56 protein-coding genes and 2 tRNA genes (2 of these 58 running past the window's edge) are annotated in these 54,715 nt (G+C 64.6%); 26 read left to right on the top strand and 32 right to left on the bottom strand.

Going from position 1 to position 54,715, the window contains the following annotated elements:
- The 4 genes from sdhA to ASD45_RS18500 form a co-directional block, all read left to right on the top strand.
- Positions 1-1,327, top strand: the 3' portion of a protein-coding gene (gene sdhA / locus ASD45_RS18515) for a succinate dehydrogenase flavoprotein subunit (protein ID WP_056913151.1). The gene continues 515 nt to the left of window position 1, outside the view; the window shows 1,327 of its 1,842 coding nt (coding positions 516-1,842); its start codon lies beyond the left edge, outside the window; the stop codon is at positions 1,325-1,327.
- 1 nt (position 1,328) lies between these two features.
- The gene (locus ASD45_RS18510) at positions 1,329-2,108 is read left to right on the top strand and encodes a succinate dehydrogenase iron-sulfur subunit (RefSeq protein ID WP_056913150.1); all 780 of its coding nucleotides are present in this window, start codon (positions 1,329-1,331) and stop codon (positions 2,106-2,108) included.
- Between the two features lie 109 nt (positions 2,109-2,217).
- Positions 2,218-2,697, top strand: a complete 480-nt coding sequence (locus ASD45_RS18505) for a pyridoxamine 5'-phosphate oxidase family protein (RefSeq protein WP_056913149.1) — start codon at positions 2,218-2,220, stop codon at positions 2,695-2,697.
- Positions 2,698-2,849: 152 nt separating this feature from the next.
- A complete protein-coding gene (locus tag ASD45_RS18500) occupies positions 2,850-3,947 on the top strand; it encodes a M48 family metallopeptidase (protein ID WP_156380974.1) in 1,098 nt (365 codons plus the stop codon).
- Between the two features lie 21 nt (positions 3,948-3,968).
- Here ASD45_RS18500 and ASD45_RS18495 read toward each other — a convergent pair whose 3' ends face one another.
- The 4 genes from ASD45_RS18495 to ASD45_RS18480 all read right to left on the bottom strand — a co-directional run bounded on the left by ASD45_RS18495 (position 3,969) and on the right by ASD45_RS18480 (position 7,080).
- Positions 3,969-4,394, bottom strand: a complete 426-nt coding sequence (locus ASD45_RS18495; RefSeq protein ID WP_056913147.1) for a hypothetical protein — start codon at positions 4,392-4,394, stop codon at positions 3,969-3,971.
- Positions 4,395-4,463: 69 nt separating this feature from the next.
- Positions 4,464-5,705: an argininosuccinate synthase gene (locus ASD45_RS18490; protein WP_056913146.1), complete on the bottom strand. Its 1,242-nt coding sequence runs from the start codon at positions 5,703-5,705 to the stop codon at positions 4,464-4,466.
- Positions 5,706-5,839: 134 nt separating this feature from the next.
- The gene (locus ASD45_RS18485) at positions 5,840-6,160 is read right to left on the bottom strand and encodes a hypothetical protein (RefSeq protein ID WP_056913145.1); all 321 of its coding nucleotides are present in this window, start codon (positions 6,158-6,160) and stop codon (positions 5,840-5,842) included.
- 86 nt (positions 6,161-6,246) lie between these two features.
- Positions 6,247-7,080 (bottom strand): phosphatase PAP2 family protein, encoded by an 834-nt coding sequence (locus ASD45_RS18480; RefSeq protein ID WP_056913144.1) that lies wholly within the window; start codon positions 7,078-7,080, stop codon positions 6,247-6,249.
- 82 nt (positions 7,081-7,162) lie between these two features.
- Here ASD45_RS18480 and ASD45_RS18475 point away from each other — a divergent pair, with 82 nt between their 5' ends.
- A complete protein-coding gene (locus ASD45_RS18475; protein WP_056913143.1) occupies positions 7,163-7,774 on the top strand; it encodes a 2-hydroxychromene-2-carboxylate isomerase in 612 nt (203 codons plus the stop codon).
- Positions 7,775-7,852: 78 nt separating this feature from the next.
- Here ASD45_RS18475 and ASD45_RS18470 read toward each other — a convergent pair whose 3' ends face one another.
- From ASD45_RS18470 to ASD45_RS18460, 3 genes are all read right to left on the bottom strand, one after another.
- Positions 7,853-8,311 carry a hypothetical protein gene (locus tag ASD45_RS18470; protein ID WP_056913142.1) on the bottom strand — a complete coding sequence of 153 codons (459 nt, stop codon included), beginning with the start codon at positions 8,309-8,311 and terminating at the stop codon, positions 7,853-7,855.
- Positions 8,312-8,413: 102 nt separating this feature from the next.
- On the bottom strand, positions 8,414-9,649 hold the full coding sequence (gene rlmN / locus ASD45_RS18465; RefSeq protein WP_056913141.1) for a 23S rRNA (adenine(2503)-C(2))-methyltransferase RlmN: 1,236 nt from the start codon (positions 9,647-9,649) through the stop codon (positions 8,414-8,416).
- Between the two features lie 130 nt (positions 9,650-9,779).
- A complete protein-coding gene (locus tag ASD45_RS18460; protein WP_056913140.1) occupies positions 9,780-10,337 on the bottom strand; it encodes an invasion associated locus B family protein in 558 nt (185 codons plus the stop codon).
- Between the two features lie 216 nt (positions 10,338-10,553).
- Here ASD45_RS18460 and ASD45_RS18455 point away from each other — a divergent pair, with 216 nt between their 5' ends.
- Positions 10,554-11,528: an NADPH:quinone oxidoreductase family protein gene (locus ASD45_RS18455; RefSeq protein WP_056913139.1), complete on the top strand. Its 975-nt coding sequence runs from the start codon at positions 10,554-10,556 to the stop codon at positions 11,526-11,528.
- Here ASD45_RS18455 and ASD45_RS18450 read toward each other — a convergent pair.
- Together ASD45_RS18450 and ASD45_RS18445 are read right to left on the bottom strand one after the other, a co-directional pair.
- Complete coding sequence (locus tag ASD45_RS18450) at positions 11,525-11,887, bottom strand: YkvA family protein (RefSeq protein ID WP_056913138.1); 363 nt, start codon at positions 11,885-11,887, stop codon at positions 11,525-11,527. The two genes, ASD45_RS18455 and ASD45_RS18450, sit on opposite strands and share 4 nt — an antisense overlap.
- A gap of 49 nt (positions 11,888-11,936) precedes the next feature.
- The gene (locus ASD45_RS18445; RefSeq protein ID WP_056913137.1) at positions 11,937-12,260 is read right to left on the bottom strand and encodes a 4a-hydroxytetrahydrobiopterin dehydratase; all 324 of its coding nucleotides are present in this window, start codon (positions 12,258-12,260) and stop codon (positions 11,937-11,939) included.
- Between the two features lie 113 nt (positions 12,261-12,373).
- On the opposite strand from ASD45_RS18445, the gene ASD45_RS18440 reads away from it, so the two are divergent.
- From ASD45_RS18440 to ASD45_RS18415, 6 genes are all read left to right on the top strand, one after another.
- Positions 12,374-13,486 (top strand): site-2 protease family protein, encoded by a 1,113-nt coding sequence (locus ASD45_RS18440; RefSeq protein ID WP_056913136.1) that lies wholly within the window; start codon positions 12,374-12,376, stop codon positions 13,484-13,486.
- A 93-nt stretch (positions 13,487-13,579) separates the two neighbouring features.
- Positions 13,580-15,172 (top strand): alkaline phosphatase D family protein, encoded by a 1,593-nt coding sequence (locus ASD45_RS18435; protein WP_056913135.1) that lies wholly within the window; start codon positions 13,580-13,582, stop codon positions 15,170-15,172.
- 190 nt (positions 15,173-15,362) lie between these two features.
- Positions 15,363-17,336 carry a hypothetical protein gene (locus tag ASD45_RS18430; protein ID WP_056913134.1) on the top strand — a complete coding sequence of 658 codons (1,974 nt, stop codon included), beginning with the start codon at positions 15,363-15,365 and terminating at the stop codon, positions 17,334-17,336.
- Positions 17,333-17,668, top strand: coding sequence for a hypothetical protein (locus ASD45_RS18425; RefSeq protein WP_156380973.1), 336 nt, complete (start codon positions 17,333-17,335; stop codon positions 17,666-17,668). The genes ASD45_RS18430 and ASD45_RS18425 overlap by 4 nt, the downstream gene beginning before the upstream one ends.
- A gap of 233 nt (positions 17,669-17,901) precedes the next feature.
- Positions 17,902-19,728: a translational GTPase TypA gene (gene typA / locus ASD45_RS18420; RefSeq protein ID WP_056913132.1), complete on the top strand. Its 1,827-nt coding sequence runs from the start codon at positions 17,902-17,904 to the stop codon at positions 19,726-19,728.
- Between the two features lie 176 nt (positions 19,729-19,904).
- Entirely contained in the window at positions 19,905-20,417 is a 513-nt protein-coding gene (locus tag ASD45_RS18415; RefSeq protein WP_056913131.1) for a GNAT family N-acetyltransferase, read from the top strand.
- A 124-nt stretch (positions 20,418-20,541) separates the two neighbouring features.
- Here ASD45_RS18415 and folD read toward each other — a convergent pair whose 3' ends face one another.
- Genes folD through ASD45_RS18400 form a run of 3 tightly spaced genes read right to left on the bottom strand, consistent with a single transcriptional unit; the run spans position 20,542 to position 22,063 of the window.
- The gene (gene folD, locus ASD45_RS18410) at positions 20,542-21,426 is read right to left on the bottom strand and encodes a bifunctional methylenetetrahydrofolate dehydrogenase/methenyltetrahydrofolate cyclohydrolase FolD (RefSeq protein ID WP_056913130.1); all 885 of its coding nucleotides are present in this window, start codon (positions 21,424-21,426) and stop codon (positions 20,542-20,544) included.
- Positions 21,427-21,448: 22 nt separating this feature from the next.
- Positions 21,449-21,769 carry a DUF167 family protein gene (locus ASD45_RS18405; RefSeq protein WP_056913129.1) on the bottom strand — a complete coding sequence of 107 codons (321 nt, stop codon included), beginning with the start codon at positions 21,767-21,769 and terminating at the stop codon, positions 21,449-21,451.
- A gap of 3 nt (positions 21,770-21,772) precedes the next feature.
- On the bottom strand, positions 21,773-22,063 hold the full coding sequence (locus tag ASD45_RS18400) for a YggT family protein (RefSeq protein WP_056913600.1): 291 nt from the start codon (positions 22,061-22,063) through the stop codon (positions 21,773-21,775).
- Positions 22,064-22,294: 231 nt separating this feature from the next.
- Between ASD45_RS18400 and ASD45_RS18395 the strand changes: the two genes are divergently transcribed.
- Positions 22,295-22,370: transfer RNA gene (locus tag ASD45_RS18395), tRNA-Ala, on the top strand.
- A 49-nt stretch (positions 22,371-22,419) separates the two neighbouring features.
- On the opposite strand, the gene ASD45_RS18390 is transcribed toward ASD45_RS18395, so the two are convergent.
- The 3 genes from ASD45_RS18390 to ASD45_RS23160 all read right to left on the bottom strand — a co-directional run bounded on the left by ASD45_RS18390 (position 22,420) and on the right by ASD45_RS23160 (position 24,561).
- Positions 22,420-23,220, bottom strand: a complete 801-nt coding sequence (locus ASD45_RS18390; RefSeq protein WP_056913128.1) for an SDR family oxidoreductase — start codon at positions 23,218-23,220, stop codon at positions 22,420-22,422.
- 55 nt (positions 23,221-23,275) lie between these two features.
- Positions 23,276-23,743 carry a TerB family tellurite resistance protein gene (locus ASD45_RS18385; protein WP_056913127.1) on the bottom strand — a complete coding sequence of 156 codons (468 nt, stop codon included), beginning with the start codon at positions 23,741-23,743 and terminating at the stop codon, positions 23,276-23,278.
- Positions 23,744-23,931: 188 nt separating this feature from the next.
- On the bottom strand, positions 23,932-24,561 hold the full coding sequence (locus tag ASD45_RS23160) for a tetratricopeptide repeat protein (protein ID WP_162249462.1): 630 nt from the start codon (positions 24,559-24,561) through the stop codon (positions 23,932-23,934).
- Positions 24,562-24,713: 152 nt separating this feature from the next.
- On the opposite strand from ASD45_RS23160, the gene pcaB reads away from it, so the two are divergent.
- Positions 24,714-26,063, top strand: coding sequence for a 3-carboxy-cis,cis-muconate cycloisomerase (gene pcaB, locus ASD45_RS18375; RefSeq protein WP_056913126.1), 1,350 nt, complete (start codon positions 24,714-24,716; stop codon positions 26,061-26,063).
- A 14-nt stretch (positions 26,064-26,077) separates the two neighbouring features.
- Here the strand turns inward: pcaB and ASD45_RS18370 are convergent, their stop codons facing one another.
- The 10 genes from ASD45_RS18370 to ASD45_RS18330 all read right to left on the bottom strand — a co-directional run bounded on the left by ASD45_RS18370 (position 26,078) and on the right by ASD45_RS18330 (position 35,881).
- Complete coding sequence (locus ASD45_RS18370; RefSeq protein WP_056913125.1) at positions 26,078-27,343, bottom strand: MFS transporter; 1,266 nt, start codon at positions 27,341-27,343, stop codon at positions 26,078-26,080.
- 33 nt (positions 27,344-27,376) lie between these two features.
- Positions 27,377-27,514, bottom strand: coding sequence for a hypothetical protein (locus tag ASD45_RS23610; RefSeq protein ID WP_156380972.1), 138 nt, complete (start codon positions 27,512-27,514; stop codon positions 27,377-27,379).
- Between the two features lie 111 nt (positions 27,515-27,625).
- Positions 27,626-28,342, bottom strand: a complete 717-nt coding sequence (locus ASD45_RS18365) for a hypothetical protein (RefSeq protein ID WP_056913124.1) — start codon at positions 28,340-28,342, stop codon at positions 27,626-27,628.
- Positions 28,343-28,506: 164 nt separating this feature from the next.
- On the bottom strand, positions 28,507-29,265 hold the full coding sequence (locus ASD45_RS18360; protein WP_056913123.1) for a hypothetical protein: 759 nt from the start codon (positions 29,263-29,265) through the stop codon (positions 28,507-28,509).
- Positions 29,266-29,477: 212 nt separating this feature from the next.
- Positions 29,478-29,552 (bottom strand) — tRNA-Thr (locus ASD45_RS18355).
- Positions 29,553-29,669: 117 nt separating this feature from the next.
- Positions 29,670-31,295 (bottom strand): heme biosynthesis HemY N-terminal domain-containing protein, encoded by a 1,626-nt coding sequence (locus tag ASD45_RS18350; protein ID WP_056913122.1) that lies wholly within the window; start codon positions 31,293-31,295, stop codon positions 29,670-29,672.
- A 7-nt stretch (positions 31,296-31,302) separates the two neighbouring features.
- Positions 31,303-32,619 carry a hypothetical protein gene (locus ASD45_RS18345; protein WP_056913121.1) on the bottom strand — a complete coding sequence of 439 codons (1,317 nt, stop codon included), beginning with the start codon at positions 32,617-32,619 and terminating at the stop codon, positions 31,303-31,305.
- Positions 32,620-32,694: 75 nt separating this feature from the next.
- Positions 32,695-33,408 (bottom strand): uroporphyrinogen-III synthase, encoded by a 714-nt coding sequence (locus tag ASD45_RS18340; RefSeq protein ID WP_056913120.1) that lies wholly within the window; start codon positions 33,406-33,408, stop codon positions 32,695-32,697.
- A gap of 17 nt (positions 33,409-33,425) precedes the next feature.
- Positions 33,426-34,352, bottom strand: coding sequence for a hydroxymethylbilane synthase (gene hemC / locus ASD45_RS18335; RefSeq protein ID WP_056913119.1), 927 nt, complete (start codon positions 34,350-34,352; stop codon positions 33,426-33,428).
- A 74-nt stretch (positions 34,353-34,426) separates the two neighbouring features.
- Entirely contained in the window at positions 34,427-35,881 is a 1,455-nt protein-coding gene (locus ASD45_RS18330; RefSeq protein ID WP_156380971.1) for an SGNH/GDSL hydrolase family protein, read from the bottom strand.
- Between the two features lie 10 nt (positions 35,882-35,891).
- Here ASD45_RS18330 and tsaD point away from each other — a divergent pair, with 10 nt between their 5' ends.
- From tsaD to purH, 9 genes are all read left to right on the top strand, one after another.
- Positions 35,892-36,965 (top strand): tRNA (adenosine(37)-N6)-threonylcarbamoyltransferase complex transferase subunit TsaD, encoded by a 1,074-nt coding sequence (gene tsaD / locus ASD45_RS18325; RefSeq protein WP_056913117.1) that lies wholly within the window; start codon positions 35,892-35,894, stop codon positions 36,963-36,965.
- Positions 36,966-36,990: 25 nt separating this feature from the next.
- Positions 36,991-37,965, top strand: coding sequence for an NAD(P)H-dependent glycerol-3-phosphate dehydrogenase (locus tag ASD45_RS18320; protein WP_056913116.1), 975 nt, complete (start codon positions 36,991-36,993; stop codon positions 37,963-37,965).
- Positions 37,966-37,971: 6 nt separating this feature from the next.
- Entirely contained in the window at positions 37,972-38,388 is a 417-nt protein-coding gene (locus tag ASD45_RS18315; protein WP_056913115.1) for an EVE domain-containing protein, read from the top strand.
- Positions 38,389-38,574: 186 nt separating this feature from the next.
- A complete protein-coding gene (gene acs, locus ASD45_RS18310; RefSeq protein ID WP_056913114.1) occupies positions 38,575-40,533 on the top strand; it encodes an acetate--CoA ligase in 1,959 nt (652 codons plus the stop codon).
- Between the two features lie 186 nt (positions 40,534-40,719).
- A complete protein-coding gene (locus tag ASD45_RS18305; RefSeq protein WP_056913113.1) occupies positions 40,720-41,259 on the top strand; it encodes a L,D-transpeptidase in 540 nt (179 codons plus the stop codon).
- Complete coding sequence (locus ASD45_RS18300; RefSeq protein ID WP_056913112.1) at positions 41,256-41,747, top strand: L,D-transpeptidase; 492 nt, start codon at positions 41,256-41,258, stop codon at positions 41,745-41,747. Before ASD45_RS18305 ends, ASD45_RS18300 begins: the two co-directional genes overlap by 4 nt.
- Before the next feature lie 96 nt (positions 41,748-41,843).
- Positions 41,844-43,187 carry a transcription antitermination factor NusB gene (locus ASD45_RS18295; RefSeq protein WP_056913111.1) on the top strand — a complete coding sequence of 448 codons (1,344 nt, stop codon included), beginning with the start codon at positions 41,844-41,846 and terminating at the stop codon, positions 43,185-43,187.
- 127 nt (positions 43,188-43,314) lie between these two features.
- On the top strand, positions 43,315-45,066 hold the full coding sequence (locus ASD45_RS18290) for a heparinase II/III family protein (RefSeq protein WP_056913598.1): 1,752 nt from the start codon (positions 43,315-43,317) through the stop codon (positions 45,064-45,066).
- Positions 45,067-45,186: 120 nt separating this feature from the next.
- Positions 45,187-46,779 carry a bifunctional phosphoribosylaminoimidazolecarboxamide formyltransferase/IMP cyclohydrolase gene (gene purH, locus ASD45_RS18285; protein ID WP_056913110.1) on the top strand — a complete coding sequence of 531 codons (1,593 nt, stop codon included), beginning with the start codon at positions 45,187-45,189 and terminating at the stop codon, positions 46,777-46,779.
- 12 nt (positions 46,780-46,791) lie between these two features.
- Here purH and ASD45_RS18280 read toward each other — a convergent pair whose 3' ends face one another.
- From ASD45_RS18280 to fabA, 4 genes are all read right to left on the bottom strand, one after another.
- Positions 46,792-47,898 carry a mandelate racemase/muconate lactonizing enzyme family protein gene (locus ASD45_RS18280; RefSeq protein WP_056913109.1) on the bottom strand — a complete coding sequence of 369 codons (1,107 nt, stop codon included), beginning with the start codon at positions 47,896-47,898 and terminating at the stop codon, positions 46,792-46,794.
- A gap of 46 nt (positions 47,899-47,944) precedes the next feature.
- Positions 47,945-48,769 carry an enoyl-ACP reductase FabI gene (gene fabI, locus ASD45_RS18275; RefSeq protein WP_056913108.1) on the bottom strand — a complete coding sequence of 275 codons (825 nt, stop codon included), beginning with the start codon at positions 48,767-48,769 and terminating at the stop codon, positions 47,945-47,947.
- Between the two features lie 158 nt (positions 48,770-48,927).
- Entirely contained in the window at positions 48,928-50,148 is a 1,221-nt protein-coding gene (gene fabB, locus ASD45_RS18270; RefSeq protein ID WP_056913107.1) for a beta-ketoacyl-ACP synthase I, read from the bottom strand.
- A 119-nt stretch (positions 50,149-50,267) separates the two neighbouring features.
- Positions 50,268-50,801 carry a 3-hydroxyacyl-[acyl-carrier-protein] dehydratase FabA gene (gene fabA, locus ASD45_RS18265; RefSeq protein WP_056913106.1) on the bottom strand — a complete coding sequence of 178 codons (534 nt, stop codon included), beginning with the start codon at positions 50,799-50,801 and terminating at the stop codon, positions 50,268-50,270.
- A 416-nt stretch (positions 50,802-51,217) separates the two neighbouring features.
- Here fabA and irrA point away from each other — a divergent pair, with 416 nt between their 5' ends.
- On the top strand, positions 51,218-51,688 hold the full coding sequence (gene irrA / locus ASD45_RS18260) for an iron response transcriptional regulator IrrA (protein ID WP_056913597.1): 471 nt from the start codon (positions 51,218-51,220) through the stop codon (positions 51,686-51,688).
- Positions 51,689-51,691: 3 nt separating this feature from the next.
- Here the strand turns inward: irrA and ASD45_RS24095 are convergent, their stop codons facing one another.
- On the bottom strand, positions 51,692-52,102 hold the full coding sequence (locus ASD45_RS24095) for a DUF1127 domain-containing protein (RefSeq protein ID WP_082541020.1): 411 nt from the start codon (positions 52,100-52,102) through the stop codon (positions 51,692-51,694).
- Between ASD45_RS24095 and ASD45_RS18250 the strand changes: the two genes are divergently transcribed.
- On the top strand, positions 52,101-52,739 hold the full coding sequence (locus tag ASD45_RS18250) for a helix-turn-helix domain-containing protein (RefSeq protein WP_348271241.1): 639 nt from the start codon (positions 52,101-52,103) through the stop codon (positions 52,737-52,739). The two genes, ASD45_RS24095 and ASD45_RS18250, sit on opposite strands and share 2 nt — an antisense overlap.
- Here the strand turns inward: ASD45_RS18250 and ASD45_RS18245 are convergent.
- Entirely contained in the window at positions 52,736-53,293 is a 558-nt protein-coding gene (locus ASD45_RS18245; RefSeq protein ID WP_056913104.1) for an SH3 domain-containing protein, read from the bottom strand. The two genes, ASD45_RS18250 and ASD45_RS18245, sit on opposite strands and share 4 nt — an antisense overlap.
- A gap of 136 nt (positions 53,294-53,429) precedes the next feature.
- On the opposite strand from ASD45_RS18245, the gene ASD45_RS18240 reads away from it, so the two are divergent.
- A complete protein-coding gene (locus tag ASD45_RS18240) occupies positions 53,430-54,431 on the top strand; it encodes a D-glycerate dehydrogenase (protein ID WP_056913103.1) in 1,002 nt (333 codons plus the stop codon).
- Positions 54,432-54,524: 93 nt separating this feature from the next.
- On the opposite strand, the gene ASD45_RS23915 is transcribed toward ASD45_RS18240, so the two are convergent.
- Positions 54,525-54,715, bottom strand: partial view of a hypothetical protein gene (locus ASD45_RS23915; protein ID WP_056913102.1) — the 3' portion only. The gene runs 28 nt beyond the window's last position; 191 of the gene's 219 nt are visible here — the last part of the coding sequence; the start codon falls outside the window, past its right edge — the gene reads right to left on this strand; its stop codon occupies positions 54,525-54,527.

The raw sequence follows: 54,715 nt of genomic DNA, 5'->3' as shown, positions 1-54,715 counted from the left end.
CCAGTCGCTCAAGCACGCGGCCGAATTCTACATCGAATATTTCGCCCTCGACCTGATCATGGACGACGAGGGCCGCTGCCGCGGCGTTATCGCGCTGAACATGGACGACGGCACGCTGCACCGCTTCACCGCCAACCAGACCATTCTGGCGACAGGCGGTTATGGACGCGCCTACTTCTCCTGCACCTCGGCGCATATTTGCACCGGCGATGGCAATGCGATGGTTTTGCGCGCTGGCCTGCCGCTGCAGGACATGGAATTCGTGCAATTCCATCCGACCGGCATCTATCCGGCCGGCTGCCTGATCACCGAGGGTTCGCGCGGCGAAGGCGGTTACCTCGTCAATTCCGAAGGCGAGCGCTTCATGGAGCGCTACGCGCCGTCGGCCAAGGATCTGGCCTCGCGTGACGTCGTCTCGCGCGCCATGACCATCGAAATCCGCGAAGGCCGCGGCGTCGGCAAGGAGAAGGACCACATCTTCCTTCACCTCGATCATCTCGACCCGGCGGTTCTCGCCGAGCGCCTGCCCGGCATTTCCGAGACCGCGCGCATCTTTGCCGGCGTCGATGTGACCCGCGAGCCGATCCCGGTGCTGCCGACCGTGCACTACAACATGGGCGGCATCCCGACGAACTATCACGGCGAAGCGCTGACCAAGAAGGACGGCAACGACGACTTCGTCATCCCGGGCCTCATGGCGATCGGCGAAGCGGCCTGCGTGTCGGTGCACGGCGCCAACCGTCTCGGTTCGAACTCGTTGATCGATCTCGTCGTGTTCGGCCGCGCCGCGGCGCAGCGCTGCGCCGATACGCTGAAGCCCGGCGAGAAGCAGCCCGAACTGCCGAAGGATTCGGCCGAGAAGGCGCTCGCCCGCCTCGATCACTTCCGTTACGCCTCGGGCGGCACGCCAACCGCACAGCTTCGCCTGAAGATGCAGCGGGTGATGCAGAACAACTGCGCGGTGTTCCGCACCGGTGAGGTTCTCGAAGAGGGCCACAACCTGATCCATCAGGTTTACGGCGCCATGAGCGACGTCAGCGTCGCCGACCGCTCGCTGATCTGGAACTCGGACCTGATCGAGACGCTTGAGCTCGACAACCTGATCTCACAGGCTTGCGTCACCATGGACTCGGCGAAAAACCGCACCGAAAGCCGCGGCGCTCACGCCCGCGAGGACTTCCCGGATCGCGACGACCAGAACTGGATGAAGCACACGCTGGCCTGGATCGATGCCAAGGGCAGCGTCTCGATCGATTACCGCCCGGTGCACACCTACACGCTGACGAACGAGATCGCGTACGTCGAACCCAAAGCGCGAGTTTACTGAGATGGTCGAAATCACGCTGCCGAAGAACTCGAAGGTCGAAGAAGGCAAGACCTGGCCGCGCACGTCGCACGCCACGCACCTCACCGAGTTCAAGATCTACCGCTGGAACCCGGATGACGGCGAGAACCCGCACGTCGACACCTATTATGTCGATCGCGACAATTGCGGGCCGATGGTTCTCGACGCGCTCATCTGGATCAAGAATAATATCGATCCGACGCTGACCTTCCGCCGCTCCTGCCGCGAAGGCGTCTGCGGCTCCTGCGCCATGAACATCGACGGCACCAATACGCTGGCCTGCACCAAGGCGATGGACGACGCCAAGGCGCCGATCAAGATCTACCCGCTGCCGCATCAGCCGGTGGTGAAGGACCTGGTGCCGGACCTGAAGAACTTCTACGCGCAATACGCCTCGATCGAGCCGTGGCTGCACACCGTGACGCCGGCGCCGGAGAAGGAATGGCGGCAGAGCCACGAGGAACGCGCCAAGCTCGATGGCATGTACGAGTGCATCTTGTGCGCCTGCTGTTCGACCTCGTGCCCGAGCTACTGGTGGAATTCGGATCGCTATCTCGGGCCCGCGGCGCTGCTGCAGGCCAACCGCTGGGTACAGGACTCACGCGACGAAGCGACCGGCGACCGCCTCGACAATCTCGAGGATCCGTTCCGCATCTATCGCTGCCACACCATTCTGAACTGCTCGAAGGCCTGTCCGAAGGGCCTCAACCCGGCGAAGGAAATCGCCACGCTGAAGAAGGCGCTGGTCGATCGTCAGGTGTGACGGCTTTCGACCCATCCGATTTGCGAAAAAGGCGCCGGAAACGGCGCCTTTTTTGTTCCCCCGGAACGCTGTCGTTGCTGCGCCGTTGACGCTGCAAAGGAGAATTATGATGGCACGTAATGACGACGTCGAGCGGGTCTGGGACCTGATGGAAAAGATCTCGATCTGCATGATGGCGACCTGGGACGGCAGCGAACTGCATTCGCGGCCGATGGGCGCCTATTCGCACCGCAATGAGCGGATGATCTACTTCCTCACCGATGTGCGCCGGCAGAAGGACGATGAGATCGCCAAATATCCAAAGCTGGCGCTGTCCTTCGCTGACACCGGCGGCCAGAAATATGTCTCGATCAGCGGGCACGCCGAGGTCAGCAACGACCGCGCCAAGATCAAGGAATTGTGGTCGACGCCGGCAAAGGCCTGGTGGGATTCGCCCGATGACCCGAACATCCGCGTGCTCAAGGTGACGCCGATCGAAGCCGAATACTGGGACAGCCCCGGCACCATCGTCAGCAACATCAAGATGGCCGTCGCCGCGGCGACCGGCAGCAAGCCGGACCTCGGCACCAACCGCAAGGTCGCGGTCTAGCCCTCCTCTCGCGTCGCCGGCCCCCCATGATTGGGGCGGCCGGCATCGCGATACGCCGCCTACAACTTTTGCTTGCGTCGGTTGTAATTTCGCTCCACCCTGCGCCTTAGCGGGTGGGGGTTGCGTTGCGTGAGAGTACCCGACAATTCGCAGTGAGCTTGGCGCTGCTGCTCGCCGGCTGCGCCATGCCGGTCAGCAAGCTGCCGGACCTGCCAGCGGACGTCGTCGCCGCCGAGCAGCGCCGCGAACAGATCGCGCAGCTCCGCAAGTATTACAGCGAACTGCACCGGGTCGATACGATCGCCTTCCGGCTGCGCACCGCAAATGTCACCTTCTGCGACGAGCGCGTGTCGCCGCAGATCGGCTTGTACGCCGTCACGCCGCGCAGCCTGCCGCGGCGCTACCAGTCCTATATCAGCGAAGCGCTCAACATCGGCTGGATGCGACCAACCGCGATTTCCGTGGTCGAGGATTCGCCAGCCGCCAAGGCCGGCATTGTCGCCGGCGATGAAATCATCACGCTCAACGGCGAGCTCATTCCGCTTTGGGGCACCGCAGGCTGGATCAACCGCCGGCTCAAGGCGAACGGCACCAAACCGGTCGAATTGAATGTCCGCCACGACGGCGAGGGCCGCATCGTTACGGTGACGCCGGTGATGGCCTGCGCCATCCCCATCGCCTACACCGTCGACGGAGCCGCCAGTGCCTCGACCGGCGACACCAGGATCGTGATCAACACGGGCATGATCACGCTGGCCGACACTGACGCGCAGCTGGCCCTGATCATCGGCCACGAGATGGCCCATTCCAATCTCGGCCATCTCGACAAACAGCGCTGGAATCAAGTTCTCGGCATGGCAAGCGGGGCCGCAATCGATCTCGGCATTCTCGCCGGCGGCGTCTCGACGGGCGGCGCCTTCGCCCGGCAATTCAAAATTTTCGGCGCGCGTGCCTTCAGCGTCAGCTTCGAACGCGAAGCCGACTATGTCGGAAGCTACTATGCGGCTCGTGCCGGCTACGATCTCAAAGGCGCGGAAGAGGTCTGGCGGAAGATCGGGCTTGACGCGCCCGGCAACATCCTGCCGAACAACAGCCATCCGGTGACCGCGGCGCGTTTCGTCCAGTTACAGAAGGTGACCGCGGAAATCGAGGAGAAGAAGCGGCGTCAGGAGCCTCTGGTCCCGGACCTGAAATACGTCACGGTGGAGCACGATCCCGCAACCGGCGAGACCACGGCGGCAAAATTCTGAGACCGTGCCGGCGTGCCGCCGCTACTTGCAGCCCTTCTCGCTGAAACAAATATTTTGTAGTTCGGGCCAAGGCTTATACGCCACCTTGGCGCACTGGTCGGCCGTCGCTTCAATCAGCTGATTGAGATGCCCGGCATAGAAATAGCCGATGCGATCCTTGGCGCCCGTATAGGTGCGGTTGATGTTGCGCGAGTTGCTGCGCACGCATACGGCGTAGCGCTGCTCGCGGCTCGCCGTGGTCAGGAACGGTTCGCTGATGAACCCGTCGCGAATATTGGTCGGATCTTCGAGCTCACGCTGCAGCGTGTTCATCAGCTCGAGCTTGTAGTCCTTCGGAAAAATATTGGCGTCCGGCTCGGCGTCTTTGCTGGACGAGCAGGCCGCCATCGCCAAAGCCATCATGCCGGCCGCGACGACGGCAACAAGACGCACTATTTCCGAAGCCATCCTGATCTCCCATTTCTGCACCGGCCGGCTTGCCGAGATCCCGCGAGCAGCCGGCGCTACACTATCGACTTACTTGAGCGTGCGCTTGCGCTGGCCGAGCGTGCGCAGCCGCAGCGCGTTGAGGCGGATGAAGCCCGCCGCATCCTTCTGATCGTAGGCACCCTTGTCGTCTTCGAACGTGACGAGCGTCGAGGAATAGAGCGAGGCCGGGCTCTCGCGACCGGTGACGATGACGTTGCCCTTATAGAGCTTGAGCCGCACGGTGCCTTCGACCATCTCCTGCGACTTGTCGATCAGCGCCTGCAGCATCTCGCGTTCCGGCGCGAACCAGAAGCCGTTGTAGATCAGCTCCGCGTAGCGCGGCATCAGTTCGTCCTTGAGATGTCCCGCGCCGCGGTCGAGGGTGATCGACTCGATGGCGCGGTGCGCCTGCAGCAGGATGGTGCCGCCGGGCGTCTCGTAAACACCGCGCGACTTCATGCCGACGAAACGGTTCTCGACCAGATCGAGCCGGCCGATGCCGTTGTCGTGGCCGTATTTATTGAGCTCGGCGAGCAACGTCGCCGGCGACATCGCCTTGCCGTTGAGGCTGACAGCGTCGCCACGCTTGAAGCCGATCGAGATCTCGGTCGGTTTGTCGGGCGCTTCCATCGGCGAGATGGTGCGCTGATAGACGATCGGCGGCGCTTCCTTGGCCGGGTCTTCCAGCACCTTGCCCTCGGACGACGAGTGCAGAAGATTGGCATCGACCGAGAACGGCGCCTCGCCTTCCTTGTCCTTGGTGATGGTGATCTGGTGATCGCGCGCGAACTTCAACAGGTCGTCGCGGCCCTTGAAAGTCCATTCCCGCCAGGGCGCGATGATCTTGATCGACGGATCGAGCGCGTAATAGCCGAGTTCGAAACGAACCTGATCGTTGCCCTTGCCGGTCGCGCCATGGCAGACGGCGTCGGCGCCGACCTGATGCGCGATTTCGATCTGGCGCTTCGCGATCAGCGGTCGCGCGATCGAGGTGCCGAGCAGGTACTGCCCTTCATAGACCGTATTGGCGCGGAACATCGGATAGACGAAGTCGCGGACGAATTCCTCGCGCAAGTCGTCGATGAAAATGTTCTCCGGCTTGATGCCGGCGCGCAGCGCCTTCTCGCGCGCGGGCCCCAACTCCTCGCCCTGGCCGAGATCGGCCGTAAACGTCACCACCTCCGCGCCGTAGGTGGTCTGCAGCCACTTCAGGATGATCGAGGTATCGAGACCGCCGGAATAGGCCAGAACGACCTTCTTGATGGTCTTTTTCGCGTCGCCGTCGGACATTGTTGCTCTTTCGTTCGAAGCCGGTGGGGCCGGCCGCATCGCCCGTGTTGAACCCAAGCTGACGGCCTGGGTCAAGAGGCAGGCCGCCCGCCCGTACGCCCCCCTTCCCGGGAGGCTGGAGCGCACCGATGAGCCTACTTGCTGACGTCCTGATAGACGTCCATCTCGGCGGCGCCGGCCAGCAGCGTCTTCCAGCCCTGCAGGAAGGTGCGCACCATCGGATCGCTGGAGATCTTCTGGCGATTGACCTCGAGCGCCGCATTGGCCTCGTACTCGACCTCGATCACGAACTGCGCCGGATCGTCGACGTTCTGCAGGAAGCGGACCTGAGTGCCGCCCAGCGCGCGATAGAATGGCGCGGTGCTTTGCACCAACGCCAGCACTTGAGCCGGCTCGCCGAGCGCGCGGATTTTCATTTGCAGCACGCGGTGCATAGTCTCCTGATTGTCCGCCATCACTTGTCTCCTGCAACGCGAGCGCCAATTGTCGCAGATGACACCTTAATGCAACCGGGCTGCAACGCCAGAGCGGGACGCATAGCTTACCACCAGCCGGATCGGCGCTTGACCTTGGGGTCGCTGCCGCCATCGCTGTCGGGGCCGGCGATCTCGGTGGCGACACGCCAACCGAGCCAATGGGCGATGCGCCGCCCGCGCGCGGAGAAGCGCTCGAGCCGTCGCTCGGAGGCTTCCTCGCTCAACCGTGTCGCCGGCCAGCGGTAGATGAGGGCATAGACCAGCCAGATGACCAGGAAGGTGAAGACGCCGGCAAAGATCACGTCGCTGGCGGCATGGCCACCGGCCATGACGCGGACCACCGCCATGCCGGTGCCCAGCGTCAACGCTGCGCCGACGGCGACGGCACGCCATGGCGCCGGCACCAGCACCGCCGGCGCAATCGTCCAGAACGCGCCCGACACGTCGCCTGAGACGAAGGCGCAATTGTTCGGGCAATCGCCGCGCGGATCCCACCACGGCCGGAAGTGTTCATTGCCGCCGAATTGAACCACGTCGATTGGCCGCGGACGGTGCCAGTGATCCTTGAGCAGCACGTTGACCAGAAGGCCGGGCCCGAGTGCCATCGTCGCGGCCAGGAACAGAACCGCACGGCCCGATAGCAACGAGCGCCGCCGCGGGAAGACGATCTTGAACAGCAGGGCGAGCAGCGCCGGAATGATGATCAACGTGCCGACCCAGAGCCCGGCGTCGCGCGCCGTCATCAAGGGCGGATAGATGCGCCAGCCGAAATGATTGCCGCCGATCGTGTACTCGTAGAACGGACGCGAGATGATCAGATCGAGCTCGGGAAATAAGCCGAACACCAGACCGGCGACGATGCCGATGGCGAGCGCTATATAAAGTCCAGTGCGACCCATGAAATGACCAAGCTCCGGGGCTCGTCTAGCCGAGGGCATCAAAAATGGAAAGCCGCCCCCGGTGGTCCTATAATGGGCCATCATGACGCAGCAGCCCTCACTCGATTTCTGGTTCGAATTCGCCTCGACCTATTCCTATCCCGCCGCCGCGCGGATTGGCGCGCTGGCCACGCAGCGCGGCGTGGCGGTGCGCTGGCGGCCGTTCCTGCTGGGACCCGTGTTCAAGCAGAACGGCTGGACCACCTCGCCGTTCAACCTCTATCCTGCCAGAGGCCGCTATATGTGGCGCGACCTCGCCCGCATCTGCGGCGCGATGGGCCTGCCCTTCGCCGAACCGCCGCAGTTTCCGCAGAACAGCATTCTGGCGGCACGGGTCGCGCTGATCGCGTTCGACAATGGCTGGGGCGAGACTTTCACTCACGCCGTTTATCGCGCGCAATTCGGTGAGCGGAAGAATATTGGCGAGCCCGAGGTGATGGCAGCGATCATCGGCGCCATGGGCAAGGACGCCACCGACGTCACGGCGGGAGCGCAGTCCGACGCCAACAAGCTCCGGCTGCGCGACCAGACCGACGAAGCGATCAGGCTCGGCATATTCGGCGCACCGAGTTTCGTCACCGGCGACGGCGAATTGTTCTGGGGCAATGACCGGCTGGAAGACGCTCTGGACTGGGCTGCCGGAAAGAAAAAGTAGGCGTTGCCACAACCTCCGTTCGTTCCCGCGAAAGCGGGAATCCAGCTATTACTAAGGCTTGAGACTGAAATTCTGGTGTTACTGCGGCGACCGTTCGCGCCAGCGTCCCGCATTGCGCCCGGCGATCAGCCAATACATCAGGCCGAATACCGCACCCGCAGCCGCGGCAATTTGGAGATCGTGCGACACGATCGGCGGCGAGCGGTCGATCGATTCCTCATAGGACGGCGGCGCAAAGCCGGCGCCATAATAGCTGAGCAACAACATCGCCACGCCGCCGAGCATGTTGAGCGCCAGCGAGCGGATATTGAAGGCTTCGGCGAGAGCAATCAGGATGATCATCGGAAGAATGCCGAGCGCGCCGGTGCCGGTCGCCCCGACGAAAGCCGTACCCCAGAAGAACACGCGCTCGACCGGATCGCCGGACATGCTGTGCCACTGTGGTCCGAGAATGCCGACGGCGATGGCAACACCCGCAGCCATGCTGGCGAGGATCACGGCAAAGATGATGACGAAGATGCGGCCGACGAGGGACATGATGTTCTTACTTGTCCCTGACGCGGCGCAGAGCGAAGCACTGAGCCGGAGAACCGGGACCTTCAAGCAGCGTAGAGATTGGGCAGGCCTCGAAAATAAGGATCACTCATCCACCATTGCCATGGCACGTAGCGCCATGCGCTCGCGGGCGGACAGTTTCTCGGTCGCGCTCTTGAGCTGGCCGCAGGCTGCGAGAATATCGCGGCCGCGCGGCGTGCGCACCGGCGACGCATAGCCGGCATCGAAGACCACCTGCGAGAACTTCTCGATCTGTTCCCAGTCCGAGCATTCGTACTTCGTACCCGGCCACGGATTGAACGGAATGAGATTGATCTTGGCCGGGATGCCCTTGAGCAGCTTGATCAGCGCCTTGGCGTCCTCGATGGAATCGTTGACACCCTTGAGCATCACATATTCGAAGGTGATGCGCTTGGCGTTCGACGCCCCGGGATAGTTGCGGCACGCCTCCATCAATTCGGCGATCTTGTATTTGCGATTGAGCGGCACCAACACGTCACGCAGATCGTCGCGCACCGCATGCAGCGAGATCGCCAGCATGCAGCCGATCTCGGCGCCGGCGCGAACGATGTATGGCACTACGCCGGAGGTGGACAGTGTGATGCGGCGCTTGGAAATGCCGATACCATCGCCATCCGACATGATGAGCAGCGCGTCGCGCACCGCTTCGAAATTGTAGAGCGGCTCGCCCATGCCCATCATGACGATGTTGGTGATGCAACGGTCACCAGACGGGATGACGCCGTCTGTCGGGCGCGTGCCGCCCGGCCAGTCGCCAAGCCGGTCGCGCGCCACAAGCACCTGACCGACAATTTCGCCGGCGGTGAGATTGCGTACCAGACGCTGCGTGCCGGTGTGGCAGAACGCGCAAGTGAGGGTGCAGCCGACCTGGCTGGAGACGCACAACGTGCCGCGTTCGGTGTCGGGAATGTAAACGCACTCGACGTCGTGTGGCAGCTTGGAGTCCTTGTCGCCCGGCAGCCGCAGCAGCCATTTGCGCGTGCCATCGACCGAGACCTGCTCAGCGATGACTTCGGGACGATCGACTGTGTAGCGGGTGGCGAGCAGCGCGCGTAGCTCCTTCGAGATCGTCGTCATCGTCTCGAACGAGGTGGCGCCGCGGAAGTAGATCCAGTGCCAGAGTTGCTGCACCCGCATCTTGCGCTGGGCGGGGGCGATGCCGAGTTCGCCGAGCACGTCCGACAGCTCCGGCCGCGACAAACCGACGAGCGAAGGCTTGTCCGGCGCGACATAGACCTCGAGCGCCGTCTTTTCGACGAAGCCCGGGGTGGCGCTGTGCTGATCGGCGGCGAGGGTCATCGGGTTGAAACTATCACAAATGGCTCGGCAAAAGCTCAACCCTCCCCCGTTCCGGGAGAGGGTCGTGTCATAGGCGTTCTATAAGAGCGCCGTTCTCCGGCTATGCCCGTTTATGTAGGCAGTCGCGGGCCTATTTACACTCCGCGGCGACCTTGTCGAGCGCGTCGGCAATGCCCTTGAGCGAGTAGGTGTCGGTGGTCTTGGTGCCCCGGGCGGACTCGCTCTTGACCACCAGATCGGAACCCTTGCGCATGGCCTCGACCATCTGCGCTTCCTCGCCCGCGTTCTTCACCCAGGCGCCGTCGTTCTGGGTGTACAGGACATATGTCTTGCCATTGACGGCGGCGCTGGCGTCGAAATTCGGCTTCTGCGGATAGCCGACGATCACCGAGACCTCGTTTTTCACCTTTTCCGAGGGGCGGGTGGAGACGAATGCATAGGACTGGTCGCGGTTGCGGCCGGCCGGTTCGGTCGTCGCCTGCGTCGGCTTCGACAGCGCGAAGCAGACCTTCTTGCCGCCAGGGGTCGCGGTATAGGCGCCCCAGTCGCCGAATTGGCCGAGCAGCACGGCCTGGTCGGCAGGATTCTTGGACTGCGCCTCAGCCGGTTGGAGGGGAAATGCGATCAGCACCGCCGCACCGGCGGTGAGCAAGGCAATCGCGGGGCTTAGGCAATGTTTCATTCTCATCGGGACCTACCGGTTGAATGGAACGACGCGTGGCACGCCGCCTGTGTTTCAGGAAGACACCAGCCCACTAACGGACCAATATCGGCATAGTGAAGGCACAATTGGCCTTTCCCCGCCACCTTAGCGGCGAAAAGTTAATGGCACCATGCCGCCGCTCCTGGCTGCGGGGCCGCCCCATGTTAGAACGGCCGAAATCCACGCCCCGTCAGGACGTCCATGAAAGCCCTGCTCTGCACACATTACGGCCCGCCTGAAGATCTCGAAGTGGTCGAGATCGTCGATCCGGTTCCCGGGCCCGGCGAAGTCCTCGTCCGAATCAAGGCAGCGGCGCTGAATTTTTTCGACACGCTGATCATTCAGGGCAAGTACCAGACCAAACCGACCTTCCCGTTCTCACCCTCGGCGGAATTCGCCGGCGTGGTCGAATCGGTCGGAGCCAACGTCACCGACTTCAAAGCGGGCGACCGGGTGCTCGGCTTCACCGGCTACGGCGCGGCGCGCGAGAAGATCGCCGTGCCGACGAAGGCACTGACGCCGATCCCGGACGATCTCGACTTCGATCGCGCCGCCGGCCTCTGCGTCACCTACGGCACGACGCTCTACGCTTTGAAAGATCGCGCGCATCTCAAACCGGGCGAGATGCTTGCGGTCCTGGGGGCGTCTGGCGGCACCGGACTTGCAGCAATCGAGATCGGCAAGATCATGGGCGCGCGCGTCATCGCCTGCGCCTCGTCGCCGGAGAAGGTCGCGTTCTGCAAGGAGCGCGGCGCCGACGACGGTATCGACTACGCCGCGGAGGACCTGAAGGAGGCGCTGCGCAAGGTCACCGGCGGCAAGGGCGCGGACGTCATCTACGATCCGGTCGGCGGCGCCTATGCCGAAGCCGCGTTACGCGCGATCGCCTGGGAAGGCCGTTTTCTCGTGGTCGGCTTCGCCGCCGGCGAAATCCCCAAGGTGCCGTTCAATCTCTTTCTCCTGAAGAGCGCCAATGTGCTCGGCGTGTTCTGGGGCGCGTGGACCGAGCGCGATCCGGCCGGTCATCGCGACAACGTCGCCCAGCTTCTCCGCTGGGCGGCAGACGGCAAGTTGTCGTCGCATGTGCACGCCGTCTATCTGCTGGACGAAGCGGCGCAGGCGCTCAAGGCCATCGCCGAGCGCAAAGTGATGGGGAAGGTGATCCTGCGGCCTTAGGCGCGAGCCCGCAACTCATCCAGCTTCCCGCGCGCCGCTTCGCGGTGCTCGGGGCGCAGGTGGCTCGACACCAGCTTGAGCGCGGTGATCAGCACCGCGGCATCGTCGGTGAAACCGAACACGGGCAGAAAGTCCGGCACGGCATCGAACGGCAGCACGAAATAGGCGATGGCCGCAAGCAGCGTGCCTTTCACCTGCATCGGCGTGGCGCGGTCGAAGGCGCAGTAATAGGCCGCCAGCAGATCCTCGGCGAACGGGATCTGCGCGGCAGCCGCGCCGAGCTTGCGCCAGAATTGCCGGCGCAACGACGGATCGTCGTCCGAAGGTGAAGTTCCAATGGTGCTATCGGCGGAGCGCATATCAAATATTTGGTAAGGCGGCAGCGGAGTTCAAGACGCTGATACGTCTTTACAAACCCGCGATCCGCTCCATCGCTTCCGCCAGCTTGATGTCGAGCGCGGTGACGCCGCCGGCGTCGTGGGTCGAGAGAGTCACCTCGACCGTCTTGTAGACGTTGGACCACTCGGGATGGTGGTCCATCTTTTCCGCCACCAGCGCCACCCGCGTCATGAAGCCAAACGCCTGGTTGAAATCCTTGAACGCGAATGTCTTGGCGATGGCGTCGCGGCCCGGCGCATCGGCCCAGCCTTTGAGCCTGTCGAGCGCTGCCTTGCGCGCCTCGGTGGTCAGTTTTTGCGAGGAGCCTGCTTGAGCCAAATCTGTTTGAGCCATGTCACATCCCTCGGTTCCGCTCGTGGCAAGATGCCACAGCAACGTCCCGGCCTCGCAATAGGTTCGGAATAGGCCTATTTTCCATCCGTTGGGCCGGATTAAACGAGGTCTTCATGTCCTGGTCACTGAGCATCGGCAAGGTCGCCGGCACCGTCGTCCGCATCCACCTCACCTTCCTGCTGTTCCTGGCCTGGATCTTCGCCGCCAGCTACGCCAAGGGCGGCAACACGGAGGCCTGGAGCAGCCTGATCTTCATGGTTCTGCTGTTTGCCTGCGTGCTGCTGCACGAGTTCGGTCACATCTTCACGGCACGTTATTTCGGCGTCGCCACGCCCTACGTCACGCTGCTGCCGATCGGCGGCGTCGCCCAGCTCGAACGCATCCCGGAGCAGCCCGGCCAGGAATTCCTCATCGCCATTGCCGGCCCGCTGGTGAACGTCGTCATCGCGTTGCTGCTGATTACGATCGGCGGCGCGCAGATCACGCAGAGCGCCGCCGCATCGATCGACAACGGCCAGATCTCGATGATCGACCGGCTCGCCGCCGTGAACCTGTTCCTGGCATTGTTCAATCTCATTCCCGCCTTTCCGATGGATGGCGGCCGCGTGCTGCGCGCCGCGCTGGCGACAAGGCTCGGCTATGTCCGCGCCACCGAAGTGGCGGCGACAATCGGCCAGTTCGTTGCTTTCGCGCTCGGCTTCATCGGGCTGATGTACAACCCGATCCTGATCTTCATCGCCATCTTCGTTTATCTCGCCGCATCGTCGGAAGCGCACATGGTTTCGCTGCGCGCCGTCTCGCGCGGCGTGCCGGTGAGCCACGCGATGATGACGCAGTTCGCCACGCTCGCACCCGAAGCCCATGTCGATGAAGCGGTGCAGACCTTGCTCGCCACCAGCCAGGGCGAATTCCCGGTGGTCGATGCCGCCGGCAAACCGATCGGTCTGCTGGCGCGCGTCGACATCATCAAAGCGATCAAGACGCTCGGTCCCGACGCACGCGTCGCCGACGCCATGACCCCCGGCATCGCGACCATCAGCCACCGCAGTTCGCTCGACGATGCCTTCAAGCTGCTTCAGGAGAAGGAAGCCGTCGCGGTCGGCGTCACCGACGCGGCCGGGCGCCTTACCGGCCTGATCACCTCGGAAACCATCGCCGAGATGATGATGCTCGGCGACTCCATGCCGAAGGCGACGCCCGAGCCGTGGGGCCGGACGGTCCCGTAATTCACAGGCGTCACGCGGCCGTCATCGCGCCGTCGGCAGGGCGTCAGCGGAACTGCTCATTGTCCCGCCTCCAATTCGAAACTGGAGGCGGACATGAGCAACAGTATCATCACGACGCGCCGGCGTTTTCTCACCACCACCGCCGCGGCTGCGGCGTTCACCGGTCTCGGCGGCGTCGCGGCGCCCTTCGTCAGCCGCGCCAACGATCGCCCGCTCGTCAGTCACGGCGTGCAATCCGGCGACGTGACGACCGATAGCGGCATGGTCTGGGCGCGCGCCGACCGGCCGTCGCGCATGCTGGTCGAATGGTCGACCACCGACAGCTTCAAGAATGGACGGCAGGTCGCCTATGTCGACGCGCTGCCGGAGAGCGACTTCACGGCCAAGCTGCTGCTGGAAGACCTACCGGCGGCGCAGGACATCTTCTACCGCGTACGTTTCCAGGACCTTTCGTCGCCGGCCATCGTCGGCGAGCCAGTGACCGGCCGCTTCCGCACCGCCCCGTCGGATCGGCGCTCGATCAGCTTCGTGTGGTCGGGCGACACCGCCGGCCAGGGCTGGGGCATCGACGAGGCCCGCGGCGGCATGCGCACCTACGAAACCATGCGCAAGAACCGCCCCGACTTCTTCATCCACAACGGCGACAACATCTACGCCGACGGCCCGATCCCGTCGGAAGTGAAGCTCAAGGACGGCACGACGTGGAAGAACATCGTCACCGAGGACAAGTCGAAGCCGGCGGAGACGCTCGCCGAATTCCGCGGCGCCTACAAATACAATCTGCTCGACAAGAATTTCCGCGCGCTCTACGCCGAAGTGCCGGTGTTCACGCAGTGGGACGACCACGAAGTGTTCAACAACTGGTGGCCGGGTGAGCCGATGACGCGCGCCGAGCTGGTCGCCAAGAAATACGTCGAGAAGAACGACCTCATCATCGCCGCGCGCGCGGCCCGCGCCTTCCACGAATACATGCCCATGCGCGAGACGATCGCCGAGGCCGGGCGGGTCTACCGCAAGATCGCCTACGGGCCGATGCTCGACGTGTTCATGCTCGACATGCGCAGCTATCGCGGGCCGAACGCCGAAAGCATGGAGGACAAATATGGTCCCGCCGCCTACTTCCTCGGACCAACCCAGATGGCCTGGCTCAAGCGCGAACTGCTGAACTCCAAGGCGACGTGGAAAGTGATCGCCGCCGACATGCCGATCAGCCTCAAGGTTGTCTATGACGGCGTGAAGAACTGGGGCGTCGAGGCGGCAGCGCAGGGCGACAATGGCGCGCCGAAGGGCCGCGAGCTCGAGGTCGCGGACCTCCTCTCGTTCATCAAACATGCCGGCGTGAAGAACACGGTCTGGCTGACCGCCGACGTGCACTACACCGCCGCCCACTACTACGACCCGAACAAGGCGGCGTTCCAGGACTTCGAACCGTTCTGGGAGTTCGTCTCCGGCCCGCTGCACGCCGGCACCTTCGGCCCCAACGACCTCGACAAGACCTTCGGTCCCGAGCTCGTCTACATCAAGGCGCCGAGCAAGGAGCAGGGACAGAACCTGCCGCCCAGCGATGGCTACCAGTTCTTCGGTCATGTCGGCATCGATGGGGCGACCCAGCAGATGACCGTTACGCTGAAGGATCTCGACGACAAGGCGCTGTGGACGAAAACGCTGGACCCGGCGTTCGGCTAACCGCACTCACTCCAGCCCGCTTTCCGTCGACACGTCTGCGCGACGGCGGGCGGGCCCTGTAAGGCTGATCCGGTATCGATTGCACCGCTCCGGGCGGTCGAACCGAGACGCCGATACCGGCGGTTGATCTGTCTCAACACGCGGATTTCGACGCAAAACTAGCGTCGCACCAACCATCAGGGGTGCGACCATGATCAACACGCAGTCCAGACAGTTTTCGCCAAACCGCAACATGTTCACCGTCAAGGCCGCGATCGCCGCCATGACGATGCTCGCGATGCCGGCTGCGCAAGCCGGCGACGTTCGCTTGTATGTGCTGGCGCCGCAGCCGCCAGCGTCACTGCAAACGGTCGAAACGCAAGGTTCGGACAAGCCGGCCTATGCGCACTCCTACGACATTTCCTACAACACGGTCGAACAGCAGATCCGCAACGAGATCAAGAAAGCCAATATCGATCTCGGCGGCGCGGTCGTCTGCGAAGGCGCCTGCCCCGACGTGCACTGGCACGTCAACGTCAGCAACGATCTCTCCTTCACGCTGAAGAACCAGCCGGTGGTGACCTCGTTCGGCAACGCGCAGGACAACGGCGTCGATGTTTATCTGAAGACGCAGTTCAAGCTGCACACCGTCGTCAGCGCGCGGCTGTGGGCCGACCCGGCCACCGGACACGTCGAAGGCACGGCCAATGTTCCGATCGACCTCGTCATCGGCATGGAGGCGACCTCCAAGCTCGCGCTCTGGCCGGAGGTCAAGTCGATCAGCAGCTATTGCGAATCGACCAAGCTGCAGGAGACGGCTTGCGTGAAGCTGACGCTTGACGACAAAAACATCGACCTCTCCGATCCCAAGGGCATCGCCGTCGGCGTCGGCACCGCGCTCGGCGGCCTGATCGGCGCATCGCCGCTCGCCGCCGGCATCGGCGACCCGCTGAGCGGCCTCATCGTCGGCAAACTCATCTCCGAAGAGGCCGTCAAGATCGCCGAGCGCAAGGTGCAGGACGAAGCCAACAAAGTGCTGAACAATGTCCTGCAGGTCGCCAACATCCGCGCCACCTGGCTCGCGAGCAATTATGTCGACGCCAAAGTGACGCAAGCCAACGCGGTGAAGAGCAAGCTGCTCGACACGAAACTGCCGGGTGTCAACAAGTCGCTGCAGGAGCTGTCGACCGCGTTCGGCCTGACGCTCGACGTCCAGACCCGAACCTCGAGCGGCGACGTCCATGTGATCGTCACGCCGCGCTTTGCCGCCAATCCCGCGGGCGGCACGCTGGCCGGCAAGCTGCGCATGCCGAAGGAAGCCTGCGTCTATGGCGAGTGGACCATGGGCACCATTCCGTTGGGCCTGCAAACGGTCCCGGGCAATGTGGACCTGCCCGGCAAGGTCGGCAAACCGTGCAGCGACATCATGTCGGCATCCGACATCAAACTCGCCGGCTATCTCGGCGCCGATCCGAAGATCCTCAAGGTCGGCGCCAATCCGCTGCCGAACTGGAAGCCAACCGGAAGCTTCAAGCTCATCGGCAACATGACCGAGGTGAAGCACGGCAACGTATTGCAGTCGCAGTTGCGGCAGCGCGGCTCAACGCGACGCACCGCGACCGGCTACTACGAGTGCAGCTTTGAAATCTCCGGACTGCCGGGTGCCGACATCATCGAACTCACCTTCAAGGGCAAGGCGGCGGAGCGGATGGCCGGTTTCCAGAAGGACCCGCATCGCTATGTCGAGGTCGCGGCCGCCGGCCTTTCCGCTGCGCTCGACGACGCCTGGAGCAAGGCCGGCCCGCCGGTCGTCATCGGCGGCGACGGTAAATGCGGGCCCGGCACCGTGAAGGCGCCACATTACGAGCCCGAGGGCTGGCTCGATCGCATCGGCGATCTGCTGGACATGGACAAATGCGCCGTCTGCGGCGTCAAACTCGACGAGGGCATGCTCAAGGCCGCGAATATGAACCCCGTGCTGGAAAATCCGGCGTTGAAGCCGCTGTTCGACGCGCTGGCTGCCGGACGGGCACTGCCGGCGGCAACGCGGACTCCGGCCACTCAGGCACCGGCGACGCAGACGCCGGGCGCGCAACAGGCCCCGGGCGGCGTGCAACACGCGCCGGCGCTGCGGCCGCAGTTGCAGCGGCCGGGTCTGCAGAAGGGAGTCGAGACGCCGAAGTGAAACAACGTTCGGGCGAGCGCAGCGTGGCAGCTTGCCACTTGCAGCACAGCGCGGCGGCCTTGCTGGCCGTCGCCTTGCTGCTGGCTGCGCCGTATGCAGAGCGGGCAATTCCCAGCCATATCACCCGGGTCGAAGACCCCGAGCCGCTGCCCGACGCGCCTCGCGGCCTTGTCACCCCGGTGACGCCGGGCACGCTGCAGGCCCCTGCGCTCCCGAGCGCGCAAAAGCCCTCCGTCGCTCCCGACGGGCGTCTGGTCCAGCCGGCGGCCCCCGCCAGCCAGCCTGAACACGGCACGCCGCCGAATAAAGAGCCTGGCGATGCCCTGAAATGACGGCGGTGGGCATCTGCGAGCGGCCCTTTACCTTTAAGGTTGTGCGTCGAAAGGCCCGCGAATAGGCGTCGGAGCGGTTGCTTCCGGCCATTTCCTCACTATATTGCGCCGCAATAGTGATGCGTCGCGGGCCCCCGAGAATAGCGGCCCGCGCTTTGGTTTTTGGAACAGCGCGCCCGCCCCCGAGACAGGAACCGGCTCCGGCTCTAGGCCCCGCGCAAAAGGCAAATCTTATGGATCTCCGGAATATCGCGATCATCGCGCACGTCGACCATGGCAAAACGACCCTGGTGGACAAGCTCCTGCAGCAGTCGGGCGTGTACCGGGCCAATGAGCGCCAGGTCGAGCGCGCCATGGACAGCAACGATCTCGAGCGCGAGCGCGGCATCACCATTCTGGCCAAGGCCGCTTCGGTCGAATGGAAAGGCACCCGCGTCAATATCGTCGACACGCCGGGCCACGCCGACTTCGGCGGCGAAGTCGAACGCATCCTCAACATGGTCGATGGCGCGCTGGTTCTCGTCGATGCCGCCGAAGGCCCGCTGCCGCAGACCAAGTTCGTCGTCTCCAAGGCGCTCAAGATGGGCCTCAAGCCCATCGTCGTCATCAACAAGGTGGACCGCCCCGACGCGCGCGCCAACGAAGTGCTCAACGAAGTGTTCGATCTGTTCGCCGCGCTCGATGCGACCGATGAGCAGCTCGACTTCCCGATCCTGTTCGGCTCCGCCAAGCAGGGCTGGATGGCGACCTCGCTCGACGGCTCGCATGACGACGGCATGACGCCGCTGTTCGATCTCGTGCTCAAGCACGTCAAGGCGCCGGCCGTCGATACCGGACCGTTCCGGATGCTCGGCACCATCATCGAAGCCAACCCCTATCTCGGCCGCATCATCACCGGCCGCATCACCTCAGGCAGCGTCAAGCCGAACCAGATGGTGAAGGTGCTCGATCGCGAAGGCAAATTGGTCGAGAGCGGCCGCATCACCAAGGTGCTGGCCTTCCGCGGTCTCGAGCGCGTGCCGATCGACGAAGCCGAGGCCGGCGACATCGTCGCGCTGGCCGGTCTCCCGAACGCCACCGTCGCGCACACAATCTGCGACCCTTCGGTTGAACAGGCGATCCCGGCGCAGCCGATCGACCCGCCGACCCTGTCGATGACGTTCCGCGTCAACGACAGTCCGCTCGCCGGCACCGAAGGCTCCAAGGTCACCGGCCGCATGATCCGCGACCGCCTGCTGCGCGAAGCCGAAGGCAACGTGGCATTGCGCGTGCGTGAATCGGACGACAAGGACGCCATGGAAGTGTCCGGCCGCGGCGAATTGCAGCTCGGCATTCTGATCGAAACGATGCGCCGCGAAGGCTTCGAATTGTCGGTGTCGCGCCCGAAGGTGCTGCTGCGCAAAAACGACGCCGGCGACATCGAAGAGCCGATCGAGGAAGTCGTCATCGACGTCGATGAAGAGCACTCCGGCGTCGTCGTTCAGAAGATGTCCGAGCGCAAGGCCGACCTCATCGAGATGCGCCCGTCGGGCGGCGGCCGCACCCGCATCGTGTTCTACGCGCCGACCCGCGGCCTGATCGGCTATCAGGGCGAACTGCTAACCGATACGCGCGGCACCGCGATCATGAACCGCCTGTTCCACGGCTATGCCGCGTACAAGGGCGCGATCCAGGGCCGCCGCAACGGCGTGCTGATCTCGAACGAAAAGGGCGAAGCCGTCGCCTACGCGCTGTGGAACCTCGAAGACCGCGGCCCGATGATGATCGAGCCGGGCTGGAAGGTTTACACCGGCATGATCGTCGGCGAGCACACGCGCGAGAACGATCTGGTCGTCAACGTGCTCAAGGGCAAGCAGCTCACCAACATCCGCACCACGCAGAAGGACGAAGCCGTCCGCCTGACGCCGCCGATTCGCATGACGCTGGAAAAGGCGCTGGCCTATATCCAGGACGACGAACTGGTGGAGGTGACGCCGTCTTCGATTCGCCTGCGCAAGAAGCTGCTCGACGAAAACGACCGCAAGCGGGAAGACCGCAAGAAGGAAGCCGAGGTCGTCTGACCGGCAAAACCGCGGGCGCCTTTCCGGCGCTCGCCGCCGCCTCTTCCCGGCGCCCGCCGCGACCGATTGCGGACTCCTGTACCGCAATGAGCCACCTGTGACCGGTAATCCACACCGTTAACCGGACGTTAATCATAGGGCTTGAAGGCCGCAGGGTTCATTGCTTGTATTCGCCAATGAGCACGACACTCATCGAGATTCGCCGCGCCAAGTCCGCCGATGCCGAGGAGGTTGCCTCGACGCATGACGAGGCATGGCGGACGTCCTACCAGGGCATCATTCCCGGCGCCGAGCTCGACAAGCTGATCAACCGCCGCGGGCCGGACTGGTGGGACTCGGCGATCCGCAAAGGCAGCCGCATCACCGTTCTGCAGTTCGGCGACCGGATCGCGGGCTACGCCAATTACGGGCGCAACCGCGCCCGCAGCCTGTTCTATGAAGGCGAAGTCTACGAACTATATCTGCGCCCCGAGTTCCAGGGCTTGGGCTTCGGCCGCCGCCTGTTCACGGCGGCACGCAAGGATCTGGTGCAGAGCGGGCTGAAGAGTCTGGTGGTCTGGGCGCTGTCGGATAACGAGCCGGCGATGGAATTCTACCGGGCGCTGGGCGGGCGCGCCGTGGCGCGCTCGTCGGAGAAGTTCGGGCCGAAGACGCTCGACAAGGTCGCCTACGCCTGGCCGCAGGGCTGAGTTCTTAAATAGAAGGGCATCGACCCTCATCCTGAGGCCCGCGCAGCGGGCGTCTCGAAGGATGAAGGCCGCCTTTGGCCTCATGGTTCGAGACGACGCGTTCCGCGCCTCCTCACCATCAGGATCAGACGCTGGGCGCCTGCAACTTGTTCAGCGCACACGCGGCGCGCACGGTGTTCAACAACAGACAGGCGATGGTCATCGGCCCCACGCCGCCCGGCACCGGGGTGATCGCGCCAGCCACGTTCCTGGCCTCGTCAAAGGCCACGTCGCCGACGATCTTCGATTTGCCGCCCTCTCCCGCCACGCGATTGATACCGACATCGATGACGGTGGCGCCCGGCTTCAGCCAGTCGCCGCGCACCAGCTCCGGCTTGCCGATGGCGGCGATGAGGATATCGGCGCGGCGGCACAGGTCCGGCAGATCCCGGGTCTTCGAATGGGCGATGGTCACTGTCGCATTCTCCGCGAGCAGAAGCTGCGCCACCGGCTTGCCGACGATGTTGGAGCGGCCGATCACCACCGCCTCGAGGCCGGCGAGCGATGATCGCGCCGACTTGGCCAGCATGACGCAGCCCGTCGGCGTGCAGGGTGCCAGCGCCGGCAGGCCGATCGACAGCCGCCCGACATTGACGGGGTGAAAGCCGTCGACATCCTTCATCGGATCGATCGCCGCGATCACCTTCTGCGAATCGATCTGTGGCGGCAGCGGCAGTTGCACGAGAATGCCGCTCACCGCCGGGTCGGCGTTGAGTCTGGCGACCAGCGCCAGCACTTCCTGCTCGCTCGCCGTCGCCGGCAGCTTGAAATCGCACGGCGCCATGCCGGCTTCGACGACCGCTTTCGACTTCGAACGGACATAGACTTCGCTCGCCGGGTCGTTGCCGACCAGCACCACCGCCAGCCCCGGCGTCACGCCATGGTCGCGCTTGAGCCGCGCCACCTCGCCGGCGACCTTGCCGCGCAGCGTGGCCGCGATTGCTTTTCCGTCGATGATGGCTGCGGTCATGAAGCCCCCTTGGCCTGCAGCATTATCGTGATGCGCCCAGTTTCTCCAGCGCGGCGATCAGGCGTGGCGCGTCGCCCGAAATCGTCAGCCGCTTGACCCGCGACGTCGCGCCACCGGTCAACGCCACATCGCGCAGCGCGACGCTCAGGGATTTGGCGATCAAACGGCACAACGCCTCGTTGGCTTCGCCTTCGCGCGGCGCCGCGCGCACCCGCACTTTGAGCACGCTGCGGCCATCGCTGAGCGTTTCGACTCCGTCGATGGCGTCTCGGCCGCCCTTCGGCGTCAGACGCACCTCGAGCATGACGCCACCCGCCACCGCCAGCCACGGGCGCGGGTTCATGCCTTACATGACGATCTGAAGATAGAGCCAGAACACCAACTGCCGGAGGAACAGCAGCCCGATAATCAGAATGACCGGCGAGACATCGATGCCGCCGAGATTGGGCATGATGTTGCGGATCGGCCGCAGCACCGGTTCGGTCACCGCATAGAGGAAGTTGCCGATCGAATGGACGATCGGGTTGCGCGTGTTGACCACGTTGAAAACGACGAGCCAGGACAGAACGGCCGAGGCCACCAGGATCCAAATATAGAGGCTGATGACCGTGTCTATGAGCCAGAGAAAGGGGTTCATCGCGTGCTCCGTCACCTCGCGCGTGTCCGGGCGAAGTGCAGGCGGCTTCGCCATCCGGAACGCAAACCGACGAATAGCCGCTCGGCGACCTTGAGGAAAGAGGCAGCCGCAGGACGCCGCGACGTGGCCCGCCGGGGGCCGTCCTTGACAGGCCGGACGCCCGGTCCTAAATGGCGCCCACTCAGCAAAAAAGCGCGGGGGTAACGGGTTTCCGTTCTCCGCCTTTGGGAAGGGGCCATAGCTCAGCTGGGAGAGCGCGTCGTTCGCAATGACGAGGTCGGCGGTTCGATCCCGCCTGGCTCCACCACCCCCTTCAAAAACCACTCCGAAGGCCACAGCGGCCGGCGCCGCAGGCATCAGGCTTGCCGCTGCTCGGCGGCCGATTGCCGCTTTCCCTGCCGTCGCCCGACCAGGCGCAGCACCATGCGCCGCGGCAGGACGCGCACCAGTAGCGTCACCAGCCTGTTGCCGATCCCTGGGACCACCACGGGGGTCCCCGCCATCAGCCCGCGGTACCCGGCCTCGGCCACCATCTGCGCTGTGTGGACCAAGGGACCGGGTGCGATCTTGGATTTGACGCCGGCGCGCTCGGCGAATTCGGTCGGAACCGGCCCTGGGCACAGAACGGTCACGCGAATGCCGCGCGGCCTGAGTTCACTGGACAGCGCCTCGGAGAACGACAGCACAAAGGCCTTGCTGGCGTAATACACCGCGCTGCCCGGCCCCGGCAGGAAGCCCGCTACCGAACCGACATTGAGAATGCCGCCGCGATGGCGCTCCAGGCTCGGCACGAAAGCAAGCGACAGATCGGTGAGTGCACGCTGGTTGACGTCGATGATCTGAAGCTGTTCGACGCGGTCGAGTTTGGCTGCGCTGCCAACGAGGCCGAAGCCCGCGTTGTTGACGACGTATTGCGGCTCGGCCCCCGCTGCCGCAAGCGCTTCGCCGATGGCGCGCGATGGCTCCGGCTGCGTCAGATCGGCGGCGATGACGATGGGCCGCGGCTGACCGCTTCTTTCGATCTCGTCGGCCAGCGCATTCAGTCGATCGACCCGCCGTGCCACCAACGCCAGCGCATGGCCGTGCCGCGCGAAGATGCGCGCCAGCTCGACGCCGATGCCGGACGATGCGCCAGTGATCAGGGTGATCGGTTTCATCGCGGGATCATAGCAAATGCCATTCCGCGGCGCGCGGACCGGAATGACGAAAATATCAACCTTCGCTGACCTGCTGCCCGGCTACCCGGGTGCGCAAGGCAATGCGTTCCTCGCGCGACACGTTGAGCAGGTCGGCGGCGCGCCAGATCAGGTTGTCCTCAAATTCGGTGACGGCGCCATCGGCAAACACCACCTGCCACATCATTTCGACGACGCGGGCGCGTTGGGTGTCGTCGAGCGCGCGGTTGAGCCGCGTGGTGAAGTGATAAAGATCGACGGCCCGCTCATCGACTTCCTCGGCGCGAGCGATGAGCTTGTCGGCCGATTCATCGTCGAGCTTGAAGCGCTGCATGATGAGGTCGTGCAGACGCGCGCGCTCGACATCGGAAATCTCGCCGTCGATGGCGGCGGTGTGGACGAGCAGCGCCGCGGCGGCGAGCCGATAATCGCTGTCGGCAAAAGCTTCGCGGCGCGGCTCATCCTCACCCAATTCGCCGATGAATTTCATGATGGCATCGAACATGGCGCGGTCTTACGTCCTCGATTTCGGCCCTGGCCCTCAGGCGTTGCCTGCAAAGGGCAAAATGCGGCGCCTCATGCGCCGCAATCCAACCCAATGTAGGTCGGATTTGCCCAAATGCTCATGACAAAATCGAAAGGTTCCGATCGCGGCGAATAGACGCGTGCGGGAACGCGGTCCGGCGGCCGTCGCTAACGGCCTTTGCGCTCGCTGGATTCAAGCAGGATCAGGTTGTTCTCGACGAACTTGTTGCGCGGATCCTGGCGCTGCGCCGCCAGCAGCTTGTCGCGCGCCGCCTTGAAGTCGCCGCGCAGCATGTAGGAGTAGCCCTGGTTGTTGAGCACTTCCGAGGTCGGGCCGGCGATGGCGAGCGCCTTGGCGTAAGCGTGATCGGCCTTGGCGAAATCGCGCAGGCGGTCATAGCAGGCGGCCAGGCCCAGCCAGGCTTCCGAACTCTTCGGTGCCAGCTCGGTCGCTTGGCGGAAATGACGCTCGGCATCGCGGAAACGATTGGCCTGATACTGGTCGCGGCCGCGGCGCATCGCATCCGCGGCGCCGCCGGCAGTGCCCGATTCGGTTTCGTCGCCGGGCAGTTTGACCGGGGCCTTGGGTGCGATCTCCGCGTTCGTCTCGGCGGCCGGCTCCGCCTCTTTTTTAGGATTGCCAATCGAGCCGGTCACGTCCGGCGGCGGCGGCACCATGGCCAGCGCCTGCGTGCCTGGCGCTCTGCCGTCGGCAACGCGGTCGTTGGTGGTGTTGCAGGCCGCAAGCATCAGGCCTGCACCCACGATGATCAAAGTTCTGGTAGGGGCGACGGGCATCGGCCGACCTGCGGACATCGCGTGGGAAGTGCCGGGCAAGCTAGGGCTTTTATGGTTAATGGATTCTTTAAGCCGGGCCCTCCGAAACCGATCATTCCCGTGCTATGGCGCGGGCCGAAAAAGACCCAAAAAGACCCCAAGGAGAGATCGCAGTGCCGTCGACCTATCTCGATTCAGCGGTTTTCCGCGACATTTTCACCACCCCTGCCATGCGTCAGGTCTGGTCCGATGAGAACCGGGTACAAAAATACCTCGATTTCGAGAAGGCCCTGGCCGTCGCCCAGGCGAAGCTGAAGATCATTCCGCAGGAAGCCTGCGACGAGATCGTCAGGCATTGCGACGCCAAGGAATACGACATGGCGAAGCTGAAGGAGGCCACCGAGCGCATCGGCTACCCGGTGCTGCCGGTCGTCCAGCAACTCGTGAAGCTGTGCAAGGACAAACTCGGCGAGTGGTCGCACTGGGGCGCGACCACACAGGACATCACCGACACCGCCACCGTGCTGCAGATCCGCGAATCGCTCGACATCGTCGGCAAGGAGATCGACGCGATCTGCGACGCGCTCGCCGCACTGGCGAAGAAATATCGCGACACGCCGATGGCCGGCCGCTCCAACCTGCAGCAGGCCGTGCCGATCACCTTCGGCTACAAGATGGCGACCATCCTCGCCGGCTTCGAGCGCCATCGCGAGCGCCTCGCCCAGTTGAAGGAACGCGTGCTGGTCGGCGAATTCGGCGGCGCCGCCGGCACCTTGTCGTCCCTCGGCAAGGAAGGCCTCAAGTGCCAGGTCGAACTGATGAAGGAACTGAAGCTCGGCCAGCCGGCGATATCCTGGCACACGGTGCGCGACTGCATTGCCGAAGTCGGCGCCTTCCTCGGCCTCGTCACCGGCTCGTGCGGCAAGGTCGCCTTTGACGTGAAGCTGCTGATGCAGACCGAAGTCGAAGAAGTCTACGAGCCGTTCCACCAGGGCCGCGGCTCGTCCTCGACCATGCCGCAGAAGCGCAACCCGATCTCGTCGGTCTACATCACCGCACAGACGGCGATCGTAAAGCAGCATGCCGCGGCGCTGATGGAAGCGATGGTGGAAGACCACGAGCGCGCCACCGGCCCGTGGGAAATCGAATGGATCGTGCTGCCGGAGATCTTCATGCTGTCGGCCGGCGCGCTGGCGCAGACCCGCTTCGTGCTCGAGGGCCTGCAGGTCAACGAGAAGAAGATGGCCGACAACCTCATGATCACCAAGGGCTTGATCATGTCCGAAGCGGTGATGATGAAGCTCGGCGACAAGATGGGCCGCAATTACGCGCACGACCACGTCTATGACATCTGCCGCGAAGTCGTGAAGACGGGTCGGCCGTTGGTCGATCTCCTCGCCGAGGACAAGGAGATCTCGCAGCACGCCAGCCGCAAGGAGCTGGAAGCGATGGTCGATCCGGCCAATTATCTCGGCGTCGCCGGCGAGATGGTCGACCGCGTCCTGGCGATGCGGAAGAAGTAGTCAGACGGCAGTCGTCAGGTTTTGGGCATCGTCCGCCAGATCGCGGACGCGACAACGAAGGTGGCGATGCCGATGCCGGCAAACAGCATCGGCAGCGTCGCACCAAATTTCTGCAACAGCGCGACCAGCACCGTGCCGCCGGTCATGAAGGCAGCGTTGAGCACGTTCACGGCCGCCACCGTGCGCGCGCGATAATCGCTGTCCGACCAAGCCTGGACGGCGGCGAAGGCCGGCACGATGAACAGCCCGCCGGCAATAGCGAGGCCGGCAAGATCGATCGCCACCCGCACGCCGAAGCCTGTCGCAAACACCTGTGACGGCGTTTGCCCGGGCGCGGCCGGCCCCGCCCCGAACGCCGACAGCCCGAGATCGAGCGCGAAAGCGGCGAGCAGCAGCGCGCCGGCAAAGGTCGTGCGCAGCACGATGCGGCCGCGCGCGATCGCCGCCGCCAGCGCCGAGCCGACACCGACTGCGATCGAAAACAGCGCCAGATAGACGGTAACCGTATCCTCGTTGCCGCCGATCAAAGTCTTGATCAGCGGCGGCAGCAGCGACAGCACCACGATGCCGACGAGCCAGAACCAGCTTGTCACCATGGCGCCCCACCACAGCCGCGGATCGGCGCGCAGATGACGGAGCATGGCGACCGTCGAGCGCGCGATATTGCCGTTGACCTTGAGATGCGGCGCGCCCTCGCCACTCGGCGGAATGCGCAACGCCGACAGCCAGCACGACAGCGCAAAGCCGATCACCAGCAGGCCGAAGGCGCGCACGCCGCCCTGATGCGCGGCAATGCCGCCCATAATCGTGCCGGTCAGAATGGCGATGAAGGTCGCGCCTTCGACCAGCGCATTGGCAGTCGGTAATTTTTCTGCCGGCAAGTGATCCGGAAGGATGCCGTATTTCATCGGCCCGAACAGCGAGGCGATGACGCCGAACAGGCCGAGCGCGACGAACATGACCGGAATCGACTTGTGCATGTAGCCGTAGAGCGCGAGCAGCGCGACGAAGATCTCGACGAATTTCAGCCATTGCGCGACGCGCGCCTTGTCGTAGCGGTCGGCGAGTTCGCCGCCGAGCCCGGACAGGAAGAAATAGGGCGCGATGAAGATCGCGCTGGCGACCGTGATCAGCACCTCGGCCTCGCCAGCCGTCACGTCGGCGCCGAACAAGATGAGGAAGACCAGCGACGTCTTCAGGAAGTTGTCATTGAACGCCGCGAAGAACTGGCACCAGAATAGCGGCGCGAAGCGGCGTGAAAACAGGAGCGGCGTGGCCATGCCGCTCCCTTAAAACAAGTTGTGCGTGGAAAGCTAGCCGCGGACGCGCGAGACCCGCCGGCGCCGCTTCGATGAGGCCTGCTGGGTGCTCAGATCGTTCTGCATGATGATGGCGGTGGCACCGAGACCAAGGGCAATGGCGAGGGCGACGGTGAAGAGATTGATCCACATCTTCGAGCCTCCTCCGTTGGGCGGTTTTCCCGCTCGGATATCAGCCCAAGGGAACGCCCAAGCAGGCCTCCTCGTTCCACGATGCAAGTCTTTGAAAAATCGTCGAAAAATTTACATTCGCAATGATGTCTGCAATTCGCCGAGCAGAATACGCAAGTCCAGTTCGCGAAATTCCAGATAGGCCTTGCGCAGCCAGCGCTGGATTTCGATGTGGGCATCGAGGGGGATGTGGCGGGCGTTGGCGAGCTGCTCGTCGGCGAATCCGAACGGCGGCGTTTCGATGTATTTGCGCAGGCCCGGCGCCAGCACCGGCATGCGCAGGATGGCGCCACCCTGTCCCGAGGGCGGAAAGCGGTCGCGGTGCTGGGCGAGCCCGAGCATCTCGTTGTGCACCGGCGTCAGGGCCGCGCCGGGAAAGCGGGTGCGCAGGTCGCGATAGACATCGGCGGCCTGCTTGTCAGACGAGACAATGAACAGAATGACCGGCGCAATGTCACGCTTGTGCGCCTCCTCGACCAGGCCGATGCGATAGGCGACGTCGAAAAAATTCTTGTAGGCGTCGCCGCCGACATCGACGACCTTGCCGCCGCCCTGCTCGCTGACGAGGCTGTCGAACAGCGCCATCTGTCCCTTGACGCTGCCGATATTGGCGGCGGTGACATCGTCGGGCGCGAATTGCTTGAGCGTATGGTCGCCTGAATTGAGATCGAAGGCGCCGAATTCGCGGCCTTCATGCTTGTGATAGTCGATCAGCAGCCGCGACAGCAGGGTCTTGCCAACCCGCGGCCGCGGCGAAGCTACGATATAAACAGAATGTCGGATCGACATTGCCGGAAGCCACAATCAATCGCGCCGCGAATGGCAGGAATCAGCCCGGCCTCGGCTTTCAAGTAAAGCATAGCGAGCGTCGAACGAGACACAAAAAAGCGGCGCCGCAGTTCAATCAGGCGCCGCCTGGGCCTTGAAAAATCCCGCGCGCAACTGTCGCGGATTTAGCCGGCGGCCTGACGAACCGGGCTGTCCTGTTTCGGCGCAAGCAAGTCCACCAGTTTGACCCGGTCGTATTCGCCCCAGACCTGGCCGAGCCAGTGGCGTACATAGCCGCGCAGTACGAACGAATAGTTCGCGGGGTCGCCGCTGCCGGTCTTGTTGGCGACGAACTGCACGTAGGGCACGCCGCCCACCTCGACCTGCTCGGTCGCCATCTCGTTGAGCTTCGGGATGGTGATGTCCTGCGCGTTCTTGATCTGGTTGAAGTAGGAATTGTAAGTCGCCGGATCCCAATCGAAGAACGACGTGTCGTTGATGTGGTTCTTCACCAGGAAATAGCTGGCATCGCCGACGAAGGTCGCGGTCTCGGCGATCTCCTGCAGCGAGGCGATCGACGGCCCGAGGATATGGAAAACCGCGAAGGTGATCTGGCCCTTCTTGGCGGATTCGAGAAAGCCGATATCGCTCAAGGCCTGCAAGGTCGGAGACAGTAGACCGGCGCGGATGTCGATGACCGTCACCTGGGCGGGTGTCGTGCCCAGAGTATCGAAGATCTTCATCTGGTCGGCGACCTCGGTCACATCGACGACCTCGGTCAGATTGGGATGGAAGCGCTTCAGCGTGCCGCGCGGCGATTCGGTGTCGAATGCCCGCGTCGGCGTATGGTGCGCGCCGAAATAGTCCAACAGGGTTCGCGCGACCGTGGTCTTTCCGACCCCGCCCTTATCGGCGCCAACGAGAACGACGGCTGGTTTTGCCATGGCTTCACTCTAGAACCGAATTGCGACAGATTTGGTGCCGCGCCAACGCGTTAGCCTCAGGCCCGGCAAAAAGCTGCCCGGATTCAGGTGGGTTGGCAAGGTTGCCAGGTAAGTCGATACATCCTGCCGCGGATCTGACCACAGCAAACCTGCCCTGCCCGGGACCGATCGGTGATTTCGTGAGCGGTGACGCCGCCGGAACTCGCGGGGAATGGTGCCGATGGAGGGATTTGAACCCCCGACCACCCGCTTACGAAGCGGATGCTCTACCACTGAGCTACATCGGCGCCGGCGCAAAAGTCGAAAATCGAGCCCTGTTTTCCGACAAAACCATGCAGAAATCGTGAAGCCCGCGGCGCCTTACTATCGGCGCGGCCCGGGCTTGGCAAGCGCGCCAACGCGGCTCAGCGGAACAAGCCCTTGAGGCGCGACCAGCCGTCCGCGGATGAGGTTTTTTCGGCCAGCGGGTCGCCATCGAGATCGGAATCGAGCCCCGGATCGTCCGGGGCATGAACCACCGGGATGATGGGCTCGACCGGCTTTGTCTCCGCCAGTTTCGGCCTTGGCTTAGCGAGCGGCGCGGCCTCGAGGGCCGTGACCGGGCCAACTCCTTCGCCCGAGGACGCGGTGGCGGCGCCTGCCATCGGTTCGGGGTGGGCCGGTGCGGTTTCCGCCGGCGTCACGACGATCGGCTTGCGCTCGGGCAGAGGCGGCGGCGGCGCATCGACCACCGGATGGGTCATGCCGATTTCCGCGAGCGGCACCCGCCATTCGTAACCGTCGAGCCGGCCGCCTGGCGACACCGGCAGCCAGCGATCCGAGACGACACCGTCGGCGGTCCAGACCGGATCCGGAGCCGCGCGCATGGCGCGGCCGAGCCATTCGCGCACCCGGCCATCATCGCCGTGTTCGGCTTCCTCGATCTCCGCCATCAGGGTTGCGATGCGCTTCGACGGCGACGTGACAAAGGGCGCCAGTGCATCGCGCGCGATTTTGAATTCGCGGGCGTCGATTGCCGCGCGAGCCACCGCGATGGCGCCCTCGCGCTTACCGTTCTGATCTTCCGGCGACTTGTCCGCGAGCGACTGCATGCGCGTCAGACGCGCGCGTGCGGTATCGCCCAGGCGGACGCTCGCGTAAGCCTCGGCCAGATCGGGATGCGGATTGAGCCGCCACGCCGCGATCAAAACCTTGCCGGCGCGGCGCGTATCGCCCGCTTCGGCCAGCCGCCGGCCCGCGAGCGCCGCAGCCGGCACCAGCCCCGGCGCGAGTTTGAGCGCATCGAGCGCAGCAACGCGTGCGGCTTCGCGGTCGCTGTCCTCCAGCGCCTGGGCATGCGCGGTGAGCAGGACCGCGCGCTTGCGGCGATAATCGTCCCTCGCCAGCAAGGAGCGTGTTGCGTCGAGCGCTTTGAGCGCTCCGCTCCAGTCGCCTTGCGCGCAGCGATCGTCGAGCACGGCCTGCCCGGCCCAGGCCAGCGATGGCTCGGCCTGCGCCGCCTGTTCGGCGACGCGGCGCGCAGCGGCGGGATCGTTGCGGCGCTGCGCCTCGATATAGAGGCCGCGAAGACCAAGCAGCCTGGTCTCGTCATGCCGCGTCATTTCAAAGAAGGCGCGCTCCGCGCCGCTACGGTCGCCGGCAAGCTGAGCCGATTGTGCGGTGAGCAAGAGCGTCAACGGATCGCCCGGCGAAAGCCGCGCCGCTTCGTCGGCGGAGCGGCGCGCCAGCCGGGTATCGCCCGAACCGATGGCGATAAGGCCGCGCGATATCGCGAGATGTCCTCGCATTGCACGGCGGTGGCGGAAGAACAGCGATACCTGTTCCGGTGAGCGCAGGATAGCGCGCGCGATCGACCAGATCAGAATCCCGGCGACGATCAACGCCGCGATTGTCAGCAGTGTCACCATCACCGACGTTTCGATGCGGTAACCCATCCAGTTGATGATGACGTCGCCTGGACGGTCGGCGAACCAGACAAAGCCCGCGGCAATGAGACCGACCGTGACGAGGAACAGAATGACCTGAATCATGCCGGCCTCACCGCGATCCGAGCGAGCGCGCGCTGTCCGCGGCGACGTCGCGAGCGGCGGTGAGCGCCTTTTGCCGCGCGACCGCGCGCGTCACCCACGCTGATGCCTTCTGCCGCGCCGCTTCCGGCAGCTTGCCGATCTCGGTGAGCGCCGCGTCGATGTTGCCTTGCGCGGCATCGGTTTCGAGTCGAGCCATTACCGCCATCGTATCGTCGCCGGGCGGCGAGCCGACGGGCCGGATGCGGACCAGTCCTTCGGCATTGGCTTGCAGGCGCTCGAGGAAGCCGCCACTCGGCGCCGGCGTGCCGACGTCCTTTTTCAATTGCGGCAGCAGATCATTCAGTTCGCGGCCAAGATCCTTGACGCTCGGAACGCCGGACGCGGCGAACGGCCATAGCGGCGCCAGCGCCTTCTCATTCGCGCCTGCCGCTTTCGCCTGCGCCAACTCTTCCGCGAACGGCACGCCGCGCAGAACGGCGTCGCGCACTGCGGCCGTGCTCAAGGCGAGGCGCGCCGCGCGTTCGGACTGACTGGTGCGGGCGAGTTCCGCCTTCGCGCTCTTCGCCTGGTCTTCCAGTGCGGCAAGCCGCTGCTGCAATGGCGCCAGATCGGCCGACGACGCTCCGGCGGACGCCGCGCGCGACACAGTTTGCAAATCGCTGCGCAAATCGGCAGCGACCTTTTCGGCAGCTTCGGCGCGCGTCTGCGCGTCCTTGTTGCTGGCGGCAAGTTCATCATAACGACGATTCAACGCGGTTAGCGCCACGCCGAGCGACTTCATCGCATTGTCGTTGGCGGCGACACGGTCGCTGAGTTCTTTATCGCCGGTTGGTGCCGCCGCCGGCCGCTTCTGTAACTCGTCTTCAAGCTTGGCGATGCGCGCCGTCAGGGCGTCGTTTGCTGCGGCATTGCTTGCCGGTGTGGCCGGACGGCTCTGCAATTGCTTGACCTGCGCTTCGAGCGCGGCGACGCGCGGATCGGCCGGCGCGCTGCCTGTGGTCGGCAAGACACCGGCGTACCAGATGGCGGCACCGACCAACGTCATCGCCACGGCGCCGACCAGCCCCCCGAGCACCGCCGGCACCCATGGGCTGGCGCGTTCGGCAGTCGCAGATTCGATTGGCTCTGGACTGCCATCGGGTGGCGGCGAGCCTGCGTCTTCGGTCGCGGGCTGCGCCTCCGGCGACGGCCCGATCGGTCCATCATCGACCGGTCCGGATGCGGTCTCGACGGCCTGCACCTCTTCCGCCTTGAGGTCGATCGTCGGCGCTGTGCGCTTGTGGCGGCCGGCCGATGGGTCAGGCGTGGGGCGCTTGTCGTTCATGCAGGAAATCCTAGCGAATTACGGCGGTTACCGCAGCAATTAAAACCGGCGGTAAAATGAATGAGCCCGGCGAAGTCAGGCCGCCGCCTGATCGATCAACGCAACCATCGCCGATTCGTCAGGCCGCTTTGCGACAACGATGCGGGTGGCACCGGCATCGCGCAGGGGCTCGGCAATCTGGGCAGACAGGCAAAAGTGACGAATCTGGAGCGCCTTCTCGGTGATACCGGCGTCATGCGCACCGGTAACGTACTGCGCGGCACTTCGTTTCGAAAAATGCATCACGGCATCGGCGGCGCCGCTTTGTAGCGCTGCCGTCAGTTCTGCCGGAAACGGCTGCGGTACCGCGCGATAGATCACGACCAGTTCCGCAGCAATGCCGTGCACGGCGAGATCGCCGACGAGATCACCGGAGCGATCCTCGCCGGCAAGATACAGAAGCGGCGCCCTGGCATCGGGCCGCTGTTCGGCGATGAGACGGGTAAGGTCCTCGATATCCCCGCCGGCGACATGGATGTTGGTAAAGCCAACAGCGCGCGCTGCGTCACCGCTGCGCTTGCCCACCGCGAACAGCGCTAATGCCGAGAGCGTTGCGCAGGCCGGATGACCGGCAATCGCCGCCGCCGCATTGGCGCTGGTGATGACGACGGCGCCGTAGCGCTGGCGCAGGTCGACGGGCACCGTTTCGATGCGCAACAACGGGGCGATCAGCACCTCGTGGCCGTGCGCGCGCAACGCCGCGGCGGTGCGCTCGCTATCGTCTTGCGGTCGCGTGAGCACGATGCGCATGGCCGCACTCCCGCGGTTCAATCGAAGAAGCCCGGCCCGGCAATCTTCTTCAGCGCGCGGCCGGCGTCATCGCCGATCCTGACCGCGTCGCGGATATGGCCGTTGCCGGTGACGTCGTGCGCGCCCTTGCCATCCGGCCGCGCGATGAGACCGCGGAAGTGCAGCGTGTCGCCGGACAACGTGGCGTGCCCGGCGAGCGGCGTCTTGCACGAGCCGTCAAGCGCGGCGAGGAACGCGCGTTCGCAGGCGACCGCGATGAAGGTCGCGGTGTGGTTGATGCGCGCCACCATCTGCCTTGTGCGGTTGTCGTCACCGCGCGTCTCGATGCCGATGGCGCCTTGCGCCACCGCAGGCAGAAACTCTTCCACCGACATCGCCCGCGTCGCGTGCTGCGACAGTCCGAGGCGGTTCAGTCCGGCCATCGCCAGCAAGGTCGCATCGACTTCGCCGCTCTCCAATTTGCGCAGCCGCGTTTCGACATTGCCGCGCAACGGCGTCACCTTGAGATCGGGCCGCGCCGCCATAACGATGGCCTGCCGCCGCAACGATGCGGTGCCGAGATGCGCGCCCTGCGGCAGATCGGCCAGCGACTTGGCCTTGAGGCTGATGAAGGCATCGCGCGGATCCTCGCGCTCCAGACAGGCCGCCAGCAGAAGGCCCGGCTGCGAGATGGTCGGCATGTCCTTGGCGGAATGCACGGCAAGATCGATGCGGCCGCTCAGCAGGGCTTCCTCGATCTCCTTGGTGAACAGTCCCTTGCCGCCGACTTCGGACAGGGGCCGGTCCTGGATGGCGTCGCCGGTGGTCTTGATGACGACGATCTCGAACGCCGCCTCATCGGCGCCGTTGGCCCTCGCCAGCATGCTGCGCACAGTATTGGCCTGGACCAGCGCCAGCGGTGAGCCGCGCGTTCCGATGCGGAGAAGGGGAGCCGATTGCGCCATATATCCTCGCGATGCTGGGCACCTTTTAGCGCATCGGTCCGCAATTGGGAGGGGTCGCCGCGGGCAATCGGACGTCAGTTGCGGCTTTGGCCGGCAGCCGCCTTCGCCGGCATCTGCCGGGACAGAATGGCCTCTTTGATCAATACGGCGATCCGGCGCGACATCGGCGCGGTATAATGGAATGTGTCCACGTAAAGCGCCTCCTTGAGATTTTCCTGCATGTCCGCGAGCCAGACGAAGTTTGGGCTGGGCGGGAGGACATCGACCCGCTTGCGCATCAGCGGATAGCCGAATTTCGAGCCGACATGGCACCCCAGCTGGTTCGGCACGAAGGGATCATGGCGCGTATCGTATTTGTAGGTCGGAATCGGTTGCCACACGAACACGGTCTGGACGCCCGACACGTCACCGACGGCCGAAATCTGCTTCACATTGGCATAGTAGCGATCCATCACCGCTTCGAGTTCCTTGATGGGCGGCGACGGTTCTTCCCCGATGGCCGCTGACGGCTTCGTCGCATATTCCGGCATTGAGCCCGATGCGATGCGCGTTGCGGCGGCCCGCGCCAGCCGGACCAACGGCAAGGTCTCAAAAAACTGCCGGGCGAATTCCCAGCGCGTGGCAACGTCGTTACCGCGCGCCCGCGCCATGTAATCGTCGTGGAATGAATTGTAGAGATGCTCAAGCAACTGCCAGTTCGACGGCTTGCCGTCGCGGAAACAGAATTCGTTGAGGCCGTCGAAGAAAACCGCCATGTCGGCCCGGATGCCGCTGGCGAGCAACCGCTCGAAGACGATCTTCTCCTGACTGTTGATGTAGCTGGTGCGCCCGAAATTGTAGACATAGACCTTGCGGCCATCCGCGGCGCCCATCTCGTCCTGAAGATAGGATGCTATGGTCGCAAAATAGGGGCCGACGCCGAAGGCGGTCGAGCCGCCGAAGAACAGGATGTTGTAATTTTTCGGGTCGGGCGGCCACGGGCCCGGCTCACGCGTATCGCGGTAACCATTTTCATTGGCGTGATAATATTTGCCCATGAAGGCGTGCGTGCGGAAATGGACGTAACTCTCGAACTGAACGCCGCCCTGATAGGTTTCGTCCCACATCTGCCGGACGGCTTCGTCCGACGGCAGGTCGAACCAGAGCTTCTCGTCATAGCCCTTGGTCAGACTGATGCGCTGGGATTTGAAGTTCTGCGCAACGAGCTCGTCATGGGACAGCAGAATCGATGGATTTGCGACGAGCACTTTTTCAGCGCCCCAGTTTGCCACCATCAAAAGCCCGACCGTGACAACGGCGATTGTCACACCTTCTTGGACGCGGCGAAGCACCGAGGCCAATCCCATCCCCCTCACCCCTGGCGACGTCAACCCGTTGTCGAATCGACAGCCATCCGAGCCGGATTTGGCAGCGATTGCGGCTCCCTGGGCGCCGTGGATTGCGCCATAGGATATCTCAATGTTAGGGCACATTTTAGCGCACCACCACTCCCGTAATAGGGGAGGTCCGGCATAGTCCGGGGCCACCATTGAGAATCGAATGCTAGTCCTCGGCATCGAAACGACCTGTGATGAAACCGCGGCGGCTGTGGTCGAGCGCAATACCGACGGCTCGGCACGTATCCTGTCGAATGTCGTCCTCAGCCAGATCGAGCAGCATGCGGCCTTCGGCGGCGTGGTGCCCGAGATCGCCGCCCGCGCCCATGTCGAGGCGCTCGATTTGATCATCGACCAGGCGATGCGCGAGGCCGGCAAGAGCTATGACGACCTCGACGGCATCGCCGCGGCCGCCGGCCCCGGACTCATCGGCGGTGTCATCGTCGGCCTGACCACCGCCAAGGCGATTGCGCTGGTCAAGAACAAGCCGCTGATCGCCATCAATCACCTCGAGGCGCACGCGCTCACAGCACGGCTCACGGACAACACGCCGTTTCCGTATCTCCTGTTCCTCGCCTCCGGCGGCCACACCCAGATCGTCGCCGTGCTCGGCGTCGGCAACTATGTGCGGCTCGGCACCACGCAGGACGACGCCATCGGCGAGGCCTTCGACAAGACCGCGAAGCTGCTCGGCCTTGGCTATCCCGGCGGCCCGGAAGTCGAGCGTCAAGCGACGCGCGGCGACAAGGAGCGCTTCGCGCTGCCGCGACCGATGCAGCATCGCAAGGATGCCGACTTCTCCTTCTCCGGCCTCAAGACGGCCGTGCGGCTCGAGGCCGAACGCATCGCACCGCTGTCGCCGCAGGACGTTGCCGACATGTGCGCGTCGTTCCAGCAGGCTGTCGTCGAAGTGGTGCATGACCGGCTGCGCTCGGGCCTGCGCCTTTTCCGCGCGCGCTTTGGTGAACCGCATGCGCTGGTCGCCGCCGGCGGCGTCGCCGCCAACCAGGCGATCCGGGGCGCGCTCAACCGCGTTGCCATGGAGACCGGCACGCCCTTGGTCGCGCCGCCGCTCAATCTCTGCACCGATAACGGCGCCATGATCGCCTGGGCCGGAATCGAACGTCTGGCGCTCGGCCTGACCGACGCGATGGACATGGCGCCGCGCGCCCGCTGGCCGCTCGATGCCTCGGCTGCCGCGGAAGGTGCGCGGAAGCGCACCGCGGCGTATAAGTAAACGCAACATTGCCGGAAATCACTTCATGACCATCCAACGCATCGCGGTGCTGGGAGGCGGCGCCTGGGGTACGGCGCTGGCGCAGACTGCTGCCCGCGCCGGGCGCGCGGTGACGTTGTGGGAGTTCGATGCCGCCCATGCCGAGCATCTCGCGACCGCGCGCGAAAGCCGCTTCCTGCCGGGCGTCAAGCTCGAACCCTCGATCAAGGTGACGCGCGCGCTCGGTGAGGTCGCGCAAGCCGATGCCATCCTGCTCGTGGTGCCAGCGCAGGCGCTGCGGTCGGTGGTGGCGGCGCTGGCGCAGACCATGCGCGCCGGGACGCCGCTCATCGCCTGCGCCAAGGGCATCGAGCACGGCACGCACCAGTTCATGACCGAGATCATCGTCGAATGTGCAGGGAGCGCGGTGCCGGCGATCCTCTCCGGCCCCAGCTTCGCCGCCGATGTGGCGCGCGGCCTGCCGACCGCCGTAACGATCGCCGCCGCCGATGCCGGCATCGCCGAAGAGCTGGCGCATGCCCTGAACTCCGGCAGCTTCCGGCCGTATCACACCACCGATATCCGCGGCGTCGAGATCGGCGGCGCGGTGAAGAACGTGCTGGCGATCGCCTCCGGTATTGTCACCGGGCGCGGCTTAGGGGCCAGCGCCTCAGCAGCACTGACGACGCGCGGCTTTGCCGAGATGGTGCGCTTCGGCCGCGCGCTGGGCGCCCGGCCGGAAACGCTGACCGGCCTGTCCGGGCTTGGCGATCTCATCCTCACCTGCTCGTCGCCGCAGTCGCGCAATTTCTCCTACGGCGTCGCCCTCGGCCGCAACGAAGCGCCAAGCGGCAAACTCGCCGAAGGCGCCTTCACCGCGCCGGTGCTGCTGGAGATGGCGCGTGACAAGAATATCGACATGCCGATTTCGGCGGCGGTAGCCGCGGTGCTGGCGAAGCAGCTCAGCGTCGATGAGGCCATCGCGGCGCTCCTGGCGCGGCCGATCAAGGCGGAGGAGTAGACAGCGATGGCCTACTGGCTTTTGAAATCCGAGCCCGATGCCTGGTCGTGGGACCAGATGGTCAAAGCCGGGTCCAAGGGCACCGCCTGGACCGGCATCCGCAATCACACCGCCAAGCTCAACATGAAGAAGATGAAGAAGGGCGATCGCGGCTTCTTCTATCATTCGAATATCGGCAAGGAGATCGTCGGCATTGTCGAGGTCATCAAGGAAGCCTATGCCGATCCGACCGCGGAGGCCGGCTCGCCCTGGGTATGTGTCGACGTGAAGGCGGTCGAGCCGCTGAAAAAGCCGGTATCCCTGGCCGCCATCAAGGCGGAGCCTAAGCTCGCCGATATCCAGTTGCTGAAGCAGTCGCGGCTGTCGCTGCCGGCTATCACCGACGGCGAATGGAAGGCGATCTGCAAAATGGGCGGCCTGTAGGATCCGCCCCCGCTGTCGGCCCTAAACCTGTCCCGGCATTGACATTTCCCAAATGTCGCACACGACGAAAGTCGCAAGGTGAGCGCTTGTGACCGCTCGGCCCGGCGGCGCATAATGCCGCACGAACCATAAGGGCGCCCGGGCCAAACGGGGCGCCGGGTAAGGGCGATACCGGGAGGGAGTGCGATGTCCGACGACAAGATTTACGACGTGCCGGCCGACTGGAAGACCAAGGCCTACGTCGACGAAGCGAAGTACAAGGAAATGTACGCGCGCTCGATCAAGGACCCGAACGGCTTCTGGGGCGAGCAGGCCTCGCGCCTCGACTGGATCAAGAAGCCGACCAAGGTCAAGAACACGACCTATGATCCGCACAACGTCTCGATCAAGTGGTTCGAGGACGGCACGCTGAACGCCTGTTTCAACTGCGTCGACCGCCATGTCGCCAAGCGGGGTAACCAGACCGCGCTGATCTGGGAAGGCGACGACCCGAAGGACGACAAGAAGATCACCTACAAGGAACTGCACGAGCAGGTGCAGGTCTTCGCCAACGTGCTAAAGGCGCGCGGCGTCAAGAAGGGCGACCGCGTCACCATCTACATGCCGATGATCACGGAGGCGGTCGTCTCGATCCTCGCCTGCGCGCGCATCGGCGCCGTGCATTCGGTGATCTTCGGCGGCTTCTCGCCCGACTCGATCGCGGGCCGCCTCGAGGACTGCAAATCGACCGTCATCGTGACCGCCGACGAAGGCCTGCGCGGCGGCCGCAAGGTGCCGCTGAAGGCCAATGTCGATGCAGCCTGCGACAAGGTCGGCGGCGTTAACACCGTGATCGTCATCAGGCGCACCGGCGCTGCGGCGAACATGGAGCCCGGCCGGGATTTTTATTACGACGATCTCGCCATGACGGTGCCGGCGGAATGTCCGTGCGAGCCGATGAATGCCGAGGATCCGTTGTTCATCCTCTACACCTCGGGCTCGACCGGCAAGCCGAAGGGCGTGCTGCACACCACCGGCGGCTATCTGCTCTATGCGTCGATGACGCACCAATACGTCTTCGATTATCACGACGGCGATGTGTACTGGTGCACCGCCGACGTCGGCTGGGTCACCGGCCACAGCTACATCATTTACGGCCCGCTCTCGAACGGCGCCATCTCGCTGGTGTTCGAAGGCGTGCCGAACTATCCGACCACGTCGCGCTTCTGGGAAGTCTGCGACAAGCATCAGGTCAATATCATCTACACCGCGCCGACCGCGATCCGCGCGCTGATGCAGGGCGGCGAAGGGCCAGTGAAAAAGACGTCGCGCAAGTCGCTGCGTCTGCTCGGTTCGGTCGGCGAGCCGATCAACCCCGAAGCGTGGGAGTGGTACTACCACGTCGTCGGTGACGACCGTTGCCCGATTGTCGATACCTGGTGGCAGACAGAGACCGGCGGCATTCTCATTACCCCGCTGCCCGGCGCGACCCAGCTCAAGCCTGGTTCGGCGACGCTTCCGTTCTTCGGCATCGTACCGGAAATCGTCGATGCCGAAGGCAAGGTGCTCGAGGGCGCCACCACCGGTAATCTGTGCATTGCCGACTCATGGCCCGGCCAGATGCGCACGGTTTACGGTGACCACCAGCGCTTCATCGACACCTACTTCAAGACCTACCCGGGCAAGTACTTCACCGGCGACGGCTGCCGCCGCGACGGCGACGGCTATTACTGGATCACCGGCCGCGTCGATGACGTCATCAACGTCTCCGGTCACCGCATGGGCACGGCGGAAGTCGAAAGCGCATTGGTCGCGCATGCCAAGGTGTCGGAAGCGGCGGTCGTCGGCTATCCGCACGACATCAAGGGTCAGGGCATCTACGCCTACGTCACCCTGATGGCGGGCGAGAAGCCGACCGAGGAACTGCGCAAGGAACTGGTGCAGTGGGTGCGCAAGGAGATCGGCCCGTTCGCGGCGCCCGATCTCATCCAGTTCTCGCCCGGCCTGCCGAAGACACGCTCCGGCAAGATCATGCGGCGCATCCTGCGCAAGATCGCCGAGGACGAGTTCGGCAATCTAGGCGACACTACGACGCTCGCCGATCCGGCGGTGGTCGATGACCTGATCAGCAACCGCCAGAACAAGAAGGCGGAAGCGAAGGTCTGATGCGCCGTCGTTAAGCAAGGCGGAGACTAAAAAGGCCCTCTCTCGCGCCGCGAGAGAGGGCTTTTTCACGCTTGCCTCAAAGCCGCGAAGTTCCACCGGCCGCGTTTACGTTACCGCGAGCTTTCCGTCGGCGGCGCCGCGAGCCGCCTTATGATTGCGGCATTGGAATAATTCCCGGGCCGCGTCATGACTCATGTTCTCCTCAAACGGACGGTGCTGTTCGTCACATTCGTTCTCTGCTGGGCGGTGTTTGCCGCCGTCATCGCGCATGGCGCGCCTGCTGACGCAAGTCCGCGCGGCGTCGTGCCGTTTTCCGGCTTTGCTCCCGGCACCATCGTCGTGAAGACAAACGAGCGCCGCCTGTATCTGGTGCTCGATGACTATCGCGCGCTGCGCTTTCCGGTCGGCGTCGGCCGCGAAGGCAAAGCCTGGACCGGCACCGCGCGCATCGAAGGCAAATATGTGAAGCCGGCCTGGTCGCCGCCGGAAGAAATCCGCCGCGAACATCCGGACCTGCCGGAGGTCATTGCCGGCGGCAGCCCGCACAACCCGATGGGCGACGCGGCGCTGACGATGCGCGGCGGCGAATACGCCATCCACGGTACCAACAATCCCCGCTCGATCGGCGGCTTCGTCTCCTACGGCTGCATCCGTATGTTCAACCGCGACATCCGCGAACTATATCGCATGGTCGCCGTCGGCACGCCGGTCATCGTCGAGCAATGACGTCTCTACGGCCGGTCGCCGCCTTCCTCTTTCTCATTGCCACTCTGTTCGCTACGTCGCCGGCCTTCGCGCGCGGCGACGTCGTGGCCTTCCGCAGCGCCTACCGGCCCGGCACCATCATCGTCGCCACCGGGCAGCGGCAGTTGTTCTACGTCGTCGATCGGGAACGGGCCGTCCGTTATCCGGTTGGCGTCGGTCGCGCCGGCATGGCCTGGCACGGCACCGCCTATGTGGCCGCCAAGCACATCCGGCCCGCCTGGGCGCGCATCCCGGGGCGCACGCCGACCTATCCCGGCGGTTCGCCAAACAACCCGATGGGCGCCGCGGCCATGGGTCTCGACCGCGGCAATTACGCCATCCACGGCACCAACGATCCGCCCTCGATCGGCGGCTTCGTGTCGCATGGCTGCATCCGGATGTTCAATGAGGACATCATGGACCTGTACCGCCGCACGCCGATCGGCACCGAAGTCCACGTCCTGCAGTAGATTCTCGCCTCGACGCCACCGCAAATTCCGGAAAGTCGCCGATATTTGGCGGCGCGCTCGCGCCCGTGACACAATTCGTGGCAATAAGGGATCGTCATGGCGCGTCCGCGAATCTCCCCACAACCCGAAGTCCCCGGCCTCGCCGCTCGGCGCATCGCCGCCGATATCATCGATGGCGTGCTGCGCCGCCGCCTGCCGCTGGACGAACAGCTCTCCGGCAAGGCGGCGCATTTCGGGCTGGCGACACTCGCCGAGCGCGATCGCGCGCTGACGCGACGTCTGGTCGCCACCGTGCTGCGCCGGCTTGGCACCTTGCGCCATCTGGTCGGCGGCTTTCTCGACAAGGGTTTTCCGGCCGAGGCGCCCCGTGTTGAAACCATCCTGCTGATCGGCGCGGCGCAGATCCTCTGGCTCGATGTGCCGGACCACGCCGCGGTCGATCTGTCGGTGCGGCTGGCGCAGGCCGATCGCCGCGGCGGACGTTATGCCGGCCTGGTCAACGCGGTGCTGCGCCGCGTTACGCAGTCGCGCGGCACCTTCGACGATACCGACGCCTCGCGCGATACGCCGGCCTGGCTGACGACGCGATGGCAGAAGACTTACGGCGAAGAGACCGCGCTTGCCATCGCCCAGGCCAACGGGCATGAGCCGGCGCTCGACATCACCGTCAAAGCCGACGCCGCATCATGGGCCGAGCATCTCCACGGCAGAGTGCTGCCGACCGGAACCGTGCGCACGCTGGCGCATGGCGCCATCTCGCTGCTGCCGGGCTTTGCCGAGGGCGTGTGGTGGGTGCAGGACGCGGCGGCCTCGATCCCGGCGCGCCTGTTCGGCGACATCAGCGGCAAAGAGGTTTGCGACTTGTGTGCCGCGCCGGGCGGCAAGACGGCCCAGCTTGCGGCTGCGGGCGGTCACGTCACCGCGGTCGATCGCTCCCCGGCGCGCATCGCCCGGCTGAAGGAGAATTTCGCGCGCCTCAAGCTCAATGTCGAAACTGTCGCGGCCGATGCGCTGGAATGGCAGCCAGGCAAGCAGTTCGACGCCGTGCTGCTCGATGCACCCTGCACCGCGACGGGAACCATCCGCCGCCATCCCGATGTGCCTTGGCTCAAATCGGAAAATGATCTTGGCGTACTGACGCCGTTGCAGAGCCGGCTGCTCGACCGCGCCGTGGAACTGACCCGGCCAGGCGGCACGCTGGTCTACTGCACCTGTTCGCTCGAGCCGGAAGAAGGCGAGGCGCAGATCGCCGCCCTGCTGACGCGCGACCCGCGGCTGGCTCGCGCACCGATTGCCGCAGCGGACGTATTCGGCCGTGCCGAATTCGTCAGTGAGGCTGGCGACCTGCGCACGCTGCCGCATTACCTGCCCGACGAGGACCCGCGCTGGGGCGGCCTTGATGGCTTTTTCGCCGCCCGGCTGATCCGGAAAGACGCGTAAGGCCCGACTTATGCACCGCTGGACCGGGCCGCCGGGGCTTTATTGGCCCGCCGCGGACCCTTCCGCTATCCTACGGATTGCACGCGGGAATCGCCTGCGGTGCTGGGGACGAATGAGGGCAATGCGGATTTCGGTCGGCGAGCGCGCCAGACTATCGTTGCTGGTCGGGCGCCGCGCGTTGCGCAGCCTCGTTGGCGGCGGCGGCACGCATCCGCTGCTGCGCTGGCGCTATGGTTCGGGCAAGACCGACCGGCTTGTCATCGCGCCGCAGGACCTGCGCACCGCCGACGCCACCCGCGCCGCCGAAATTTACGCCGGCCGCTTCGCCTTCGCCGGCAAGGTGGTGATCTGCGATCGGCGGTCGCCCTTCGAGATGACGCCGCCGTCGGATGAATGGGCGACGGCTTTGCTCAGCTTCGTCTGGCTTCGCCATTTGCGCGCCGCCGACTCGGCCATCACGCGTGCCAATGCACGCTCGCTGATTGACGAGTGGATCAACGCCCAGGGCGGTTGGGATCCGCTCGCTTGGCAGCCGGAGGTGCTGTCGCGGCGCATCATCTGCTGGCTGTGCCATTCGCCTTTCATCTTGCAGGACGCCGACGCCCGCTTCTACCGGCGCTTCATCCGCAGCCTGCAGCGGCAGGTACGCTTTCTGCGCCGCACGGCGAACGATTCGCGCAACGGCTTGCCGCGCCTGCAAGTGCTGATCGCGCTGACCTACGCGGCGCTCTGCCTCAACGGCCTCTCCGGACAATTGCGCCCGATCGCGCGGCGGCTGATCGATGAATTGCGCGCGCAGGTGCTGCCCGACGGCGGCCATCTCAGCCGCAATCCCGGCGCGCTGATCGAGATCGTCATCGACCTGTTGCCGCTGCGGCAACTGTTCTCGGCGCGCAATCTGCAGCCGCCGCAGGCGATCAACAACGCCATCGACCGCATGATGCCGATGCTGCGCTTCTTCCGGCACCCTGATGGCAATTTCGCGCAATTCAACGGCATGGGTCCGACACCGGTCGATCTTTTGGCCACCGCGCTCGCCTATGACGACGCACGCGGCGCGCCGCTGTCGAACGCGCCCCATTCCGGTTATCAGCGCATCGATGCCGACGCGACCGTGCTGCTGATGGATACCGGCAAACCGCCGCCGGTAGCACTATCGACCGAAGCGCATGCCGGCTGCCTGTCGTTCGAGATGTCGTTCCGGCAGCATCGCATCGTCGTCAATTGCGGTTTGCCAGCGATGAATCGCGAGAACTGGCGGCAGGTGGCGCGCGCCACAGCGGCGCATTCGACGGTCACCTTCAATGACACTTCGTCGTGCCGCTTTCTCGAATCGAAATCGCTGTGCCGGCTGCTCGGCGGCACGCCGATCGTTTCCGGGCCGCGACACATCGGCATCGAACGGCACGACAACGAGGGCGGCATCACGACGCTGACCGCATCGCATGACGGTTATGCCGCCGAATTCGGCGCGATCCATACGCGCACGCTCAAGGTCAGCGAGGACGGCCGCAGCATTGACGGCGAGGATATGTTCACGCCGTCGCACAAGAAGTTCGACCTCAAGAAAGGCGACGAATACGCGATCCGCTTTCATCTGCATCCTTCGGTCAAGGCCAGCCGCCTGTCCGAAGGCCGCGGCGTCATCCTGGTGCTGCCGGACAAGGAAGTGTGGACCTTCGCCACCATGGGCGAGCGGGTCGACGTCGAAGAGAGCGTGTATCTGGCGGGGCCGGATGGCCCGCGCCGCGCCGTGCAGATCGTCATTTACGGCCACGCCCGGCAGGCCGAGAAGGTGCGCTGGAGCTTCCGCCACACGCCGCCGGCAGCAACCGGCCCGCGGATCGATCGCGCCGACGAGCCCGAACTCCCGCTTTAGCGGCGGCGCCCTGTGAACAGGGGGCAAAATGCGGGGAATCCCGCATACCCCTGGGCCCGTTTCCTGTGCTAGCCACGGGCGAACACCCCGAAACAAACAGCGATCCCGAGCAGCCGTCCAATGCCCAGCCATCCGCGCCGCGTTACCCGTGCTCTCCTGTCGGTATCCGACAAAGCCGGCCTGATCGACTTCGCCAGACAGCTGGCGCAATTCGATATCGAGCTGGTCTCGACCGGCGGCACCGCCAAGGCCCTCAAGGACGCCGGCCTGCGTGTCGAAGACGTTTCCGAACTGACCGGCTTTCCCGAGATGATGGACGGCCGCGTCAAGACGCTGCATCCGAACGTCCATGGCGGCCTGCTGGCAATCCGCAACAATGCGGAACATGCCGCGGCGATGAAGGCGCACAACATCAAGGCGATCGATCTCCTGGTGGTGAACCTCTATCCATTCGAGGAAACCGTCGCCAAGGGTGCGGACTACGACGACTGCATCGAGAACATCGACATCGGCGGGCCGGCGATGATCCGCGCCGCTGCGAAGAACCACGGCGATGTCGCTGTCGTCGTCGATACGACCGATTATGCCGTGGTGCTCGACGAACTGACGAAGCACAGCGGCATGACGACCTTAGAGACGCGCCAGAAGCTGGCCGCGAAGGCCTATGCGCGTACCGCCGCCTATGATGCCGCGATTTCCAACTGGTTCGCCGCGACGTTGAAGAACGATGCGCCCGATTATCGCGCCTTCGGCGGCCGGCTGGCGCAGCCCTTGCGCTATGGTGAAAATCCACACCAGACTGCCGCATTCTATCGCACGCCGAATGTGCGCGCCGGAGTCGCCACCGCCCAGCAGGTGCAGGGCAAGGAACTGTCCTACAACAATATCAACGACACCGACGCGGCCTATGAAGCGATTGCCGAGTTCGATCCGAAGCGCACGGCGGCCTGCGTCATCGTCAAGCACGCCAATCCGTGCGGCGTCGCGGAAGGCGCTTCGCTGCTCGAAGCCTACAAGAAGGCGCTGGCCTGCGACTCGACATCGGCATTCGGCGGCATCGTCGCGCTGAACCGACCGCTCGACGCGGACGCAGCAAAGGCGATCACCGAGATTTTCACCGAGGTCATTATCGCGCCGGCCGCCAGCGATGAAGCCATCGCCATCGTCGCCGCCAAGAAGAACCTGCGACTGCTCATCGCCGGCGGCGTGCCGGATCCGCGCGAACAAGGCCTGCTGGTGAAATCGGTTGCCGGCGGCCTGCTGGTGCAGTCGCGCGACAACGCCGTGGTCGACGACATGGAATTGAAGGTCGTCACCAAGCGCGCGCCGAGCGCCGCCGAGCTCAACGACCTGCGTTTCGCTTTCCGCGTCGCCAAGCACGTCAAGTCGAACACCATCATCTACGCCAAGGACCTTGCCACCGTGGGTATCGGCGCCGGGCAGATGAGCCGCGTCGATTCAGCGCGCATCGCCGCGCGCAAGGCGGAAGACGCGGCCAAGGAACTGAAACTCTCGGCGCCGCTGACCAAGGGTTCGGTCGTAGCTTCCGACGCGTTCTTCCCGTTTGCGGACGGGCTGCTGGTCGCGATCGAAGCCGGCGCCACCGCGGTCATTCAGCCCGGCGGCTCCATGCGCGATGCGGAAGTCATCGAGGCGGCCGACAAGCACGGCATCGCCATGGTCTTCACCGGCACGCGGCACTTCAAGCACTGAGCGACCAGCGCCTTACTGCACCGCGTAGCGCGCCATCACGTCGCGGTCGGGCTCGAGGCCGAGGCCAGGTCCCTCCGGCACGCGGATGGCGCCGTCAGCGTTGAGCGCCAGGGCATCGCCCCACAGGCACGCGGCGCGATCCATGTAGTACCACTCGACCAAGGACGTATCGTCGCGCAGCGACAGCATCTGCAAGGTAGCGATCAGGCCCGGCCCGAAATAGGGCGAGTGCGGCATCAGCCGCACGTTGGAGCGATCCGCCAGCGCGGCGACGCGACCAAACTCGGTGACACCGCCCACCTTGGTGATCGAGGGCTGCACAAAGGTCACGGCATTGCGCGAAATCATGTCGTTGAACTGCCACGCCGTGCAACAGTTCTCCCCGGCGGCAACCGCGATGCGGCCGTTCATCTGTATTCGAGCCAGCGAGCGAAAATCCTCCGGCGGCCACACCGGCTCCTCGAGGAACAGCGGCGCGTAAGGCCGGCACGATGTGGCAAAGGCAATGGCGTCGGCCGCACTCATCGGACAGTTCATGTCCACCATCAGAGGCACGTCGGGACCGATGGCACCGCGCGCGGCGGCAACGGCCTCGACCGTGGTCTCATGAATCTTGATGGCGCGATAACCCTCCGCCACCGCCTTTTTGCACTCGCTCGCCACCGCGTCCGGGTCGCCGATCGATAGCAGACTGGCATAGGCAGGAATGGCGGAGCGCCGCCGCGGGCCGATCAGATCGGACAGTGGCTTGCCGGCGATCTTGCCGGCGAGATCCCAGAGCGCGATGTCGAGTCCGGAGATCGCGAACATGGTGATGCCGTAGCGGCCGAACAAATGCAGTTGCCGCTGCAGGCGATCGGTAAAGCCCTGGAGCTCGTCGAGCTGCGGAACGGCAAGACCGACGACGCGCGAGGCGACCATCTGCCTGATCGCGGCGACCACTGCATCGGAGCAGGCATAGGCAAAGGCATCGCCCCAGCCGGTCAGGCCGGTATCGGTGACGACCTCGACCAGCACCGTATCGAGCGCGTTCGTACCCTTGCCAAAGCGGGCGGCGCTGGCCGGGCCGGCATCGAACGGAATACGGACGCGATGGGGAATGACTTTGTCGATGATCATCGCGATGAGCCCGGCCTCGAGGCCGGCGGCCCGGAATGACCGCCGTTCACTTCTCGCCGTTCTCGACCGAGCCGCCGGCCTCTCTCAGTGCCGCCGGCTGCGGCATGGCGATGACATTGTAGCCGCTGTCGACGAAATGGATTTCGCCGGTCACGCCGGTCGACAAGTCCGAACACAGATACAGACCCGAGCCGCCGAGGTCTTCCAGGGTTACGCCGCGACCGAGCGGCGAATATTTCTGCTGGAAGGCGAACATGTAGCGCGCGTCGCCAATACCGGCGCCGGCCAGCGTGCGGATCGGACCCGCCGAGATCGCGTTGACGCGAATCTTCTGGTGGCCGAAATCGACGGCGAGGTAGCGCACCGAGGACTCGAGCGCCGCCTTGGCAAGACCCATGACGTTGTAATTGGGCATGGCGCGATCGCCGCCGTTATAGGTCAGCGTCACCATGGAGCCGCCGTTCGGCATCAGCTCCGCCGCGCGCTTGGCGCTCTCGGCGAAGGAGAAGCACGAGATCACCATGGTGCGCACGAAGTTCTCGCGCGTGTTGTCGGCGAAGCGGCCCTTCAGTTCGTTCTTGTCGGAGAAACCGACGGCGTGAACGAAGAAGTCGAGGGTACCCCACTTCTCCTTGAGCGTCGCCCACACCTTGTCGACCGAGGCGATGTCCTCGACGTCGCAAGGCAGGATGAGGTCGGAATTGGTCTGCTCGGCGAGCGGCTTGACGCGCTTCAAGAGCGCGTCGCCCTGATAGGTATAGGCGATCTGAGCGCCGTGCTGATGCAGCGTCTTCGCGATGCCCCAGGCGATCGAGTGGTCGTTGGCGACCCCCATGATCAGCCCGCGCTTACCTTCCATCAAACCCGGCATGATTCTCAGCCTTTATCTTTGACCATCGTGCTGTCATTCCGGCCGAGCGCAGCGAGAGCCGGAATCCATATTCCCTGTATTGCGACGAACCGAAACACCGGGGTTATGGATTCCGGGCTCGAGCGTTTCACGCGCGCCCCGGAATGAGGGAGAAATAATTACGCATCCAGACGCTTGAACACCAAGGTCCCGTTGGTGCCGCCAAAGCCAAACGAGTTGGACATAGCGGCCCCGATTTCGACATTGTCCTTGCGCTCGCGCAGGATCGGCATGTCGGCAAATTCAGGATCCAGGTTCTGGATGTTGGCGCTCTCGCACAGGAAGCCGTTGTTCATCATCAACAGCGTGTAGATCGCTTCCTGGACGCCGGCGGCGCCGAGCGAATGTCCGGTCAGCGATTTGGTCGCCGAGATCGGGGGGCACTTGTCGCCGAACACAGCGCGGATGCCCTCGATTTCCTTGGCGTCGCCGACCGGCGTCGCGGTGGCGTGCGGATTGATGTAGTCGATCGGAACCTTGCAGGTCTCGAGCGCCAGCCTCATGCAGCGCTGCGCGCCTTCGCCCGATGGCGCCACCATATCGTAGCCATCCGAGGTCGCGCCGTAGCCGCCGACTTCGGCGTAGATCTTCGCGCCTCGCGCCTTGGCATGTTCGAGTTCTTCGAGCACGAGAACGCCGGCACCGCCGGCGATGACGAAGCCGTCGCGATCCTTGTCGTAAGCGCGCGAAGCGGTCTGCGGCGTGTCGTTATATTTCGACGACATCGCGCCCATCGCGTCGAACAGGTTGGACATGGTCCAGTCGACGTCCTCGCACCCGCCGGCGAACATCACGTCCTGCTTGCCCCACTGGATCATCTCGGCGGCGTTGCCGACGCAATGCGTCGATGTCGCGCAGGCGGACGCGATCGAATAGTTGACGCCTTTGATCTTGAACCAGGTGGCGAGCGTCGCCGACGCGGTCGACGACATCGCCTTCGGCACGGCAAACGGACCGATGCGCTTCGGGCTGGTGTTCTTGCGGGTGGTATCGGCGGCATCGACAATGGTGCTGGTGGTCGGGCCGCCCGAGCCCATGATGATGCCGGTACGCGGATTGGAGATGTCCTTGTCCTCGACGCCGCTATCGCGGATCGCCTGCTCCATCGCGATGTGGTTCCAGGCGGCGCCGCGTCCGAGGAAGCGCATGGCGCGGCGATCGATCATCGTTTCGGCATCGATCTGCGGCATGCCATGCACCTGGCAGCGGAAGCCGAGCTCGGCGTATTTATCGGCGCGGGAAATGCCGGATTTGGCCTCGCGCAGACTGGCGAGCACTTCCTGCGTGTTGTTGCCGATGGAGGAGACGATCCCCATCCCTGTGACGACCACCCGTCGCATCGTCGCTTCCCTTCACATGATTTCCGCGGTTGGGGCAAAGATTGGCCCGCCAACCACAATCCGCAAGATTGGAGATTGTCAACGCCGGACGATCTGCACCGTCACAAGCGGCTGGGCCATCAGGCCCCGGACGGCTGCAGGGCCTCTTCCTGCTGGAACAGGCCGACCTTGAGGTCGCTGACCTTGTAGATCACGGTGCCGTCGGCCGACAGCCAGCCGTCGGCGATGCCGAGCACCAGTTTCGAGCGCATCACGCGCTTGAAATCGACTCCATAGACGATCTTTTTGACCGAGGGCAGCACCTGGCCGGTGAATTTCACTTCGCCGGTGCCGAGCGCTCGTCCTTTGCCCGGCGCGCCTAGCCAGCCGAGGAAAAAGCCGACCATCTGCCACAGCGCATCGAGGCCGAGACAGCCCGGCATCACCGGATCGCCTTTGAAATGACAGAGGAAAAACCAGAGGTCCGGCTTCACATCGAGCTCGGCGCGCACCAGGCCCTTGCCATTGGCGCCGCCGGTTTCGGAAATTTCGGTGATACGGTCGAACATCAGCATCGGCGGCAGCGGCAGCTGGGCGTTGCCGGGACCGAACAGCTCGCCCCGGCCACAGGCCAGCAAATCCTCGTAGCCAAAACTGCTGCGGCGTTCCGTCATTATTCAAAGTTCCCGATTTGGCGGCTCGACTGAGCCCTTGAGCCACCGCCTGAATTTTCCGAAATGCCTAACACACCGGGCCACGACCGGCAAAGGTGGCCGGGGCCATGCGGCGGACCCTCGACACGCCCAAAGGCGCGACAAAATGGCCTTGCTGACGGCGCTCCGACCGGCCCCTTGAGGGCCGTTGCGCGGTTGCGCCGGGGCCGGTGCCCCGTTATGTTGCAAGTGTAACTGGTTGTGCCTAGCCGCCATTTCGGCCGGTTTCATCCGCACTATCGTTCTCGTGGCGCCACCCCCGCGAATACGGTATAGCCCGGAGTGGAACGTGCTGCGAATGAATGGCAGAAGCGTTCCGAGTTTGAGTGCAATTTTGCGTAGAATGAGCTGACCAACTGATGACCGAAACCCGGACCATGATGCTCCCTGTAGCCAAGGCCGATGCGGCCGCCGCGCCGGACCGTTCGGCCTTCACCGGCTGCCCCTGGCACGACGTCAAGTCGATGCTGCGTGATGTCGGCCTACGCCCGACCCGTCAGCGCATGGCGCTGGGCTGGATCCTGTTCGGCAAGGGCGATCGCCACCTGACCGCCGAGGCGCTGTACGAGGAAGCGACCCGCGCCAAGGTGCCGGTCTCGCTCGCGACCGTTTACAACACGCTTCATCAGTTCACCGAAGTCGGCCTGCTGCGTCAGGTCCCGGTCGATGGCACCAAGGCCTATTTCGACACCAACGCCTCGGCGCATCACCACTTCTTCGTCGAGGGCGAAGACGAACTGCTGGATATCCCGTCGAGCGACGTCATCGTCGGCAAGACGCCGGAAGCGCCGGAAGGCTATGAGATCGCGCGCGTCGACGTCGTCGTGCGGCTGCGCCGCAAAGCCTGACCGTTATCGATTTGGAATAAGCGAAACGCGCGAGGGCTTGCCCCGCGCGTTTTCATTTGGCGCCTCGTCGACCTCCTCCGCCACCACACCTTGCCATAGCCAACGGGCGGATTCGCGCGCGCGGGCGGCGTCGTCGATGCCGATGTCGCGCAGCAGATGAGCTGGCAGATCGCGGAGTTGCCGCCGCGTGCGGGCGCGCCGGGCATAGAGCTTGAGCCATCGCAGGGCCGAAAGCAGTGTCATGGCGCGCAGCATGCGCGTCAGGTGGGTTTCGATGTTACGGCCGGGACCGAAGCGTTGCCGGCACAAAACGGCTACAGTCAGAGCCAGATCGACGATGGAGGCCGGGATGGCGAGCCATGCCGCATTTGCAGAAACAGCTACGCTGGCGGGCGATCCGGCGCGCGCCGTCATGCTGCACGCGCTGATGGACGGCCGCGCGCTGACTGCGAGTGAGCTGGCGCAAGCTGCCGGCATCACGCCGCAAACCGCCTCCGGCCACTTGAGCAAGCTAGCGGCCGGCGGATTGCTGACCGTCGAAAAACAAGGACGCCACCGCTATCACCGGCTCGCTTCGGCGGCGGTGGCGCGCATGCTTGAAGGCATCATGCAGGTCGCCGCCGCTCAAGCCTCACGCCGCAGGCCGATCGTAACCGGGCCGCGCGACACCGCGCTGCGCGCGGCCCGCACCTGTTACGATCATCTCGCCGGACACCTCGGCGTCGCGCTCGCCGATTCGCTGGTCGCCAACAAGCAGATCGAGCTGACGGCGGACGCCGGCATCGTCACCGCGCGCGGGATCACATTGTTCGACAAGCTCGGTATCGATTACGCAGCGCGCAAGCCAGGCTCCCGTGCCCGCATGCTGTGCCGGCCGTGTCTCGACTGGAGCGAGCGGCGGCCGCATCTCGCCGGCGCCCTCGGCGCCGCGCTCTGTGCTCACTGCTTCGACGCAGGATGGATCAGACGCAATGATGGCACGCGGGCTGTCAGCGTCACGACCAAAGGCCGCGGTGCGTTTCGCAACCTGTTCGGAATTGAAGCGGTCTAGTCGACCTTCTCGTTCGGATAGGCGCCCCAAAGGCGCTCCTGCACGATGTAGCCCGAGAAGCTCTTGCCCGTGATCTCGCACCAGTGGCCGTCGCAGTTCTTGATCTGCGCCAGCACGCCCGCCTGCAACCTCGCCATCACAGCGGAGGTGGGATCCGCATCCTGATAGAGCGGCACTAGGTCGTCCTTCTTCGCCGGAACGATCACGGCGGTGCGCCGACCGGACAGCAGCGAATGGTAGACCCAGCCTTCGGCGCCTTCCCAGTCGCGGATGCGCCGCCAGTTCTCGAACTCGGCGGTGATCTCGACCGGCATGCCCGCCCGGGTGTAGACCCAGCGGACGTCCTGGTCCTTGTTCGGGCCGCCGCGGACATTGGTCCGGTCGGACTTCAGGCTGACGAAACGCGGTATCGGTAGGCCACTGACCGGACCGGTAGCGAGATCGGACGCGGCCTGCGCGCCGCCGGCCACGCCGGCAAGGAAAATTGCGGCCAAAAGCACGCCAGCCCAGCGGCGGACGCCACCACGGCCGCCGAAGCTTGCAACCCGCTGCATGCGGACACTTTGTCTTGCCCCAGCCATCTGATAGGAAAAGTCAGGAATTTTGGAACCCCGCATGCGCGAAGCGGCAGTTTGTGCGAGTGCGGTTAAAGAGACCTGAACACCCGGTCCGTGGCGAGTTGAAGTTCTTATGGTCAAGCAGAAGAAGCCCGTCGTTGTCGTGACCCGCAGACTGCCGGATACCATCCAGCAGCGCATGCAGGAACTGTTCGACGTTCGTCTCAATGCCAACGACAAGCCCATGACGGCGGCCGAGCTCGCCGAGGCCATGAAGACTGCCGACGTGCTGGTGCCGACCGTAACCGACCGGATCGATGCCGCGCTGTTGTCGAAGTCGGGCGAGCAATTGCGGCTGATCGCCAATTTCGGCAACGGCGTCGACAACATCGACGTCGCCACCGCGGTTCAGCGCGGCATCACCGTGACCAATACGCCGGGCGTGCTCACCGAAGATACCGCCGACATGACGATGGCGCTGATCCTGGCCGTGCCGCGCCGGCTGGCCGAAGGCGCCAATGTGCTCATCTCCGACAATGATTGGAACGGCTGGTCGCCGACCTGGATGCTTGGCCACCGTATCTGGGGCAAGCGCCTCGGCATCATCGGCATGGGCCGCATCGGTCAGGCGGTGGCGCGACGCGCCCGCGCGTTCGGCCTGCAAGTGCACTATCACAACCGCCGCAAGGTGGCGCCGAAGATCGAGGAAGAGCTCGACGCGACCTATTGGGAGAGCCTCGATCAAATGCTCGCCCGCATGGACATCGTGTCGGTAAACTGCCCGCACACGCCGGCGACATTCCACCTGCTGTCAGCGCGCCGTCTGAAGATGCTGCGGCCCGAGGCCTATATCGTCAACACCGCGCGCGGCGAGGTGATCGACGAAAACGCGTTGGCGCGCATGCTCGAAGCCGGCGAGATTGCCGGCGCCGGTCTCGACGTGTTCGAGCACGAGCCGGCGGTCAATCCGAAACTCGTCAAGCTCGCCAAGGCCGGCAAGGTGGTGCTGCTGCCGCATATGGGCTCGGCCACCGTCGAAGGCCGCGTCGACATGGGCGAGAAGGTCATCATCAACATCAAGACCTTCATGGACGGCCATCGGCCGCCGGATCGCGTCCTGCCGAGCATGTTGTAGGGCACTTCTCGCGTCCTGAGCGCGAGACAGGATCCAGAAAGCCCGCGATTAATGGCCCGATTTCGGGTCACGCGTTGCGCGCGCGTCCCGGCATTACCGCGGCGTGCGACGGCGATCGTTCGGATCGTGCTCCGAATGCATCATTCGCCTGAAGTACATGCCGCGATGGCCGCATTTGAGGCACGGCACCGAAAACTCAACGGCGACATTGCCCGGCTTATCAACAAAGATCGGCGAATGACACTTCTGACATTCGACGACGCCGCGCTCATGATCGCGTCCAC

Origin of the sequence: Pseudolabrys sp. Root1462 (genome assembly GCF_001426945.1) — a bacterium.
Lineage (GTDB): Bacteria > Pseudomonadota > Alphaproteobacteria > Rhizobiales > Xanthobacteraceae > Pseudolabrys.
This window is presented reverse-complemented; position numbering and strand designations above follow the sequence as displayed.

Excerpts from the sequence above, each read along its gene's own strand:
- ASD45_RS18510 (WP_056913150.1), top strand. The coding sequence starts at position 1,329 with ATGGTCGAAATCACGCTGCCGAAGAACTCGAAGGTCGAAGAAGGCAAG.
- ASD45_RS18505 (WP_056913149.1), top strand. The coding sequence starts at position 2,218 with ATGGCACGTAATGACGACGTCGAGCGGGTCTGGGACCTGATGGAAAAG.
- ASD45_RS18495 (WP_056913147.1), bottom strand. The coding sequence starts at position 4,394 with ATGGCTTCGGAAATAGTGCGTCTTGTTGCCGTCGTCGCGGCCGGCATG.
- ASD45_RS18490 (WP_056913146.1), bottom strand. The coding sequence starts at position 5,705 with ATGTCCGACGGCGACGCGAAAAAGACCATCAAGAAGGTCGTTCTGGCC.
- ASD45_RS18485 (WP_056913145.1), bottom strand. The coding sequence starts at position 6,160 with ATGGCGGACAATCAGGAGACTATGCACCGCGTGCTGCAAATGAAAATC.
- ASD45_RS18480 (WP_056913144.1), bottom strand. The coding sequence starts at position 7,080 with ATGGGTCGCACTGGACTTTATATAGCGCTCGCCATCGGCATCGTCGCC.
- ASD45_RS18475 (WP_056913143.1), top strand. The coding sequence starts at position 7,163 with ATGACGCAGCAGCCCTCACTCGATTTCTGGTTCGAATTCGCCTCGACC.
- ASD45_RS18470 (WP_056913142.1), bottom strand. The coding sequence starts at position 8,311 with ATGTCCCTCGTCGGCCGCATCTTCGTCATCATCTTTGCCGTGATCCTC.
- rlmN (WP_056913141.1), bottom strand. The coding sequence starts at position 9,649 with ATGACCCTCGCCGCCGATCAGCACAGCGCCACCCCGGGCTTCGTCGAA.
- ASD45_RS18460 (WP_056913140.1), bottom strand. The coding sequence starts at position 10,337 with ATGAGAATGAAACATTGCCTAAGCCCCGCGATTGCCTTGCTCACCGCC.
- ASD45_RS18455 (WP_056913139.1), top strand. The coding sequence starts at position 10,554 with ATGAAAGCCCTGCTCTGCACACATTACGGCCCGCCTGAAGATCTCGAA.
- ASD45_RS18450 (WP_056913138.1), bottom strand. The coding sequence starts at position 11,887 with ATGCGCTCCGCCGATAGCACCATTGGAACTTCACCTTCGGACGACGAT.
- ASD45_RS18445 (WP_056913137.1), bottom strand. The coding sequence starts at position 12,260 with ATGGCTCAAACAGATTTGGCTCAAGCAGGCTCCTCGCAAAAACTGACC.
- ASD45_RS18440 (WP_056913136.1), top strand. The coding sequence starts at position 12,374 with ATGTCCTGGTCACTGAGCATCGGCAAGGTCGCCGGCACCGTCGTCCGC.
- ASD45_RS18435 (WP_056913135.1), top strand. The coding sequence starts at position 13,580 with ATGAGCAACAGTATCATCACGACGCGCCGGCGTTTTCTCACCACCACC.
- ASD45_RS18430 (WP_056913134.1), top strand. The coding sequence starts at position 15,363 with ATGATCAACACGCAGTCCAGACAGTTTTCGCCAAACCGCAACATGTTC.
- typA (WP_056913132.1), top strand. The coding sequence starts at position 17,902 with ATGGATCTCCGGAATATCGCGATCATCGCGCACGTCGACCATGGCAAA.
- ASD45_RS18415 (WP_056913131.1), top strand. The coding sequence starts at position 19,905 with ATGAGCACGACACTCATCGAGATTCGCCGCGCCAAGTCCGCCGATGCC.
- folD (WP_056913130.1), bottom strand. The coding sequence starts at position 21,426 with ATGACCGCAGCCATCATCGACGGAAAAGCAATCGCGGCCACGCTGCGC.
- ASD45_RS18405 (WP_056913129.1), bottom strand. The coding sequence starts at position 21,769 with ATGAACCCGCGCCCGTGGCTGGCGGTGGCGGGTGGCGTCATGCTCGAG.
- ASD45_RS18400 (WP_056913600.1), bottom strand. The coding sequence starts at position 22,063 with ATGAACCCCTTTCTCTGGCTCATAGACACGGTCATCAGCCTCTATATT.
- ASD45_RS18390 (WP_056913128.1), bottom strand. The coding sequence starts at position 23,220 with ATGAAACCGATCACCCTGATCACTGGCGCATCGTCCGGCATCGGCGTC.
- ASD45_RS18385 (WP_056913127.1), bottom strand. The coding sequence starts at position 23,743 with ATGTTCGATGCCATCATGAAATTCATCGGCGAATTGGGTGAGGATGAG.
- ASD45_RS23160 (WP_162249462.1), bottom strand. The coding sequence starts at position 24,561 with ATGCCCGTCGCCCCTACCAGAACTTTGATCATCGTGGGTGCAGGCCTG.
- ASD45_RS18370 (WP_056913125.1), bottom strand. The coding sequence starts at position 27,343 with ATGGCCACGCCGCTCCTGTTTTCACGCCGCTTCGCGCCGCTATTCTGG.
- ASD45_RS23610 (WP_156380972.1), bottom strand. The coding sequence starts at position 27,514 with ATGTGGATCAATCTCTTCACCGTCGCCCTCGCCATTGCCCTTGGTCTC.
- ASD45_RS18365 (WP_056913124.1), bottom strand. The coding sequence starts at position 28,342 with ATGTCGATCCGACATTCTGTTTATATCGTAGCTTCGCCGCGGCCGCGG.
- ASD45_RS18360 (WP_056913123.1), bottom strand. The coding sequence starts at position 29,265 with ATGGCAAAACCAGCCGTCGTTCTCGTTGGCGCCGATAAGGGCGGGGTC.
- ASD45_RS18350 (WP_056913122.1), bottom strand. The coding sequence starts at position 31,295 with ATGATTCAGGTCATTCTGTTCCTCGTCACGGTCGGTCTCATTGCCGCG.
- ASD45_RS18345 (WP_056913121.1), bottom strand. The coding sequence starts at position 32,619 with ATGAACGACAAGCGCCCCACGCCTGACCCATCGGCCGGCCGCCACAAG.
- ASD45_RS18340 (WP_056913120.1), bottom strand. The coding sequence starts at position 33,408 with ATGCGCATCGTGCTCACGCGACCGCAAGACGATAGCGAGCGCACCGCC.
- hemC (WP_056913119.1), bottom strand. The coding sequence starts at position 34,352 with ATGGCGCAATCGGCTCCCCTTCTCCGCATCGGAACGCGCGGCTCACCG.
- ASD45_RS18330 (WP_156380971.1), bottom strand. The coding sequence starts at position 35,881 with ATGGTGGCCCCGGACTATGCCGGACCTCCCCTATTACGGGAGTGGTGG.
- tsaD (WP_056913117.1), top strand. The coding sequence starts at position 35,892 with ATGCTAGTCCTCGGCATCGAAACGACCTGTGATGAAACCGCGGCGGCT.
- ASD45_RS18320 (WP_056913116.1), top strand. The coding sequence starts at position 36,991 with ATGACCATCCAACGCATCGCGGTGCTGGGAGGCGGCGCCTGGGGTACG.
- ASD45_RS18315 (WP_056913115.1), top strand. The coding sequence starts at position 37,972 with ATGGCCTACTGGCTTTTGAAATCCGAGCCCGATGCCTGGTCGTGGGAC.
- acs (WP_056913114.1), top strand. The coding sequence starts at position 38,575 with ATGTCCGACGACAAGATTTACGACGTGCCGGCCGACTGGAAGACCAAG.
- ASD45_RS18305 (WP_056913113.1), top strand. The coding sequence starts at position 40,720 with ATGACTCATGTTCTCCTCAAACGGACGGTGCTGTTCGTCACATTCGTT.
- ASD45_RS18300 (WP_056913112.1), top strand. The coding sequence starts at position 41,256 with ATGACGTCTCTACGGCCGGTCGCCGCCTTCCTCTTTCTCATTGCCACT.
- ASD45_RS18295 (WP_056913111.1), top strand. The coding sequence starts at position 41,844 with ATGGCGCGTCCGCGAATCTCCCCACAACCCGAAGTCCCCGGCCTCGCC.
- purH (WP_056913110.1), top strand. The coding sequence starts at position 45,187 with ATGCCCAGCCATCCGCGCCGCGTTACCCGTGCTCTCCTGTCGGTATCC.
- ASD45_RS18280 (WP_056913109.1), bottom strand. The coding sequence starts at position 47,898 with ATGATCATCGACAAAGTCATTCCCCATCGCGTCCGTATTCCGTTCGAT.
- fabI (WP_056913108.1), bottom strand. The coding sequence starts at position 48,769 with ATGCCGGGTTTGATGGAAGGTAAGCGCGGGCTGATCATGGGGGTCGCC.
- fabB (WP_056913107.1), bottom strand. The coding sequence starts at position 50,148 with ATGCGACGGGTGGTCGTCACAGGGATGGGGATCGTCTCCTCCATCGGC.
- fabA (WP_056913106.1), bottom strand. The coding sequence starts at position 50,801 with ATGACGGAACGCCGCAGCAGTTTTGGCTACGAGGATTTGCTGGCCTGT.
- irrA (WP_056913597.1), top strand. The coding sequence starts at position 51,218 with ATGATGCTCCCTGTAGCCAAGGCCGATGCGGCCGCCGCGCCGGACCGT.
- ASD45_RS18250 (WP_348271241.1), top strand. The coding sequence starts at position 52,101 with ATGCTGCACGCGCTGATGGACGGCCGCGCGCTGACTGCGAGTGAGCTG.
- ASD45_RS24095 (WP_082541020.1), bottom strand. The coding sequence starts at position 52,102 with ATGACGGCGCGCGCCGGATCGCCCGCCAGCGTAGCTGTTTCTGCAAAT.
- ASD45_RS18245 (WP_056913104.1), bottom strand. The coding sequence starts at position 53,293 with ATGCAGCGGGTTGCAAGCTTCGGCGGCCGTGGTGGCGTCCGCCGCTGG.
- ASD45_RS18240 (WP_056913103.1), top strand. The coding sequence starts at position 53,430 with ATGGTCAAGCAGAAGAAGCCCGTCGTTGTCGTGACCCGCAGACTGCCG.